Genomic DNA, 47560 nt, shown 5'->3' with positions numbered 1-47560 from the left:
TGAGCTGCGGGGCGGCGAACCCGATGCCGAACACCACGGCGGGCAGGAACGCCTGCCGCCACCAGCCCGACCGGAACCAGCCGCCCGCCGGCCGGGCGACCAGCACGAGGAGCACCACGCCGGCGGTGATGAGGAAGCTGCCGTAGACCAGCGACGCGAGGCCGAACCCGAGCCCGAGCAGCCCGACGCCGCGCCACGACGGTCGCGCCAGCAGCAGCCAGCGGACCGCGGCGATCGTGGCCACGGGCACGACGAGCGCGATCGTCTGCTGGTGCGCGGTCCAGGTGAAGGGCTTCGTGACCTCGTTGACCACCACCAGCGCGCTCAGCGCGACCGTGACCATCGTGGGGGTTCCGAGCCGCGACAGCAGCCAGGCCAGCAGCAGCACGGCGATCGCCGTGGCGACGAGGTTGATCAGGACGAGCGGGATGTACGCCTTGTCGTTCTGCCCGTACAGCCGGTCGAGGTGCAGCCAGTGGGCGACCGGGCCGACGGTGCGGGTGCCGACGGCGGCGATCGCGACGTACCCGGGGCGCGACTGGCGCTCGTTGTGGTACTCGAGGATCCGGCGGGGGTTGTGCGCGAGCCGGGTGAACTCGACGCTGTCGCAGTTGTACGGGTAGGCCATGACACTGTTGACGTACACCGGGGTGGCGCAGAACGGCTTGTCGACCATCGGGCCGAGCATCACCAGGTGCGCGCCGATGAGCACGCCGAGGACGCTGCCGGCCACCAGCCAGCGGCGGCGGTACCGGCGCGGCGACGGCGTGGGGTCGACCGTCGCGGGCCGGCGGGCCTCGAACACGCACAGCGCGAGCAGCACCAGCGCGCCGACCGCCGCGACGAGCCACCACCGCCACGGGTCGGCGAGCGTGGGCGCGCGGTTGCAGGTGTGCTGGCCGGCCGGGCAGCCGCGCAGGCCGAACGTTCCGGCGAGGATCGTCAGGGGAACGAGCACGCACCAGGCGACCAGCAGCCAGGTCGACGGCCGCCGGTACCGGGGCAGCGGGGCCGCGGTGTCAGGGGCCGCGGCCTGCTCCTCGACCTGTGTCACTTCCCGGGAAGGCCCGTGCGGCGCCGCCGGACCCGCTCGCGGGCGAGGATCCACAACGCCTCCACGCCGTCTCGCCAGGTGATCTTCTTGCCCTCTTCGCGGGAGCGGGCGGCGTAGGTGATCGGCACCTCGAACGGCCGGAAGTCGTTGCGCAGCAGCTTGCCGGTGAGCTCGGCCTCCATGCCGAAGCCCTTCGACTTCACGTCGAGGGCCCGGTACAGGTCGAGCGGCATCAGCTTGAAGCCGGTCTCGAGGTCGCTGATGTAGCAGTTGAACAGGATGTTCGCGGCGAGCGTTACGGCCTTGTTGCCCATCACGTACCAGAACGAGAACGCCGAGTGGCTACCGAACGTGCGGTTGCCGTAGACGACCGTGGTGCGGCCGGCGAGCACGGGCTCGACCAGGCGCGGGATGTCGCTCGGGTCGTACTCGAGGTCGGCGTCGAGGATCACCATGCAGTCGCCGGTGGCCTCGGCGACCGCGGTACGGATCGCCGCGCCCTTGCCCTGGTTCTTCTCGTGCGTGAACGGCTTGACCGCGGGGTGGTCGAACGACCGCAGGATCTCGCCGGTGCCGTCCTTGCTGCCGTCGTCGACGACGACGATCTCGACGTCGCAGGGGTACTCGACGTCGACCGCCCGCTTCAACGCGGCGTGCAGCCGCGCCTCCTCGTTGTAGACCGGCACCAGAATCGAAAGCTTCACAGACGTGACTCCACACCAACACGAGGCCGCTTCAGCCCGGCCACGATACATGCCCGGCGGACGGCCGATGTGTCCCGGCCCATCGACGGAAGACGAAACGGGCGGCAACCCGCGCCGGCGCGCGGGCGTGACGGTTGACGACAGCGGTCCGTGAGACGGGAGTGCCGTGGCCGATACCGAGGAGTTCGACACCTTCTACCGAAATACCCGGCAACGCCTGTTCACGATGGTCTACGCGCTGGTCGGCGACGTCGGCGAGGCGCAGGACGTCACCCAGGACGCGTACGCGCGGGCGTGGCAGCGCTGGGGGCGGGTGTCCGGCTACGCCGACCCGGAGGGCTGGGTCCGCACGGTCGCGCGACGCATCGTGATCAGCCGGTGGCGGCGCGGCTCTCCCGCGGGCGACGCGCGCTGGCCGCCGCCCTCACCCGCCTGCGGATCGGCGGCGCGTTCCAGCGGGGCACCGCGCGCGATCTGGCGGTCAGGGCGGGTGCGCGGCTGGGCGCATGATGCTTGCCGTGATGCAAGGGATCGACCTCTACGGGGTGTGACGGCCGGCTGGTACAGTTCGCGCCGATCGGCCCGGTGGCCGGGCAGTTCTGGGAGGTCATGGGTGGTGCTCAACGCTGGAACCAGCGCACGGCTCGCGCAGCTGCTGCTTGATCAGCGTGACCCGCTGATCAAGCGGTGGACCGCGTTGGCGCTGCAGGGCGTCCGGGGCCGGTCGACCGAGGCCGAGCTCGCGTCGCAGATCACCGACATCTTCACGGCGCTGACGGCGACGCTGCGCACGGTCGACACGTCCGACCTGCGGGCCGACGACGCGGCCGAGGTGCGGGCGGCGCTGGCCGACCTGTCGGGCACCCAGGCCCGCCGCGGGTTCACCCCGAGCGAGACGGCGTCCACGGTCTTCTCGTTGAAGGACGCGGTCCTCGACGGTCTCGACCAGGGCGACCCCGTCGCGCTGGCCGACTTCATCGCGTTCTCCCGGTTCGTCGACGAGCTGGCGCTGTTCACGTTCGAGACCTTCGCGCAGACCCGCGAGGAGCTGATCGTCGAGCAGAACCACCAGCTGATGGAGCTGTCTACGCCGGTCATCAAGCTGTGGGACGGCGTGCTGGCGGTGCCGCTGGTCGGCACGCTCGACTCGGCCCGCTCGCAGGTGGTCATGGAGAGCCTGCTGCAGACGCTGGTCGACACCGGCTCGGCGTTCGCGATCATCGACATCACCGGGGTGTCGGCCGTCGACACCCAGGTCGCCCAGCACCTGCTGAAGACCGTGATGGCCGCCCGCCTGATGGGCGCCGAGTGCGTCATCTCGGGCATCCGCCCGCAGATCGCCCAGACGGTGGTGTCGCTGGGCATCGAGTTCGGCGACATCGTCACCAAGGCCAGCCTCGCCGACGCGCTGCTGCACACGCTGCGGGCGAGCGGCTCCGACGTGGTCCGCCGCCGGGCGAGCCGCTGATGGACCGGATCCCGGTCCTCAAGATCGGCGACATCCTGCTGGTGTCGATCCAGGTCGACATGGACGACCATACGGCGCTCGGCCTGCAGGACGACCTCACCGAGCGGATCGTCGAGACGCACGCGCACGGCGTGATCATCGACATCACGGCGCTGGACATCGTCGACTCGTTCATCGGGCGGATGCTGTCGACGATCGCGTCGGTGTCGCGGGTCCTCGACGCGGAGACGGTCGTGGTGGGCATGCGGCCCGCGGTCGCGATCACGCTCGTCGAGCTGGGCCTGTCGCTCACCGGGGTGCGCACCGCGCTCAACGTGGAGCGGGGCATGGAACTGCTCGCCCGGACGGCGCCCCCCCGGGCGTCCTCGATCGCCGACGCCGACGACACCGACGACACCGAGACCGACGACCCGGCGCTGACCCGGTGACGGAACTGCCGATCGCCCGGGACGACGATGTCGTGCGGGTGCGGCAGGCCGTCCGCACCGCCGCGGTGGCGGCGAAGCTCTCCCTGGTCGACCAGACCAAGCTGGTCACCGCGGCCAGCGAACTGGCCCGGAACACGCTGATCTACGGCGGCGGCGGGCAGGCCGAGATCGAGCCGGTCACCTCCGACCGGCGCCGCGGGGTGCGCGTGGTGTTCACCGACGCCGGTCCCGGCATCGCCGACCTCGACCTCGCGCTCACCGACGGCTACACCAGCGGCAACGGGATGGGGCTCGGCCTGTCCGGCGCCCGCCGCCTCGTCGACGACTTCGACATCGTCACCGCCGTCGGCGAGGGAACCCGGATCACGGTGACCAAGTGGGCCCGCTGACCGGCCCGCCCGCCGACGGGACGCCGACCCGTGGCGGGTCGGCGGGGGTCTTCGAGGACGCCGGCTGGTTCCGGGTGGAGGAGGTCACCTCCGCCGGGTCGGCCCGGCGGGCGGCGGCCGAGGCCGGCCGGCGGCTCGGCTTCTCCGAGACGCGGCTCGGTGAGCTGTCGATCGCGGCCACCGAGCTCGCCACGAACCTGGCCCGCCACGCCGTCGACGGCCGGCTGCTGGTGCGGTACCTGCGCCGCGACGGCGCGGGCGGGGTGCTGCTGGTGGCGGTCGACTCCGGTCCCGGGATGGTCGACCTCGACGCCAGCGGCCGCGACGGGCACTCAACCTCGGGCACGCTCGGCATCGGCCTCGGTGCCGTGCGCCGGCTCGCCACCCGCAGCGACGGCTACTCGCTGCCCGGCCGCGGCACCGTGATCGCGGCGGAGTTCTGGCCGGCGGCGCCTCCGGCGAAGGCGCCGGGCGGCGCCGACGTCGACGGGGTCATCCGGCCGATCACCGGGGAGAAGGTCGCCGGCGACGCGCTCGCCGTCCGGCACACCGCCGCCGGTGCGCTGCTGCTCGTCAGCGACGGCCTGGGTCACGGCCCGCTCGCGGCGACGGCGTCGGCGGCCGCGGTCGAGGCGTTCCACGGCGCGCCCGACGGGTCGCCGGCCGCGGTCGTCGAGCACCTGCACCGGCGGATGAGCCACACCCGGGGCGCCGCGGTCGCCGTGGCGGCCGTCGACCGGGCGGCCGGCACCGTCCGGTATGCCGGGCTGGGCAACATCGCCGGGGTCGTGGTGCGGCCCGGCGAGCGGCGGCCGATGGTGTCGCTGCCGGGGATCGCCGGCCACCAGCGGCGCACGGTCCGCGAGTTCGAGTACCCGCTGCCGCCCGGTGCCGCGGTCGTCATGCACACCGACGGGCTCGCCGACCGGTGGCGGGTCGAGGACTACCCCGGGCTGCTGGGGCACCGGGCGGTCGTCGTCGCCGCCACCCTGCTGCGCGACGCCGGCGTGCGCCGCGACGACGCGGGCATCCTGGTCGCGGCGCCGTCATGACCGAGCTGCTGCGGTTCACGGCGCGCGGCGAGCGCGACGTGTTCGTGGTGCGGCAACGCGGCCGCGAGGTCGCCGAGGCGCTCGGGTTCGAGCAGGCCGACCAGGTGCGCTTCGCCACCGCGTTGAGCGAGGTGTGCCGGCACCTGCTGACGTCGGCCCGCTCGACCGTCGTCAGCTTCGCGGTGGACGACGGGCGCGTCGAGGCCGAGTTGTTCGCCGCCGGCGCGGTGCCGTCGGGACCGGCGTCGGGGCTGGCCGGCGGGGTCCGGGCCGCCGCTCGGCTGGTCACCACGGCCGACCTGGTGACCGGCGTCGGTTCGGTGACGGTCCGGTTGGCCCGCCGCCTCCCGCACGGCGGGCCCGACCCCGACCCGCAGACCCTCGCCCGGATCCGGACCGGCCTGGCCGGGACCGTGCCGACGAACGTCCTCGACGAGCTCGGGGTGCAGAACGCCCAGCTGATCGCGGCGCTGGAGGAGGCGCAGGCGCACCGCGACGAGCTGCTGCGGCTCAACGCCGAGCTGGAGGAGACCAACCAGGGCGTGATGGCTCTGTACAGCGAGCTGTCCGACGAGATGGAGCAGACCAACCGCGGTGTGGTCGCGCTCTACGCCGAGCTCGACGAGCGGTCGGCGCAGCTGCGCGAGGCCAGCGACGCGAAGAGCCGGTTCCTGCGCAACGTCAGCCACGAGCTGCGGGCGCCGGTGACCGCGGTGCTCGGCATGACCCGGCTGGTGCTCGACCCGCAGTCCGAGCCGCTGACCGCCGAGCAGACCTACCAGCTCACGCTGATCCAATCGTCGGCGCGGGACCTGCTGGAGCTGGTCAACCAGCTGCTCGACCTCGCGAAGGCGGAGTCGAACCGGCTGGAGCCGCAGTGGGCGCCGGTCGACCTCACGGCGGTCTTCGGCCAGCTGCGGGGGACGCTGCGGCCGATGGCCCGGCCGTCGGTGGAGCTGCTCGTCGACGACCCCGACGGGGTCCCGCCGCTGGTGTCCGACGAGGCGATGCTGGTCCAGATCCTGCGCAACCTCCTCACGAACGGCCTGAAGTTCACCGACCGCGGCGAAGTGACCCTGTCGGCCCGGTACGACCCGGACGCCCGGCGCGCCGTCCTCACCGTCACCGACACCGGGATCGGCATCGCACCCGCCGACCAGGACCGGATCTTCGAGGAGTTCTACCAGGTCAGGGACGCGCAGCGGCCGGCGACGCCGGGAACCGGGCTCGGCCTGCCCTACGCCCGCCGGCTGTGCGGGCTGCTCGGCATCGACCTGACGCTGGTCAGCGAGCCCGGACGCGGCAGCACGTTCACGCTGTCGGTGCCGCGGACGCCGTCGGACGCGGAGGCGCGGCCGGACGCCGGCCGGCCGCCCGCCCCGCGGGCCGTCGGGCTGTCGCGGGTGCTGGTCGTCGACGACGACGGTGCGTTCCGGCACCGGCTGCGGCAGGCGCTGGAGGACGACGGGCTGACCGTCGACGAGGCCGCCGACGGCCGCTCCGCGCTCGACGCGATCGCCGCCGACCGGCCCGACGCGATCGTCCTCGACCTGCGGATGGCCGGGATGGGCGGGCTGGAGCTGCTCGGGGTCCTCGCCGCCGACACCACCGCCCGGCCGATCCCGGTGCTCGTGGTCACCGCCGCCGAACTCGACGACGTCGGCCGGGAGGCGACCGCGCACGCCGCCGGCATCCTCGACAAGGCCACGCTCGACGACCGCCGGCTGGTCGAGACGCTGCACGCGGTGGCCCGGTAATGACGCTCGCCGTGCCGGTGAGCGCCGAGACCGCCGACGGACCCGCGACGATCATGGTCGTGGACGACAATCCGACCAAGCGCTACGTGATCTCCAGCTGGCTGCGCCGGGCCGGTCACCGCATCGTGGAGGCGGCCACCGGCGGCGAGGCGCTGCACCTGCTCGCCACGCCCGCCGTCGACCTGGTCGTGCTCGACGTGCGGCTGCCCGACATCGGCGGCTTCGAGGTCGCCGAACGGATCAAGGGGACGCCGGCGACCGCCGCGCTGCCGGTCATCCACATCTCGGCGACCGCCGTCGACGTCGCCGACCGGACCCAGGGCCTGACCCGCGGCGCCGACGCCTACCTCGCCGAGCCGATCGACCCGGGCGAGCTGACCGCGACCGTGCAGGCGCTGCTGCGGTACTTCCGCGCGCGGCAGCGGGCCGAGCACCTCGCCGACCGGCTGGCCCGGCTCGCCGAGACGACGCTGCGGGTCAACCGGGCCACCACGTTCCCGTCGCTGCTGCTGGCCGCGGTCGCCGGCACCGCCGACGTGTTCCAGCGGCCGGCGGCCGTCGCCGCCGTGACCCCCGACGGCCAGCGGCTGGTGGCCCGGTGCGACGGGCCGGGCCGGGAACCGTCGGTCAGCGAGTGGACCGCCGACCCGCCGGTCGAGCCGGCCGACACGTCGTCGCTGTACGTCGGCTCGGCGGTCCACTGGCCGCTCGACGGCGACGCCCCGCTGTGGGTCAACGCGTCGCGGTCGCGGGCGGGGCGCCCGGCCGCGCACATCGTGGTCCCCTGCGAGGGCCTCACCGCCGACGACGCCAACGTCCTGACGCAGCTCGGCCAGGCGGTGGCCCTGTCCATCGACGCGATGCGCTCCTACGACGAGGAGCGCCGCATCGCGCTGACCCTGCAACGCAGCCTCCTTCCCCGGCAGATGCCCACGGTCGACGGCGTGCGGCTGGCCGTGCGGTACGTGCCGGCCAGCTCCCGCGCGGAGATCGGCGGCGACTTCTACGAGCTGCTGAACCTCGACCACACGCTCATCGCCGCGCTCGGCGACGTGGCCGGCCACTCGCTGCACGCCGCGACCGTGATGGCCGAGCTGCGCCACGTGCTGCGCGCCTACGTCGCCGAGGGCCACCCGCCCGACGTGGTGATCGGCCGGCTCAACTCGATGATGCTGCGGCTGCTGCCCGACGAGACCGCGACGCTGTGCCTGCTGCGGATCGACCCGCGCACCGGCGAGGGGTACATGGCCAACGCCGGGCATCTGCCGCCGGTGCTGCGCGGCCCCGACGGCGCGACCACGTTCGTCACCGGCCACACGCCGCTGCTCGGGATCGGCGTGGACCGCCCGCCCGGCACCGGGTTCCACCTGCCCGTCGGCGGCACGCTGGTGATGGTCACCGACGGGCTCATCGAGCGCCGCCACGAGAACCTGGGAACGAGCCTGGAGCAGCTGCGCCTGGCCATCGCCGACGCCGGGCCCGACCTGGAGACGCTCTGCGACGGGCTGCTCGACACGTTCGTCACCGAGCCGATCGAGGACGACATCGCGATCGTGGCGATCCACCGGTCATGAGTATCCGACGGCCACGTCGAGCACCCAGGTGACCCCGAACCGGTCGGTGAGCATGCCGTACAGCGGCGACCAGCCCGACGGGGCGAGGTCCTGCAGCACGGTCGACCCGTCGCTCAGCTTCTTCCAGTAGGCGGTGACCTCGCCGGCGTCGGTGCCCCGCACCGAGACGTAGTACGCGTGCTCGCCCGGGTTCCACGGGCGCGCCGCCGGCACGTCGAACGCCATGATCCGGAACCCGTCGGGCGAGGTGACCTGGCCCCAGATGATCTGGTCGGCCTCGGCGGGGTCCTGCGCGGCGCCGGCGTCGGCGTAGGTCGCCGCGACGAGGTCGCCGCCGAAGACCGACCGGTAGAACTCCAGCGCCTCCCGGGCGGTGCCGCGGAGGTTGATGTGGGCCGTGGTGCTGATGCTCATTTGCTGCTCCCTTGCGTTGGTGGGACCACCCTCGCAGGAGTAGTGGCCAGGGTGTGGCCGCTACCTGAAGCACAATGCGGTATGCCCAAGACGTCGGCGCGGCTGCTCGCTCTGCTGTCCCTCCTCCAGGCCCGCCGGGACTGGCCGGGCGCGCTGCTCGCCGAACGGCTGGCGGTCAGCCCGCGCACGGTCCGCCGCGACGTCGACCGGCTGCGCGAGCTCGGCTACCCGGTGCGGACGGTCAAGGGCCCCGACGGCGGGTACCGGCTCGACGCGGGCACGCAGCTGCCGCCGCTGCTGTTCGACGACGGGCAGGCCGTCGCGGTCGCGGTGGCGCTGCAGCTCGCGGCCGTCTCGGGTGCGGCGATCGGTGCCGACGCGGTGCGCGCGCTGACCACCGTGCGGCAGGTGATGCCGGCGCGGCTGCGGCACCGGGTCGACGCACTGCGGGTCACGGCGATGGAGCCGCCCGTCGCGCGGCCGGAGCCGCCGGTCGACGCCGGGGTGCTGGTGGCGGTCGGCGCGGCCGTGCACGCGCAGGAGGTCCTCCGGTTCGACTACGCGACCGGTTCCGGGCCGCCGCGCCGGGTGGAGCCGCATCATCTGGTGGCGTGGTCCGGCCGCTGGTACCTCGTGGGGTGGGACCTCGACCGGGCCGACTGGCGCACCTTCCGCCTCGACCGGGTCCGCCCGTGGACGCCGTCGGGGCCCCGGTTCACGCCGCGGCCGCTGCCGGCCCCGGACGTGGCGACGTTCGTCGCCGGCCGGTTCCGCGGGGCCGACGGGTCGGCTTCGGCCGCCTGGCCGTGCGTGGGCGAGGTGCTGCTGGACCGGCCGGCCGCGGAGGTGCTGCCGTACGTGCGGGACGGTCTGGTCGAGGAGCGCGGGCCGCGACGGTGCTCGGTCGTGCTCGGCTCCTGGTCGTGGACGGCCCTCGCGGCGGCGTTCGGCCGGTTCGACGCGGGCCTGGAGGTCGTCGGACCGGCGGAGCTGGCCGCCGCGTTCCCCGTGCTCGCGCGCCGCTACGCCGCCGCTGCCGCGGCCCGGGAACCTACCTGAGCCGTCAAATGGTTTTTCTCACCGGGACTGTTGCGCTGTCCGTTCGGACATTCGGGGCTTTCCGGCGGGGTCAGGTGATGTCCCGGACCTGCAGCGCGAGGGCCGGCCGGGACTCCTCCCGGGGCCGCGGAGGTCGCGGCGGGGTCACCGGGAGCACGGGCTCCCCCGGTCCCCGCGCGGCCGGCGGACGCGGCGGCTCCGGCAGCAGTGGCGGCTGTGGCGCGGCGACGCCCCGGCCGCCGGCACCGGCGTCACCCGCCCGCCCGCCGGACACGTCGGCGGCGAGCCGGCGCAGCAGCGCCTCCCCGGCCCGCCACAGCCGGTCCGCCTCCGCCTCGACCAGCCGCGGGCCGTGGGTGTCGTCGGCCGCGGTGTCGGCGAGCACGTCGAGCAGGTCCAGGAAGCGGCGGTGGGCGTCGTCGGACAGGAGCAGGCCGGCGGCCTCGTCGAAGTACCAGGCGTGCAGCCCGTCCGACCAGGTCGGCAGCGCCGCCCGCGGCGACGCGGTCACCCGGTACCGCGACAGCGCGCCGACGCGCCGGTACAGCGGCGCGTACGCGTCGAGCCGGCGGGCCCGCAGCTCGCGGTCCGGGCCGCGGGCCCGGTCGCGGGCGGCGCGCACGCGGTCGGTCAGCAGCGCCGACAGCACCCCGACGACGGCCGCGAGCGCCACGACGACCGACCCGGTCAGGATCATCATCGCCGGTCATGGTCGCACCGGACCCGGCCGTCGCCGCGGCGCCGGCGCCGCGCCGCCGCCCGAATCCACCCTGCGGGTGACCCCCGGCCGCCGTCGGCGATGCTGGGGACGTGGAGTACGTGTCCCGGGTGCCGCGGCCGCCGCTGGACGGGCTGATCGACGACCTCTACTACCTGGAGGGCCCGCCGCCGTACGCCCGGCTGAGGCTGCCGCCGGCGCCGGCGGCGCTGCTCATCGTCAACCTGGGGCCGCCGTTCCGGGTCCGCGGCGGCGCCGACCTGGAGGCGGCCTCGTACGACGACGGGTGCGTGGTCACGGTGCCCACCCTCGCGTGGGAGTTCGGCTACCCGCCCGGTACCCGGTCCGTCGGCGCGCACGTCAAGCCGTGGGGGCTGGCCCCGTTCCTGCCGATGCCCGCGGCCGAGCTGCGCGACCGGCCGGTGACCGTGGAGCAGGTGTGGGGCCGGCCCGCCGTCGCCGACCTGCGGGACCGGCTGGCCGCCGCGGCCGGGCCGCACGGGATGCTGACGCTGTTCGAGGACGAGCTGGTGCGACGGCTGGGCGAGACCGCCGGGCTGGGGCTGGTCCGCCATACCAGCGGCGTCATCGCGGCGACCAGCGGTGCGGTGGCGATCGGCGACCTGGGTGCGGCGGCCGGGGTCAGCGGCACCCACCTGGCCCGGCGGTTCAAGGAGCTCGTCGGCGTCACGCCGAAGCGGCTGGCCCGCACGCACCGGCTGACCGGCGCCGTGCTCGGGATCGACCCCGCCGGACCGGTCGACTGGAGCGACCTCGCCCACGGCGCGGGCTACTTCGACCAGGCCCACTTCGGCCACGAGTTCCGGGCGTTCACCGGGCTCACGCCGACCCGCTACCTCGAGGTCCGCCGGCGGTTCCGGCTCGAACATCCCGGGCACGTGCTGGACGGCTGGCCGCTGCCGGCCGATTGATTTCCTACAGCCGATTGATTTCCTACAAGAGCCGCCGCCCGCGACCGGCTAGCTTGAGGGCTTCCCGAACCGGAGGAGAGTCCCGTGGGCACAGTGGTCATGTACGCGACGGTGTCGGTCGACGGCTTCATCGCCGACGACAACGACCTGCCCGGGCCGCTGTTCGACTGGCTGACCGCCGGTGACGTCCCGCTCGACGACGGTGGCGTGCTGACGGTGTCGCAGACCTCCTACGACCACACGCGGCCGTACTGGGACCGGATCGGGGCGACGGTCGCCGGCCGGCACGTCTTCGACCTGACCGACGGCTGGGACGGCACGCCGCCGAGCGGGGTCGACCACGTGGTCGTCGTGACGCACCGGCCGCCGCCCGAGGGCTGGGACCCCGCGGCGCCGTTCCACTTCGTCGACGGCGTCGGGGCGGCCGTGGCCCGGGCCCGCGAACTGGCCGGCGACCGCGTGGTCGAGGTCGCCGCCGGCGACGTCGGTGGCCAGGCCCTCGCCGCGGGCCTGGTCGACGAGGTCCGCATGGACGTCGTGCCCGTCGTGCTCGGGTCAGGCAAACGCTTCTTCGGGTCCGTCGACGGGCAGCACCTCCTGGAGGACCCCGACGTGGTGATCCGGGGCAACCGGGTCCTCCATCTCAGCTACCGCGTGCGTCGACCGGTCTGAACGGGCGTGAGGGGAAGCGACCCCAGCCCGGACGACCCCAGCCCGGACGACAGCCGCTGCGCCGACAGCGCGGGCCACGCCTGCACCGCGCAGAACGGCGCGCACTGCTCACGCGCGACCCCGTCGTCGACGGGCGACCGCGTCGCCACATGGACACAGCACTGCAGCAGCCGTTCCTCGATCATCGTGGCGATGTCCATGAACGGTTTGACGGTGATCCGCTTGACCCGCTCGCCGAGCAGCCGCCGCAGCCGGCCCGCCCCGCCGGGCAGTTTCGCCGCGGCGAGCGTCGTCAGCGTCGGGATGCCGAGGTCGCAGTTGGCGGAGATGTCGCGCCACAGCTCGCCCACCGAGGGGTGCGAGAGCGACGACTGCTCCGACAGCAGCCCGAGCAGCGACGTCCGCACGGCGCCGCGCAGGGCGACCGGCAGCTGCGGGTCGGCGATCCGGTTGGCGACCGCCTCGGGCGCGAGGTCCAGGAACGACAGGAGCCGCTCGGGCCCGATGAGCCCGGTGAGCGAGGCCCAGCACCCGCCGTCGTCGCGCAGCATGTACCCCACCGAGCAGCAGTGCGGGTGTGAGCACGGCAGCGCGGTCAGGTCGCGCCAGGTGACCACGCCCTCGGTCTGCGGCCCCAGCCGCGCCAGGACCCCGGTGTGGGTGAGCCGGTCGGTCGCGTCGATCGGACCGGACCGCCCGGAGCCGAACTGCGGCTGGATCGACACCCCGCCGACGTACGGGGTGTCGAGGGCCCGGCGCACGACCGCGCCGATCTCACCGTCGTTGACGCCCAGCGCGGCCGTCATCGTGAGGGTGGTGAAGATGCCCCGCGACGACAGCCGCCCGATGGCGGCGTCCTTGATCCGGCCGAGGTCGGCGCCGCGGTGGTGGCGGTGGGCCGACGCGGACGCGCCGTCGAACTGCAGGTAGACCTCGACCCGCTCGCGGTGGGCGGTCAGCAGGTCGAGCAGGGCGTCGTCGCGGGCGACACGCACGCCGTTGGTGTTCAGCAGCACCCGCACCACCGGTCGCGCGGACAGCTCGTCGAGCAGGGCCGGCAGGTCCGGGTACAGCGTGGGCTCACCGCCGGAGAGCATGAGCACGTCGATCCGGTCGTTCTCGCGGGCCAACCGGGCGTCCACACTGGACAGCACGTCGGCCAGCGGCACGGCGCCGCCCACGTCCGGCGACGAGTCGGTGAAGCACGTGGGGCAGCGCAGGTTGCACGTGTCGGTGAGGTCGGCCAGCAGGATGCAGGTGTGCTGGGTCTGCATCTCCGGCAGCCCGTGGGCGTAGGCGGCGGGCACCGGGGCGAAGTTCCCGGCGAGGTCGGGCACATGTGTCTTGGTGGGTGCGGTCCACTGCTCCAGGTAGCGCAGGATCTCCGCCGACTCGTCGTAGAGGGTGCGTACCAGGCCGTGTACCGCGCACCCCCGTTCGAGCCAGATCCGGCCGTCGCGCTCGGCCAGCCACCCGGAGAGCCGGAGCACCGTCTCCAGTGGACGGTCGGGCTGTTCGTCGTGGCAGCGGGGACAGAACGCGTTGACGTAGCGGTGGATGCGGTCCCCACGCAGGGGCATGCCCGGGCCGACGGCGGCGCTCATGCCATCGGCCCGCTTCGCGTGGCGGTGCATTCGCGGCGCACCGAGTTGCTGATTCGCTCGCACAAGTGCTCGCTCATCCGGTCTCGATTCTGCTCAGCATGTAGATGCACGCTCCCACGCCGACCACCGGAAGCACGATGACCCCGACGCCCCAGCCGATCAGCAGGCCGAGGCCGAGCCCACGCCGGACCGGGCGGGTCAGCTGCACGATGCCGAGGGTCAGGCACGCGACGAACAGCAGCACCTGCGACCCGAAGCCGACGAACAGCCCCAGATCCCCTCGGAAGGCGAGGGAGACCACGGTGATGACGATGGTCAGCAGGTGGCCGAGCGTCGCCATGCCGATGCCCACCCAGACGTCGACCGCCCGGATGGGTTCGCGTCCGTCGCCGAACGGCCCGCCGGGTGGGGTCGGCGGAGTGCTCCACTGTGGATCGACGCTCACGGGGTCACCGACGTCACCCGCGGCCGGTAGGTGCCGCGTCGGGCCTGCCGCACCACGTGCCAGACCAGCGCGGGCGCGACGGCGAGGAGGAACAGTTGCGGGCGGGTCATGCCCGCGACGACGACCTCGTTGCCGCGGACGAACTCCACCGCGAACCGGAATGCCGCGTACCCGATCAGGTAGAGCTTGAACAGTTCGCCCGGGGTGTCGATGCGGTCGCGCAACCACCACAGCGCGGCGAGCGCGGCGAGGTGGAACGCGATCTCGTAGGCGAACGACGGGTGCAGTGGCACGTCGGCGACCGCGCCGGGAATGCGGCCCGCCTGTGCCGGCGACAGCACGACGCCCCACGCGCCGCCGGTCGGCGTTCCGGGGTTCTCGGTCAGCAGGCAGCCGATGCGCCCGACCGCCATGCCCAGGGCGACGGCGGGGGCGAAGAGGTCACCGGTCGGCACCGGGTAGCGGACCAGCCGGCGGGCCAGCGTGCCGCCGAGGTAGGCGCCCACGAGGCCCGACAGGATGCTGCGGTTGCCGTAGAGCCACTGCTCGACGAGGCTCGCGTTGTCGCGCGGGTCGAGGTGCTGCGCCCACGTGCCGAGCCGGGCCAGTAGGGCCCCGCCGACGACGACCCCCGCCACCACGTACCAGATCCGTTCGTCCCGCACGCCGCGGCGACGCACCTCGCCCCAGAACACGACCGCGCCGAGGGCGATGCCGAGCGCGACCAGCACGTCGTGGGTCGCGACCGGCACCCCGCCGATCCGGAACAGCACCGGAAACACCCTGGCAGGGTATCGCCCGGCCCAAATCTCCGACGCGCTTTCGCGACGAATGGCGTCACCCTCAAAACGACGCAACCATCGACGCGTCAATAGCGGCGCGGTACGGTTTTCCCGGCATGGGAATGCCGCCCGAATACGTGATTTCCCTTCATGTCATGTCCACGTCGAATACCCCGGGAGAAGGCATGTCACAAATCGACGCGGCCAGTTCGGCGGAAGCGAATCTGGCCGATGCCTACGCCAACGCTCTCGACTGGTTCTGCCGTTGCGCGCGAAGCTTCGAGCACGAGGACTGGCAGGCACTGTCGCAGCAGGTGAGCCGGCTGGCCGCGGCCGCGTCGGAACTGGAGGCCGCCGCCGCCGCGGCGTCGGAATGCGAGACGAAACCGCGATCGCGGGTCATTCTGTCGCACGTCGCCAAGAGGCGCCCCGTGTACCGGATCGTCTCCACGACGATCGGATTTCTGCTGAACCGCTCCGAAACCGCGGGAAAGCGCGCGCCGGCCTGACCGCCCGGACGGGTGACCATTCCGGATCCGATCCGGCATCGTTATCGAGATTCGGCCGGCCCGTTCCGGTGCGGACCGCGCCCTTCGCGGCGTCCGATTTCCGGTGCCGGTCGGCCGGCTCGGAGTACCCGGTCGTGCCGACCTCCTTCGTGCGGGGTCACTGCTCCGCGGTCCGGCCCGAGGTCGGGTCGCGGTTCACCGTGCGGCTGGTGCGGGTGGACGCGGCCGGCGCGGTCGTCGAGGAGTACCGCCCGGTCACCGTCCGGTGGACCGCGCCCGACCCGGCAACCGACTGACCGAACCCCGGTGCAACAGATCGACCACCACCCGCGTGAAGGTTGCACGGGAGGTGGCGATGGTCGACAGCTTCGAGGCGTTCGTGACGGCACGCACGCCGGCGCTGGTCCGCTACGAGTTCGTCCTGTCGGGCGACCGGCACGACGCGGCGGACCTGGCCCAGGAGGCGCTGGCCCGGCTGGGTGCGCGGTGGGCGCGGGTCAGCGCGAAGGGTGACCCGGAGGCGTACGTCCGCACGACCATGGCCCGTCTGCACATCAGCTGGTGGCGCCGGCGTCGCCGGGAGCACCCGACCGGGTCGGTGCCCGAACGCGGTTACGAGGACGAGGGCATCGCCCGCGCCGACGGCGACGCCGGCCTGTGGCGGGCCGTGCGGGCGCTGCCGACCCGGCAGCGGGTCGTGCTGGTCCTGCGCTACTACGAGTCGATGAGCGACGAGGAGATCGCCCGCCGGCTCGGCATCACCCGCGGCACCGTCCGCAGCCAGGCCGCCCGCGGCCTGGACAAGCTCCGCGCCGACACCGGCGTCCGGACCCAGGAACCGGTGACCCGGAGGTGAGCATGCAGACCCGACTCGAGAACGACCTCGCCCGGACCCTCGGCGCCGCGGCGACCGTCGCACCCGCACCCGGTGTCGACTTCGCCGCCGGTGTCACCCGGCGGCAGCGGCGTCGGCCGGGTGGCGGCGGTGGTGCTGGTCGTGGCCGGGCTGGCCGCGGGCGTCGCGCTGCGTGCCGACGTGGGCCGGCGGCTCGAGGTGGCATCGGTACCGCCGGTCGACCTGGCCACCGCCCGCCCGGCCGCGGAGCTGTGGCCGCAGGCGGTGGTCTCCATCCCCGACAACCTCCCCGACGGGCGCCCCGCCTGGCCGGCCGGCCGGGTCGACGAGGACCGCTACCTGATGGTGCCGAGCGACCCGTCGTTGCCGTACCACCTGCCGGTCGTGCTCGACACGCGCACCGGCGACGTGCGTGAGCTGTTCAGCGACCCGCCCGGCAGCCGCGAGCGCACCTGGGTGTGGGCGAGCGTCGGCGAGCGGAGCATCGTCGCGGTCACCGCCGTCGCCGGCGACGGTCAGCAGAGCACCAAGGAGGTGTGGACCGCGCCACGCGCCGGTGGCCCGGCGCAGCGGCGCGCGGTGTTCGACACGCAGGACGTGACCGCGTACGAGGTCGGCGGCACGGTGTACGCGTCGCTCAGACGGTTCCCGCCCCCGGAGACCGGCCCAGCGGCCACGATCGTGCGCATCCTCGACGGAGGGCGCACGCAGAAGGTCGTCGACGGGTTCCGCATGCGCTCGTGGAGCCCGTGGGCGGGCCCCGAGACCACGCGCGGACTGCAGACCGGCGAGGAACTCCGCCGGTCCACCGCCCCGGCGGCCGCGCCGACGTTCGTCAACGTCGCCACCGGTGAGCGCCGCACGCCGCGGACGCCCGCCGGCGTCACCCTGATCGCGTGCGGCGTCGAGACGTGCGTCGGCGAGTCCCGCGAGGGCGTGGTCAGCTACCGCTTCGACGGCTCCCGCCAACGCCGGGTGACCGGCCTCGGGCCGGGCGACCCGTACGTCGAGGTGGTCTTCGACCGGTCCGGCCGCTTCGCCGCGGTGAGGGTGTCCGACGTCCAACACCCGGGCGGCGACGCGCGCTCGTTCGTGTGGGACCTCACCCGCAACACCGTCGGGGCGCTGGGAACGAACTCGCAGCTCATGATGCAGGGCCTGGTGCCGCTCGGCGTCACCGGCGATCGCGAGTCCCTCCTGGACGTCGCCCGCATCCGTTGACCCGGCAGGAGAACGGCACCAGGGACGCGGTCGCCTCCGGTGCCGTTCTCCTACGTCACGTCACCCGTTCCTGATCATCATCAACAACGAGGCCCACTGGGCGACCGTGAACCTCAACGACGGGCCGGTCGGATTCTTGGAGTCGCGCACCTGGACGTCTTCGCCGTGGAGCCGGACCTCGACGCAGTTGTTGCCGCCGGCCATGCTCCGGCTTGCTTTGCGCCACTCTTCGGTCAGCGATCCCGAGGTCAATGAGCCCGACGCGTCGGTACCGACTCCAGCAGTCATCCGTGAGCTTCCTTCATGGCTTGTATGACCCGCCGGGACGCCGGTGGGTCATGGGCGATCGTCCGCAAGTAGGCGAAGATCGTCTCATAGGTCTCGATCGCCGTGTGCCCCTCTTCCAGGACGCCGCCCGAAAGGGTGTCGAGGTGCGCCACCGCCGGGTCGTCCTCGAACCGCAGAATGGTGAATGCGTGCAGGGGCATCCGTTCCTGAGTGGTGGCGAGAATGCGGAACTCCACCAGTCCCCGGTCGATGGCGTCCAGCAGGAACGCGAATTGCTCACGCATGACCTCCTGGCCGCCCATGCGCCGGTGCAGAACCGCCTCGTCGAGAATGACCACGAAATGCGGACGCTGTTCGTCATGAAGAATTCCCTGGCGCCGGGTGCGGAACTCGATGGTCGCCTCGGTGACCTCCGGTTGCGGCTTCGGGACCGCGAGCCGAATCAGGGTCTGCATGTACCTGGGGCTCTGCAACAGGCCAGGGATCGCATGATCCTCGAAAGTCAGGATCTCGCTCGCCACCGCCTCCAGGCCGACGAACCGCCCGAACAGGGGGTCCAGCTTGTCGGTGTAGCCGGTCCACCAGTCGCGCTCCCGGCCCTCGGTCGCCATCCGCTCCAGGGCGGCCCGCCGATCGGGATCGTCCATGCGGTAGTGGTTGAGAAGATCCCGCAGCTCCCGCAGCCGCAGAACCGCTTGACCGGACTCGATCCGGCTCAGCCAGGAAGCCGAGCGCTCGGCCGCCGCCGCGGCCTCCTCGCCGTTCAGGTTCGCTGCCTCGCGGAGCGATCGCAGCATCCGCCCGAGCCGGCGCCTCTGGGCAGTTGGACTGGCAGCCATAGAGCGCCCACCCCCAGCCGGCCATATGGCCGTCGGCCATCTGTCAAAAGTACCTATCGCACTTTCGTGACGCAATGCCAATTAGGCAATCGCGTCTTGCAATTGCGGAGTTGCTCTTGACACACTAATGACCCCGGTCGGGGGGCACAACGATCTATACGGCCGGATTTCCTGGGGGGTCACCATGATGCGACCGTTCCACGCACGGCTCGATCGGCGCAGACGCCGGGCCGGGGTTGCGATACTTACCGCTCTCGATGTCGAATACGAGGCTGTCCGTCGGCACCTGAGGATCGACCGCGTATTTCGGCATCCCGCGGGAACCGTCTTCGAAACGGGTGAGACGACGGCGTCGGGAAACAGGGTCGCGCTCGTCCGCACGGGGCCGGGAAACACCACGACGGCGCTGATCGCCGAGCGCGCGATCGCGGCGTTCCGGCCGAAGGCGCTGTTGTTCGTGGGAGTGGCCGGTTCGCTTCACGACGATGTCCGGCTCGGTGACATCGTGGTCAGCAGTAAGGTGTACGCATTCCACGGTGGAAAAGTCGAGGGCGTCGAGTTCTTTCCGCGTCCGCAGGTCTGGCAGGCTCCCCACATTCTCGACCAGTTGGCCGGCCATGTATTCCGCACCGGTTCGTGGGCGAAACGTCTCCACGACCACCCGACGCCGACCGTCCACTTCAAACCGCTCGCTGGCGGCGAGGTTCTGGTGAATACACGCCTGGGCACCGTCGCCGAGCATTTGCGGTTGAACTACAACGACGCGGTGGCGGTCGACATGGAGAGCGTCGGAGTGGCGTGCGCCGGCCATTTGAACGGTTCGCTTCCCGTGCTCAGTATCCGGGGCATCAGCGACCTGGCCGACGGCGCCAAAGCCACCACCGACCACGCCGGCTGGCAGACCGTGGCCGCCGCGAACGCGGCGGCGTTCGCCGTCTCGCTGGTGGATGCCATCCTGTCCGACACGGTGCGGGCCGCGGCCGACTTCCGAAAAGGTGACCTCGGCCTGTCCTCGTAGGCCCGTTGAGCTACTTGGCGTTGAAGTAGCTCGCGTCCGGGTGGTGGACGATCAGCGCGTCGGTGGCCTGCTCCGGGACCAGCTGGAACTCCTCGCTCAGCGTCACGCCGATGCGGCCCGCGTCGAGGAGGCCGACCAGCTTGCCGCGGTCCTCCAGGTCGGGGCAGGCCGGGTAGCCGAAGGAGTAGCGGCAGCCGCGGAAGTCGGTGCGCAGGATCCCGTCGAGGTCGGCGGGGTCCTGGGCCGACATCGGCCGGCCGTCGGGCAGGACCAGCTCGTCGCGCACGCGGCGGTGCCAGTACTCGGCCAGCGCCTCGGTCAGCTGCACCGACAGGCCGTGGACCTCCAGGTAGTCGCGGTAGGCGTTGGCGGCGAACAGCTTCGCGGCGTACTCGCTCACCGGCTGGCCCACGGTGACCAGCTGGAAGGCGATCACGTCGAGGCCGTCGGAGGAGCGGGGCTTGAAGAAGTCGGCGATGCACAGCCGCCGGTCGCGGCGCTGCCGCGGGAACGAGAAGCGGGCGCGTTCGGCGGCGGCGTTCTCGTCGAGCACGACCAGGTCGTTGCCCTCGGAGTAGCAGGGGAAGTAGCCGTACACGACGGCGGCCTCGAGCACCTTGTCGGTGGCGAACCGGTCGAGCCAGTAGCGCAGCCGCGGGCGTCCCTCGGTCTCGACCAGCTCCTCGTACGTGGGTCCGTTGCCGCCGCGGGTGCCGCGCAGGCCCCACTGGCCGAGGAACGTGGCCCGCTCGTCGAGCAGCGTGGCGTAGTCGGCCAGCGGGATGCCCTTGATCACGCGGGTCCCGTAGAACGGTGCCGTCGGCACCTCCGCGTCGGGGTCGACGTCCGAGCGCACGCTCACGTCGTCCAACGGGGGAAGATCCTCGTGGACGGACGCCCGCTGGTTCGCGCGGCGCTCGCGACGCGCGGCCAGGGCCGCCTCCCGGGACGCGTCGACGACCGGCGCGCCGCCGCGCTTGGCGGTCATCACCCGCTCCATGAGCGCGAGGCCCTCGAACGCGTCGCGGGCGTAGTGGACCTCGCCCTGGTACAGCGAACGCAGGTCGTCCTCCACGTAGGCGCGGGTGAGGGCGGCGCCGCCGAGGAGCACCGGGGTCGCGATGCCCCGGGTGTTCATCTCCTCCAGGTTCTCCTTCATGATCACCGTGGACTTGACGAGCAGCCCCGACATGCCGATCGCGTCGGCCTTGGAGTCCTCGGCGGCGTCGAGGATCGCCGAGATCGGCTGCTTGATGCCGATGTTGACGACCTCGTAGCCGTTGTTCGTGAGGATGATGTCGACGAGGTTCTTGCCGATGTCGTGCACGTCGCCGCGCACGGTCGCCAGCACGATGCGTCCCTTGCCGCCGTCGTCGGACTTCTCGATGTGCGGCTCGAGGTAGGCGACCGCCTGCTTCATCACCTCGGCCGACTGCAGCACGAACGGCAGCTGCATCTGGCCGGAGCCGAACAGCTCGCCGACGACCTTCATGCCGTCGAGGAGGGTGTCGTTGATGATCGCCAGCGCGCTCTTCGTCTCCAGCGCGGCTTCCAGGTCGGTCTCGAGGTTGGTGCGCTCGCCGTCGATGATCCGGCGCTTGAGCCGCTCCTCCAGCGGCAACGCGGCCAGCTCCTCGGCCCGGCCGGCCCGCGCGGCGGCCATGTCGACGCCCTCGAACAGCTCGATGAACCGCTGCAGCGGGTCGTAGCCCTCCCGCCGCCGGTCGTAGACCATGTCGAGCGCGACCTCGCGCTGCTCGTCGGCGATGCGGTTCATCGGCAGGATCTTGCTGGCGTGCACGATCGCGGAGGTCAGGCCGGCCTCCTGGCACTCGTGCAGGAAGACGGAGTTGAGCACCTGCCGGGCGGCCGGGTTGAGGCCGAAGGAGATGTTCGAGATGCCCAGCGTGAAGTTGATCCCCGGGAAGCGGCGGGCGATCTCGCGGATCGCGTCGATCGTCTCGATCGCGTCGCGGCGGGTCTCCTCCTGACCGGTGGAGATCGGGAACGTGAGGCAGTCGACGAGGATGTCCTGCACCCGCAGGCCCCAGTTGGTGGTGAGGTCCTCGATGAGCCGGGCGGCGACGCGCACCTTCCACTCGGCGGTGCGGGCCTGGCCCTCCTCGTCGATGGTCAGCGCGACCACGGCGGCGCCGTGCTCGCGCACGATCGGCATGATGCGCTGATACCGCGAGTTCGGGCCGTCGCCGTCCTCGTAGTTGACCGAGTTGACCACGCACCGCCCGCCCAGCGCCTCCAGGCCGGCCTCGATCACGTTCGGCTCGGTGGAGTCGAGCATGATCGGCAGCGTCGAGGCGGTGGCGAAGCGGCCGGCGAGCTGGCGCATGTCGTCGGCGCCGTCGCGGCCGACGTAGTCGACGCACAGGTCGAGCAGGTGCGACCCGTCGCGGGCCTGTTCGCGGGCGATCTCGACGCAGGCGTGGAAGTCGCCGGCGAGCATCGCCTCGCGGAAGGCCTTGGAGCCGTTGGCGTTGGTGCGCTCGCCGACCATGAGCACGCCCGCGTCCTGCGCGAACGGCACGTGGTGGTACATCGAGGAGACGCCGGCGTCGACCTTCGGCCGCCGATCGGCGGTGTCGACGCCCGCGACCCGCTCGGCCACCGCGGTGATGTGCGCCGGCGTGGTGCCGCAGCAGCCGCCGACCAGCACCGCGCCGTACTCGGTGGCGAACCGGTGCAGCGCCTCGGCCAGCTCGTCGGGGGTCAGCGGGTACACCGCGCCCTGCGGCGTCAGCTGGGGCAGGCCGGCGTTCGGCATCACCGACAACGGGACCCGCGAGTGCTGGCTCAGGTAGCGCAGGTGCTCGCCCATCTCCGCCGGTCCGGTGGCGCAGTTGAGCCCGATGAGGTCGACGCCCAGCGGCTCCAGCGCGGTGAGCGCCGCGCCGATCTCGCTGCCCACCAGCATGGTGCCGGTGGTCTCGACGGTGACGTGGCAGACGATCGGCACGTCGCCGTGCGCGCGCATCGCCCGCTTCGCGCCGACGATCGCCGCCTTGGTCTGCAGCAGGTCCTGGCACGTCTCCACGATGAGCGCGTCGGCGCCGCCGGCGATCAGGCCGGCCGCGTTGTCGCGGTAGGCGTCGCGCAGCGCGGCGTAGGAGATGTGACCGAGCGTGGGCAGCTTCGTTCCCGGTCCGATCGAACCGAGCACGTAGCGGGGCCGCCCGGCGGTGCTGAACCGGTCGGCCGCCTCGCGGGCGATGCGGGCCGACGCCTCGGCCAGCTCGTACACCCGTTCGGCGATGTTGTACTCGGCCAGCGCGCTGAGGTTCGCGCCGAAGCTGTTGGTCTCGACCAGGTCGGCACCGGCCTCGAGGTACGCCTCGTGGACCCGGCGGACCACGTCGGGACGGGTGACGTTGAGGACCTCGTTGCAGCCCTCGTACCCCTCGAAGTCGTCAAGACCGAGGTCGAAGGCCTGCAGCATGGTTCCCATCGCCCCGTCGGCGACCAGGATCCGGCCAGCGTCGGAGAAGATGTCGGCACTTCGGCGCATCGTTTGAATCTACGCCAACCCGTATGCGGACCGTGACAGAGTCGGCTGTGACGCCCGTGACGGGCGGACCGTGCCGCCGGTGCCGGGCCCGCCGTGACGCGCGTGACGGGCGGGCGACACGCGCTGACGGTGCGGTCCTGAGCAGTGCCGACCGCACCCGCGTAGGCTGGGTCGGTGACCGAGTTCGACGGCTTACCCGTGCTCCGCTCCCCTGTCGCCATCGCCGCGTTCGAGGGGTGGAACGACGCGGCCGACGCCTCCACCGCCGTGGTGGAGCACCTGGAGGAGATCTGGGAGGCCAAGACGGTCGCCACGCTCGACCCGGAGGAGTTCTACGACTTCCAGGTGAACCGGCCCACCGTCACGCTCACCGACGGCGAGGTCCGCAAGATCGAGTGGCCGACCACGCGGTTCGCGGTCGCGTCGCCGCCCGGCGCCGAACGCGACGTGGTCCTCATCCGCGGCATCGAGCCGAGCATGCGGTGGCGTACGTTCTGCCAGGAGCTGCTCGAGGTCTGCCACAGCCTCGACGTGTCACGCGTCGTGCTCCTCGGCGCGCTGCTGGCCGACGTCCCCTTCACCCGGCCGCTGCCGATCTCCGGCAGCGCGAGCGACAAGACGGTGGCCGCGCGGTACGGCCTCACCCTGTCGAGGTACGAGGGGCCCGTCGGCATCGTGAGCATCCTTCAGGACGCGGCGCAGCGCGCCGAGCTGGAGGCGATGTCGTTCTGGGTGCACGTGCCCCACTACGCGAACAACCCGCCGTGCCCGAAGGCGACGCTGGCCCTGCTGCACCGCATCGAGGAGGTCCTCGACATGCCGGTGCCCACCGCCGACCTGGCCGAGGAGTCCGGTGACTGGGAGAACCGGCTGCGGCAGGCCGCCGAGCAGGACGCCGAGCTGGCCGAGTACGTCCGCGAGCTCGAGGAGCGCTCGGGCGACGAGGGCATCCAGCCGCTGAGCGGCGACGAGATCGCCCAGGAGTTCGAGAAGTACCTGCGCCGCCGCGGCGGGCAGGCCGGTCCGACCGCCAGCTACTGACCGCGCCGGATGCGGGTCACCGGCACGCTGCTGCCCTCCGGGGAGCGCACGGAGCTGTGGCTGCTCGGTGACCGCGTCACGTTCACCCGTCCGCGCGGTTCCGTGGACACGGCCGCCACCGACCTGTTCCTGACGCCCGGGCTGGTCGACGTGCACACCCACCCCGGCCACGACGACGCCGGGGTCTTCACCGACGGACGGTTCGTCGAGGAGTGCGCCCAGCACGTCGCGGCCGGGACGACGGCGCTGCGCGTCCCCGGTCACACCGCGCCGGTGCCCGCGGCGCTGCGCGCCGACCCAACGCTGCCGCGGCTGGTGACCGCCGGACGCCTGCTGGCCCATACGGGACTGGCGACCGGCCACCCGATGCACACGCCGACCGACGACCTGGTGGCCGCCGCCCTCGCGGAGGCCACCGCCAACGACGGCTGGTGCAAGATCGTCGCAGACTGGGAGCACGACCGGCCGGCGCTGCCGTCGGCGCTGGTGCGGGCGGTGGTCGACGCGGTACACGCCCACGGGTTCCGGGTGGCGGCGCACTGCCAGACCGCGGCCGGCACCCGGGTCGCGGTGGAGTGCGGCGTCGACTCCATCGAGCACGGCTGGTACCTCACCGACGACCTGATCGAGCGCCTGGCCGCCCGCGGCGGCGCCTTCGTGCCGACCGCGACCGCGTTCCTTCCGATGGTCGACGACGTGCGCACCAAGCCCGAAGGGCCGCGCAAGGACTACTTCCTCGGCGGGATCGCCGGGCTGCCCCGGGCGGCCGCGGTCGCCCATGAGGCCGGGGTCGCGGTGCTGGCCGGCACCGACTCGGCCCCGTTCGGCAACGTGGTGTCCGAGGTGGAGTTCCTGCTCGCCGCGGGGCTGTCGCCAACGGTCGCGATCGGCGCGGCCAGCTGGACCGCCCGCGACTACCTCGGCCTGCCCGGCCTGGTCGAGGGCGGGCTGGCCGACCTGGTCGGCTACGACGTCGACCCGCGCCTGGAACCCGGGGTCCTCCGACACCCCCGCCTGGTCGTCCTGCGGGGACGCGTCACAGCCCCTCAGCGAGGTTGAGCAGGCCCGGGCCGATCAGCACGGCGGCAGGAGCACGTGCCCCCAGCGGCTGAGCTCCTTCGCCACCACCGGACGGGTGGCGAAGGAGCGGCCGCCGTTGACGAACGTGACGGCGGCGCCCTCCAGGGTCGCCGGGCCGCCGATCTTCTCCCCGGCCTCGTCCTCCGGGTCGTTGCGGTGGCGCCAGGCCCGCACGCCGGCCTTGATCCCGAGCGCGAGGGGCAGCAGCCCGAGGTACGGGACCGCCTCCTCGGGCAGGAACGTCGCCCCGAACAGCGCGACCGCCTGCCGGACGACGCCCACTACTGCCGGTACGTGCTGAGGAAGCGTCCGATCCGGCCGATGGCGTCCTTGAGGTCGGCGACCCGGGGCAGCGTGACCACCCGGAAGTGGTCGGGCTTCGCCCAGTTGAACCCGGTGCCCTGCACCACGAGCAGCCGCTCGTTGAGCAGCAGGTCGAGCACGAACTTCTCGTCGTCGTGGATCGGGTGCACCTTCGGGTCGATGCGCGGGAACATGTACAGCGCGCCCTTCGGCTTGACGCAGCTGATTCCCGGGATCGACGTCAGCATCTCGTGGGCGACGTCGCGCTGTTCGAGCAGCCGGCCCCCGGGCAGCACGAGGTCGTTGATGCTCTGGTAGCCGCCGAGCGCGGTCTGCACGGCGTGCTGGGTGGGCACGTTCGGGCACAGCCGCATGTTGGACAGGATCTCCAGGCCCTCGATGTAGCTCTCGGCGTGCTGCTTCGGGCCGGAGACCACCATCCAGCCGGTGCGGAAGCCCGCCACCCGGTAGGCCTTCGACAGCCCGTTGAACGTCAGGCACAGCAGGTCGGGCGCGAGCGCGGCCGTCGAGGTGTGCGTCGCGTCGTCGTAGAGGATCTTGTCGTAGATCTCGTCGGACAGGACCAGCAGGTGGTGCCGGCGGGCCAGCTCGACGATCTGCTCCAGCAGCGCGTCGGGGTACACCGCGCCGGTCGGGTTGTTCGGGTTGATGACGACGATCGCGCGCGTCCGGTCGGTGATCTTCGACTCGATGTCGCTGATGTCGGGGTACCAGTCCGCCTGCTCATCGCAGAGGTAGTGCACCGCGGTGCCGCCGCAGAGGCTGGTCGCCGCCGTCCACAGTGGATAGTCAGGGGACGGGATGAGCACCTCGTCGCCGTTGTCGAGCAGCGCCTGCAGCGCCATCACGATGAGCTCGCTGACACCGTTGCCGAGGTACACGTCCTCGACGTCGACGCCGCCCACGCCCTTGGTCTGGTAGTACTGCACGACCGCGCGGCGGGCGGACAGCAGGCCCTTCGAGTCGCCGTACCCGTGTGCGGCCGGGAGGTTCAGGATGACGTCCTGGAGCATCTCCTCGGGTGCCGCGAAGCCGAACGGGGCCGGGTTGCCGATGTTCAGCTTGAGGACCTGGTGCCCCTCGGCCTCCAGGCGCTTGGCCTCCTGCAGCACCGGACCACGGATGTCGTAACAGACGTTGGCGAGCTTGCTCGACTGGCTGACCTGCATCCCGCCACCTTAGAAGGCGGCACCCACGGCGCCCCATCATTTGTCCGAAGGGTGGACCACGCCGTGGCTGCCAATCCGGAGGTTCTGGTTCCCGGCGCCTGTCCTATAGTTCCGCTCCATGATCTTCACGCACGGGGTGTCCCATGGCCGCTGACCTCACCTCCCCGGCCGGCCAGGTGCTGGCCGCAGACCTGGTCACTCCCCCGCCGGCCGGCAGATGGTCCGGCGCGGGCCGGTTCGTGGGTGCGCTGGTCCGTGTGGCCACCGACACGGCGAACCCCGAGGACGCCGCCGCCCGCCGCGACGTCCTCATCACCCGCCGCGACACCGGTGCCGAGCTCCTGAGGGTGGACGCCGACACCAACGGCACCGCCGACGAGGCCCTGCTGACCCACGTCCAGAACCAGCTCGACACCCTGCCGCTGGGCGAGTTCCTCGACCGCTGGGGCATCGACCCCCGGTCCCTGAACGACCAGTAACACTGCGCCGGGGCCCCGGACCGCCCGCCGCCCGCCGCTGGCGCGCCGATCTTGCACTTGTGGCCGCACCTATGTGGTGACATGTCGTGTTTTAGGAGGGGCCACAACTGCAAGATCGGCGGGCGGATGACCGCGCTGGAACTCGACAGGCGCGGCACCACCCGGTACCGGAACGGTTGCACCACAGCGCATACCGGAACCGGCAAGGCGCTACCAGAACCCGCGCACCGAGGGTCCCGGCGAAACCTCGCCCCCCACACTCCAGGCTCCGGAACCCACGCCCCCGGACCGACGTCCCGGAAACCCACGCTCTCCGGCACTTACGTCCCCGGAACTCACGTCCCCCGGAGCCCACGGGACCGCCGGCATCTAGCGGCCCGATAGCTCCGCCATACCCTGGCGTACAGGATTCGGTGCCGTATGGCCGGCGCGCCACACCCCCTCCGCCGTCCTAGGAGGCTAGGCTGATCCCATGTCGATCAATCCCGGTGCCGCCGAGGCGCCGCACCGTCAGATCGCGATGTTGCTCCGCGAGCGGATCCGCCGCGGTGAGTGGGCGCCCGGTGAGCGGCTGCCCGCGATCCCCGCCATCGCCGTCGAGTACGGGGTGGCGAAGCAGACGATCCAGCGCACCATCGACCAGCTGCGCGTCGAAGGGGTGCTGATCACGCGTCCCGGCTCCGGGACCTTTGTCCGCGGCACCAAGCGCCGCCTCAACCGCCTCTCGCGCGGACGCTACGGCGGCCAGCGCGGCTACCACGCCGACCTCGCCGCGCGGTACCGCCAGCACCTCATGGAGGTCGGGCACAGCCCGGCGCCGCACGACGTCGCCGAGGCGTTCGGTGTCCCGGCCGGCAGCACCCTGGTGGTGCGCCGGCACCTGGTACGCACGCAGGACGTGCCGGTGGAGGTGGGCGCGTCGTGGTTGCGGCCCTCCGACGCCGACGGCACGGCGTTGGCGCGGCCCGAGGTGTTCGACCGCCCCCTGTACCAGGAGGTCGAGGAGGCGACCGGGCGCACCTACACGAGCGCGACCGACCAGATCACCGCCCGGCTGCCCAGCCGCGACGAGGCCGAGCTGCTGCAGATCCGCGCCGACACGCCCGTGCTGGTGCTCCTGCACGTCGCGTTCGACCAGCGCGGCAAGGCCATCGAGGTGGCCCAGGCCGTCTGGCCCGGGCCGGTCACGCAGCTCACGGAGAAGTACCCGATCGCCGGTGAGCGACCGGCCCTGCCCGTCGACGACCCCGATCTCGCGCTGGGGTGAAAGGCGTCTATGGGACCCGCACAGCGCCCGAATCGTGCACGACCTCGCCGCCCACCAGCGTGAGAACCGGCGAGACGAGCTTCAGCTCCTCGTCCGGCACGGTGAAGTAGTCCCGGTCGAGGACCACGAGGTCGGCGAGCTTGCCCTTCTCGATCGAGCCGATGCGGTCCTCCATGTTCAGGTGCCAGGCGTTCTCGCGGGTGTACAGGCGCATGGCCTCCTGGCGGGTGAGCTGCTGACCGTCGTTGATCAGCACGCCGAGCGCGTTGACGCCGGTCACCGCGTAGTACAGCGACAGCCACGGCGTCAGCGGCGCGATGTGCACCCCGTCCATGTGGATGCCGGCCTTGATGCCGTTGTCGACGACCAGCCGGAACGGCGACCCGGCCGCGGTCGGCGTGCCGGACACGTACCGCCACGTACCGGTCTGCACACCGACGTCCATCGCCTTGAGCCGGGTCAGCAGCGCGTCGGTGGCCACCTGCACGTGGTGGATCGTCCAGCGCAGGCCGGCGATGCCGAACTCGGCGTGCACCGCCTCGTAGCCGGCGACCTGCGCCTCCAGCGCCGCCAGGGTCAGCGTCCGGTTGGTGTTGCGCCAGCGGGCCCGCGCGATCAGCCGCTGCGCCTCGGTCCAGGCGGCGCCGGTGCCGTCGCCGGCCGCGCCCCACTCCCCGATCGCGCCGGTCATCATCAGGTCGTCGCCGAAGAGCGGGAACTGGTTGTTCAGCCGGTCGCGCAGTTCGGGCAGCGCCGGGTCGGTCTCGTTGTGGAGGAAGTTCGTCTGCAGGCGGACGAACGTGCGGCCCTCCCGGTGCAGCGCGAGCAGCGGGTCGTACATGCGGAAGTGGTCGAGGTTCGGCAGCCCCTGCGACGGGTTGATCGGGCCGGGTGACGGCGGCAGCACCTGGTCGAGCAGCGCGGTGAGCCCGAGGCTGCCGGAGTACGTCATCGCGTCGAGGGCGCTGCGCTTCCTGTCCTCGAACGTCTGCCGGGCCCGCAGGTGGTACAGCGCCGCCCGCGACTGGGCGCCCGAGGCGATCGACCCGTCGTCGCCGACGACCACCGGCCCGGCCAGCGCGTCGGAGACCGTCTCGAGGAACGCCTTGCCGGGGCTGTTCGTCGCGCAGGGACCGGTGCCGCCCTGGAACAGCAGCACCGGCCGGTCGGACACGGCGGCGTCGAGCTCGGCCCGGGTCGGCAGGCGGCGCTCGGCGAACAGGTTGGGGTGCCAGCCGCCCATCGCGGTGATGAACTGCCCCTCGGGCACCGGCGTGCCGGCGACGAAACCCGTGCCGCGCCCGGCCCGCCGGTCGGCGAGCATCCGCTGGACGCCGGCGATGTCGCGGGCGTTCTCGATGACCACGTGCCAGCCGGGCCGGTTGGCGAGGCTCACGAAGTGCACGTGCCCCTCGATGAGACCGGGCACGACCGTGCGCCCGCGCAGGTTCACGACCCGCGCGTCGCGGGTGTCGACCCGCCGGCCGACGTCGACGAACCGGCCGTCCTCGATGAGCACCTCGGCGGCGACGCTGCCGCGCGCGTCCATCGTATGGATCCGCCCGCCGACGAGCGCGAGCCGGCCCCGGCGACGGCCATGTGCGGCGGCCGTTGCGGCCGGGAGCGCGGCGACGGCACCGCCACCCGCGACGGCCGTGGCCCGCAGCACGCCCCGGCGCGAGAACCCGTTCACTTCCGGCCTCCCTCGTGCACGACGCGACCGTCCACAATGGTCAGGTCGGCGCGTATCTTCCGGATGTCCTCGTCGCGGACGCGGAAGTAGTCGCGGTCGAGCACCACGGCGTCGGCGAGCTTGCCCTTCTCGATGGAGCCGATGCGGTCCTCCATCCGCAGGAACCAGCTGTTGCCGATCGTGAACAGCCGCAGCGCCTCCTGGCGGGTCAGCTGCTGGCCGGCGTTGACCTGCGCGCCGAACGAGTTGCGTCCGGTGACGGCGTAGTAGATGTGCGGCCACGGGTTCAGCGGCGCGATGTGCACGCCGTCGCCGTGCAGGCCGACCTGGATGCCGTGGTCGACGATGGTGCGGAACTGCGGACCGACGTTGGTGTCGTCCGGACCGGAGGCGACCCAGCGGTAGCCGGCCATCTGCACCGCGCAGCCCATGTTCCTCAGGCGGGTCAGCAGGTCGGTGGTCACCTGGGGCACATGGTGCACCATCCACCGCAGCTCGGTGATGTCGTACTGCGCGTCGACCCGCTCCCACTCCTCGACCACCTGGGTGAGCCCGGCGAGGTTCTGCACGCTGTTCTCGTTGCGCCAGCCGGCCTGCGCCACCAGCCGCTGCGCCTCGACCCAGGCGGCACCGGCCGACAGCGGCGCGGCCCATTCGCCGATCGAGCCGGTCATCATCATGTCGTCGCCGAAGAACTGGAAGCTGTTGCGCAGCCGCGCCTTCAGCTCCGGCAGGTTCGGGTCGGCCTGGTTGTGCAGGAAGTTGGTCTGCAGCCGGATGACGAGCTTGCCCTGGCGGTGCAGGTCGAGCAGCGCGTCGTACATCCGGTAGTGGTCCAGGTTGGACAGGACCTGTGTCGGGGACAGCGGGCCGGGCGTGGGGAACAGCACCTGGTCGAGGTGCGAGGTGAGGCCGACGCTCACCGAGTACGCCATCATGTCCTGCGCGCCGCGCAGCTTGTCGGCGTAGGTCTGCAGGGTGCGCAGCAGGTACAGCGCGGAGTTCGAGGCGCCGCCGGCGAACCCGCCCTCGGCGATGGCCCCGTCGGCGGCGGTGTCGACCGGAACGTAGGCGGGGTGCGGCTTCGGGCCGGCGTCGACCGCGTCGAAGTGGGCCTTGCCGAGGGTGTTGGTGGCGCAGGGACCGGTGAAGCGCGTGTACAGCAGCACCGGCCGGTCGGGGACGGCGGCGTCGAGTTCGGCGAGGGTCGGCATGCGGTGCTCGGCCCACTGGTTGACGTGGAAGCCGCCCATCGAGGTGACCCACTGTCCACCGGGGACACCGGCGCGGCGGCGGGCGCGCAGCGCGTCCTGGACCTCGCGGATCGACGTCGTGTTCTCCAGGATCGTGTGGTAGCCGGGACGGTTGGCCAGGCTCACCGAGTGGATGTGCGGCTCGACGAGGCCGGGAACGACCATCCGGCCGCGGAGGTCGACGACCCGGGCGCCGCCGGTGTCGACGCGGCGGCCGACATCGACGAACACGCCGTCCTCGATGAGCACGGCCTCGGCGACGGTGTTGCGGCGGTCCATGGTGTGGACGCGCCCGTTGACCAGCGCCAGCCGCCCGTTCCTGTCCGCGCTGGTGTGGGCCTCGGCCGGGGTCCCGACGCTGACGGCGGTGGCCGCGCCGACCGCGGCGCCGGTCTTGAGCAGGCCGCGTCGTCCGAGGCCGTTTCCGGGCATGGGGGTACTCACGATGGTGCTCCTCAGGGTGGTGGGGGTCAGAGACCGAGGACGCTGCGGCGCACGTCGTCGCTGCCGCGCAGGTCGGCCGACGTGCCCTCGCGGGCGACGCGTCCCTCGGAGAGCAGGTAGGAGCGGACGGCCACGTCGAGGGCGCGGTCGACGTCCTGCTCCACCAGCAGGACGCTGACGCCCTGCGCGTTGACCGCCTCGATGGCCTCGAAGACCTCGTCGGTCATCACGGGTGCGAGCCCGAGCGACGGCTCGTCGAGCAGCAGGACGGTCGGCCGGGCCATCAGCGCCCGTCCGATCGCGAGCATCTGCTGCTCGCCGCCGCTGAGGGTGCCGGCGAGCTGGGTGGTGCGCTGGCGCAGCCGCGGGAAGATGTCGAACACCCGCGAAAGGCCCGCCTTGTGCTCGGCGCGTGCCGTGCGGCGGTAGGCGCCGAGGCACAGGTTGTCGTGGACGGACATCTTCGCGAACACCCGCCGCCCCTCGGGGACGACGGCGACACCGTGCTCGCACACCCGGTGCGCGGGCACGCCGAGGAGGTCGGTCCCGTCGACGGTGACCCGCCCGGACCGCTTGACGTGCAGGCTCGCGACGGCGTTGACGAGCGTCGACTTGCCCGCGCCGTTCGGGCCGATGACGGCGACGGTCTCCCCACTGTGGACGGTCATGGTGACGCCGCTGAGTGCCTGCGCGTCGCCGTAGTACGCGTCGAGGTCGCTGATCTCAAGCATGGGCACGCTTCCCGAGGTAGGCCCGGACGACGGCCGGGTCGGCGAGCACCGTCTTCGGATCGCCGTCGGCGAGGCGGGTGCCGCGGTCGAGGACCACGAGCCGGGTGGCGAGCTGGTTCACCACGCGCAGCAGGTGCTCCACGATCACGATCGCCACACCGGACTCGTGCACCCGCCGGATCACCGCGACCGCGTTGTCGATCTCGACCGGGTTGAGGCCGGCGAGCGCCTCGTCGAGCAGCAGCACCTTCGGGTTCGCGGCCAGCGCCCGCGCGATCTCCAGGAGCTGGCGCTGGTGCAGGTTCAGGGCGGCCGGGTAGGCGTCGGCCAGGTGCGCGAGGCCGACCGTCTCCAGTGGACGGAGCGCGTCGGCGCGCGCGGCGTCCAGGCCCTTGGGGGTGCGGCCGAACATGACCGCCATGGCCACGTTGTCGCGCACCGTCATCGACGTGAACGGCTTGGGGATCTGGTAGGTGCGGGCGACGCCGGCGTGGGCGATGCGGTGCGGCGGCCGGCCGGTGACGTCGTGGCCCTCGATGGAGAGCCGGCCGCCGGTGGGTCGTTGGCTGCCGGCCAGGATGCTCACGAGCGTCGACTTGCCGGAGCCGTTCGGGCCGACGAGCCCGACGATCTCCCCCTCGTGGATGGTCAGCGACACCCCGTCGAGGGCGCGCACGCCACCGAAGTGCCTGGTGATGTCGGTGCATTCCACGAGGGGCGCGCCGATCTCGACCGCGGCGGGCTGGGCCTTCGCGGCGATCTCGACGTTCTCGGTCTCCGCCGGCGGCACCCGCGGCGGCGGCTTCGACAACCGCCCCCGCACCATCGCGACGACGGTCGCGGCCAGTAGGCCGGCCAGCACCGCGTCCAATGGCTCCGCCGCGGGCAGGAACCAGACGACGGCGATGACCACGAGGGCGGTTCCGGCCGCCACCAACGGATGCGCCCGCAGCTCCGACCAGATGCCCTCCGGTGCCACGATGACCAGCGCGACGAGGATCGCGCCGAGGACGATCAGCTGCCACTCCCCCAGCCCCGACGCGGTCAGCCGGTCCTGCAGCAGCACCACGAGCACCGCGCCGGCGACCGGTCCCATCCAGTGGGTGCGGCCGCCGAGCACGCTGATGACGATGACGAACAGCGGGATGGTCAGGTGGAAGATGCTGTCGACGGCGACGAACCCGATCTGCAGCGCGAACACCGCGCCACCGACGCCGCCGATGACGGCACTGGCGACGAGCGCCTGCAGCTTGTACCGGAACGTCGCCACGCCCAGACCCTCGGCGACGTCCTCGGCGTCGTGCACGGCCGACAGCGCCCAGCCGATGCGCGTGCGCCGTATCACGAACGCCACCGCGACCGCCGCGCCGGCGACCAGCAGGCTGATGAGGTACAGGAAGTCCTGGAACAGCCCGATGCCTTCCGGGTAGTCCGGGACGCTGACGATGATGCCCTGCCCGCCGTCGATGCTCGTGTTGATGCGGGCCAGCGCCGCGAGGATGAACGGCACCGCGAGCGTCAGCAACGCGAAGATCTCCCCGCGCAGCGACCGCAGCCGGAACGCCAGGGCGCCGACCGCCAGTGCCAGTACCGCGCTGAGCGCCGCGGCGACGACGACGGTGAGGTAGAAGTTGACGCCGTGCCGGCCGAACAGCACGGCCGTGCTGTACGCGCCGATGCCGACGTAGGCGGCCTGCCCGAAGCTGAAGTAGCCGCTGTACCCGGACAGGATGTTCCAGCTCGTCGCCTGGGTGACCCAGAACAGGATGCTGGTGATCAGCACCAGGTACGCCACCGGGAACCCGAGCGTGACCCGGTACAGCGACAGCACCGCCAGCAGCGCGATCGCGAGCGGGAACCCGATGAGGGCGCGGCGCCTCACCGGGTCCGCCCCACGGTGAACAGGCCCTGCGGGCGCAGCAGCAGCGCCAGCACGATCGCGGAGAACAGCACGAACGGCGCCGCGGCCGGCGACAGCGCCACCGAGACCACGCCCGACACCGCGCCGACGAGCACGCCCGCGGCGAGCGTGCCGACCAGCTGCCCGATGCCGCCGAGGATCACGACGGCGAACACGGTGCCGAACCACTCGAACGCCGTCGCCGGGGTGAGCGCGTTCGCCAACGAGAACAGCATTCCGGCGATCGCCGCGGTGGCGCCGGACGCGGCGGCGAGCAGCACCCCGATACGACGGTGGTCGATGCCGAACGCGGCGGCGATGGCCCGGTCCTCGGAGTAGGCCCGCAGTGCCCGGCCGAGGAACGTGCGCCGCAGCACCTGGTGCGCGCCGAGGATCACGACGGTCGCCACGACGAAGGCGAGCAGCGTCGGGACCGGGAACACGAACCGCCCGACGGTCACCGACTCGGTCGCGTACGGGTTGACCGCCGCGGTCATCCGCTGGAAGTCCGCGCTCCAGATGTTGCTCACCGACTGGACGATGATGATGAGCAGCCCGAACGTGATCAGCAGCGAGTTGAGCTCCGACACGCCCAGCCGGTCGAACGCCCACTGGGCCGCCCCGCCGAGCACGAACATCGCCGGCACGCTCACCACGAGCGTCACCAACGGATTGACCTCCCACGCCGAGGCCAGCTCGAACGTGAGGTAGGACCCCAGCAGGATCATCCCGAAGTGGGCGAGGTTGATGATGCGCAGGACGCCCCAGGTCACCGAGACGCCCGCGGCCATCAGCGCGTACAGCCCACCGAGCAGGATCCCGCTGAGGGCCGCCTGAACTACGGTCATGCCACTCCCCTCTGCTGTCGGCGCTCGCTCTCTGCTGTCGGCGCTCGCTCTCTGCTGTCGGCGCTCGCTCTCTGCTGTCGGCGCTCGCTCCGCTCGCGCGGGCCCGGGGCCGGCACCCGGTCGGCTACTTCAGCTGGCCGGCGGCGCGGTCGCGGGGCCACACGGTGACCCAGTCACCGCCCTGGATCTGCTTGATGGTCTGCGTGGTCGGCCAGAAGTTGTTCTGCTTCGGGTCGAACGCGAGCTTGCCGCTGAACGTCGTCTCGGCGCCGTCCTTGTGCAGCGCGTCGCAGATCGCCTGCTGGTCGAGCTTGCCGGCCGACTTCACGCCGCCGGTCAGGATCTCCCAGGCGTTCCAGGACGCGGCCGCCTGCGTCTCGAACACCGTGTAGGGCAGCTTCGCCGCCGTGGCCCGGTTCTTGAAGTCGGTCACGATCTCGGTGGCCTTCGCGCCCAGCTTGTCCAGCGTCGGCTTGTTGGGCTCGAAGATGCTCACCGACAGCAGTCCCTCCGCGGTGGCGCCGAGGCCGAGCGGCGGCCCGGGTGCCGGGAAGAGGCTGAACATCGCCGGCGGCTTGTAGTTCAGCTGCGCCATCGCCTGCAGCAGGTTCACCGGGTCGACGCCGAGGCCGTTGTTGATGACCAGATCGGGCTTCGCGTCACGCACCTGTGCCGCGATCGGCGCCCAGTCGGTGGTGGTCGGCGGGTAGCGGACCTCCAGCACCAGGTCCAGGCCCTTCTCCTTGGTGATGGACACCGCACCGGACCGGTTGTTGCCCGCGCCGTAGGAGACGAAGTCGGTGGAGCCGTTCTGGTTGGTGAGGATCGCGATGCGCCTGGGCGGCGTCGGCAGCGTCGCCACCGCCTCGAAGAGCTGGTTGGGCACGAACTGGTTCGGCGTCGGGCCGATCGACCACGCCGGGAACTGACAATCGTAGGTCAGCTGCGGCGCGATGACCGCGGTGTGCTGGGGCAGGACGTACCTGTGCCGGGCCGCGACCGCCATCGCCGAGAGGATGTTCGGCGTGGCGTACGGGCCCATGATGAGGTCGACCTTGTCCTGGGTGATGAGCTGCTCGTAGAGCGTGCTCACCTTCGCCTGGTCGGACTCGTCGTCGCGGACCACCCACTGGATCGGCCGGCCCAGCAGTCCGCCCTCCTTGTTGACGCGCTCCACGAACGCCTCGCCGGCGATCTTGTGGATGGCGCCGGTCGCGGCGAACGCGCCGCTGAGCGACAGCGTCGAGCCGACGACGATCGGCTCACCGCTGGCGGCGGCGGGCGTGCCGTCGTCGTCGCTCGCGGACTTGCTCTCGCAGGCCGCGGTGGCCAGCAACAGGACGACCGCGGCCAGCGCTGGGAATCTCATAGGTCCACCCTTCCGGTGCTGTGCGCGATCGCGCCGCCGACGACGGTCAGCACGGAGCTGACCTGACGCAGCTGGTCGTCGGGCACGGTGAAGTAGTCCCGGTCGAGCACCGCCACGTCGCCGAGCCGGCCGACCTCGAGGGTGCCGAGCTGGTCGTCGTCGGGGCCGCCCAGGAACCAGGCGTTGTCGCGGGTGTAGAGGTCCAGCAGTTCCCGGCGGGAGATCTGCTGCCCGTCGTTGATGACGGCGCCGAGCGCGTTGCGTCCGGTCGTCGCGTAGTAGGCGTGGATGAACGGGTTCATCGGTGCGATCTGCATGCCGTCGGAGCTCATCCCGGCCGGGATGCCGCTGTCGACGATCATGCGGAACGGCGGGCCGGCCGCCGTCGCCGTGCCGGTGAGGTAGCGCCAGCCGGTGAGGCTGAGGCCGCCGCCGAGCGCCTTGAGCCGGTCGACGTAGTCCCGGGTGATGAACGGGACGTGCGCGACCACCCACCGCAGGCCGGTGATCGGTGTCTCGGCGTCGACCGCCTCGAAGCCCTCGATCTCGGTGCGGAAGTCGGTCTGGGACAGGGAGTGCACCTCGGCCCGCCAGCCGGCGCGGGCCACCTTCTTCGCCGCCTCCAGCCAGGTGGCGCCGATGCCGGCGGCGACGAACTCGCCGATGCCGCCGGTGCGCACCATGTCGTCGCCGAAGAACGGGAACTGGTTGTTCAGCCGGTCGGTGAGCGTCGGCAGGGCCGGGTCGGTGTCCATGTGCAGGAAGTTGATGCGCAGCCGCACCGTCGCCTTGCCTTGCGCGTACAGCGACAGGAACGGCAGGTGCATCGTGTAGTTGTCCTCGTGGGCGGCGCCGTCGGACGGCGTACCCGTGGCCTGGAACGCGCCCTGGTCGAGGTGCGTGGTGACGCCGAGGCCGAGCGCGTACGCCATCGCGTCGAGCGCGCCGCGGCGCCGCTGCTCGAAGGTCAGCGTGCGGCGCAGGGCGAGTGTCGCCCTGCCGGTCTCCTGTCCGCCGGCGATCGACCCGTCGGCGCCGACGGCCACCGGCTGCGCGGCGGTCTCGAAGAACGCCCTGCCGCGGCTGTTGGTCACCGACGGGCCGCTGAACCCGACGGAGATGTACGCGGGGTGGTCGGGTACGGCCGCGTCGAGTTCGGCGAGCGTCGGCAGGCGCACCTCGGTGAACTGGTTGAAGTGGAAGCCACCGATCGTCGTGATGAACTCCCCCGATGGGACGCCGCGGGCCCGCGCGCGGTACGTGCGCTGGACGTCGGCGACGGAGTACGCGTTCTCCAGCGGCGTGTGCCGGCCGGGTCGGTTGCCCATCAGGACGAGGTGGTTGTGGTTGTCGATGATTCCGGGGATCGCCGTGCGGCCCCGGAGGTCGAGCACGCGCGTGCGGTCGGGAACCGCGCGCAGCGCGGCGGAGAGGGTGTCGCCGGCGTAGACGACCCGGCCGTCGCGGATGGCGAGCACCCGGACGATGTCGTGCCGGCCGTTCGTCGTGTGGATGCGGCCGTTCTTCAGGACCAGGTCGCGGCCGTCGGTCGACGGCCGGCCGGAGCCGTGGGACCGGGCCGGCGCGGGGCCGGCCAGCGGACCGGCGACGGCGCCGGCGATCGCGGCGGCGGCTCCGGTACCGACGACGGTCCGGCGGGACAGGGACATCGGAGGTGCGAGGTGCTCGTTCTGCTGTTCAGCGTGGGTCATCGCTGAGACCGCCCTCGATGGGGTGTGACGCGGTGCAGGCGGCAGAGTGGGGTGGAATGCTGCGGTCGGAGAGGGGATCCGACGTGGTGCGGGCGGAGGTTCCAAGGGGAACCTAGGGCCGGAGTGTAAGCTGATGATTCACACGCGTGCAATAGAACTGTGCAGCAGCGGTGGCTTCCGCCGCCAACCGTTCACCTGCGCGCACACGCCGTTGGTCCGCCGCCCACACACACCCCACCCGATCTTGGACACTTCTCCATCGGAATCGATGCACCAGCGTCCAAGATCCCGGGCGGCCCGGGGCGGCGGGGCGGCGGCCCGGGGCAAGGGGGTCAGGTGGAGCGTTCGAGAACGAACCACACGCCGACGGCGGGTTCGGTGGTCTCGTTGCGGTAGGAGTGCGGCGTCGAGGAGTCGAACGAGACCGCGTCGCCGGCGCGCAGCCGGTGGGTGTCGAAGCCGAGGGTCAGTACCAGCTCGCCGCTGACCACGAACCCGAACTCGGCGCCGGAGTGGCGCATCAGCAGCCCCGAGCTCGACGACGTGCCGCCCGGCTCGTAGGTGATGAGCAGGAAGTCGACGTGCTTGTGCGGGATGCGGCCGAGCAGCTCCCAGGTGACGCCGGAGTCGAGGGTCAGCACCTCGCGCAGCTCCGGCGGCACCACCGGTCCGAGCCGCTTGTCGGGCCCCGACGCACCGACGTCGACGGAACCACCCGCGCCGGCGGCGGCCAGGGCGGACAGCAGCACCCCGCCGCCGGCGCCGAGCGAGGTGACGACCGGGCCCCCCACCGCGTCAATGGCCGGGTCCCCGACGGCCGCCAGGGCCGGCACCCGCGCGGGCCCGCGGTGGTCGGAGCCGTTGGCCTGCACGGCGTCCTCGCCCGGGCCGGGGTCCGACGGCTCGTCGAGCCCGTCGTCGGCGGCGGCGGGCTGGTCGCCGAACAGGTCCTCGATGGAGATGCCCAGCGCCGTGGTGATCGCGTACAGCGTGCTCACCGACGGGCTGCTCTTCTCGGTCTCGATCTGGGAGATGAGCGACGCCGACACGCCGATCTCGCGGGCCAGTCCCCGCACGCTGATGTCGCGGCGGCGACGCTCGGCGCGTAACCGCGCGCCGATGGGGGGCACCGCTGACGACGCCACGACGATCAACTCCTTCAGCCGGTGTCGAGTGTAGGTTACCCATCGGTTCGCGACGCAATGACCGGCGCTCCGAAAGCGTAAAGTATTGCTTGACGCGACCGCTCCCACCTTCGTAAGTTGCCCGTAATGGCGATTTAACAGGTGCGGCCAAGGGAGCGCGGCGATGACCGTTCGCACGTTCGGCACCAACTCCGTCGACTGGGAACAGCGACTCGACCTCGACCGCCTGCGCGCCGACCGGCTCGCCCGCCTGCGCACGAAGCTGGAAGCCTCAGAGCTCGGCGCGCTGCTCACGTTCGACTTCGCGAACATCCGCTACATGACCGCCACGCACATCGGTACGTGGGCGATGGACAAGCTCATCCGGTTCGCCGTGCTGCCCCGCGGCGGCGAGCCGGTCCTGTGGGACTTCGGGTCGGCGGCCAAGCACCACCAGCTCTACAACCCGTGGCTCGACGGCACCGAACGCGCCCGCGCCGGCATCTCGACGCTGCGCGGGGCGTTCCACCCCGACGCCGGCATCGCCGAGGAGGTGGCGCGCAAGGTCGCCACCGTGCTGCGCGAGCACGGCCTGGAGAACGAGCCGGTCGGCGTCGACCTCATCGAGATGCCGATCCTCGCGGCGCTGCAGCGGGAGGGACTTCAGGTCGTCGACGGGCAGCAGGTCTTCCTCGACGCCCGGCGCATCAAGACGCAGGACGAGATCGGCCTGCTGGCACAGGCGTGCTCGATGGTCGACGCCGCGTACGAGGAGCTGTACCGGTTCCTGCGTCCCGGCGTGAAGGAGAACGAATGCGTCGGACTGGTCAGCAAGGTCCTGTACGACCTCGGCAGCGAGTACGTCGAGGGCGTCAACGCGATCTCCGGTGAGCGCTGCTCGCCGCACCCGCACGTCTACAGCGACCGCCTCATCCGGCCGGGCGATCCGGCGTTCTTCGACATCCTGCACAGCCACATGGGCTACCGCACCTGCTACTACCGCTGCTTCGCCGTCGGCAGCGCGTCACCGGCCCAACGCGACGCCTACACCAGATGCCGCGAGTACATGGACAACGCGATCGCCCTCGTGAAGCCCGGCGCGACCACCGCCGACATCGTCAGCGTGTGGCCGACGGCGCAGGAGTTCGGCTTCCCCGACGAGGAGGCGGCGTTCGCCCTCCAGTACGGACACGGCGTGGGGCTGTCGATCTGGGAGAAGCCCATCTTCAGCCGGCTGGTGTCGCTGGACCATCCGGAGGTGCTCGAGGAGGGCATGGTCTTCGCGCTCGAGACGTACTGGCCCGGCAAGGACGGCTGGTCGGCCGCGCGCATCGAGGAGGAGGTGGTGGTCACCGCCGACGGGTGCGAGGTCATCACCAAGTTCCCCGCCGAGGAACTGCTCGTCGCCGGCAAGCGCTACTTCACCGCGGGCGGCGTGCTGAACAGCACGCGCGAGTCCCAGTCGCACCTGAACAACGGGCACGCGGAATGACCGGACTCCTGGAGATGTACGAGCGGATGGCCGTCATCCGCCGCACCGAGAAGGCCGCGTTCGACCTGTTCATGCGCGGCCTGGTCAAGGGGACCACGCACCTCGCGTCCGGCCACGAGGCGGTCGCCGTCGGTACGGCCGCCGCGCTCGGTGACGACGACTACGTGTTCGCCACCTACCGCGGCCACCACCACGCGATGGCGATGGGCGCCACCGCCGAGGAGTGCCTGGCCGAGCTGATGAGCAAGGCCACCGGCATCTGCAAGGCCAAGGGCGGCTCGATGCACCTCACCAAGGCCGCCAACGGGATGCTCGGCTCGTACGCGATCGTCGGGGCGCACCTGCCGATGGCGGTCGGCGCGGCGTGGTCGGCGAAACTGCGCGGCACCGAGCAGGTCGCCGTCGCGTTCTTCGGTGACGGCGCCACGAACATCGGCGCGTTCCACGAGGCGCTCAACCTCGCCGCGGTGTGGAAGCTGCCGGTGCTGTTCATCTGCGAGAACAACTTCTACATGGAGTACACGCCGATCGGCGCGGTCACGGCGGTGGAGCATCCGGCGGCCGACCGCGCGCCGGCGTACCGGATCCCGGCCGAGGTCATCGACGGCAACGACGTCGTCGTCGTGCGCGAGGCCGTGTCGAAGGCGGTGGGACGCGCGAGAGCGGGCGACGGGCCGACCGTCATCGAGGCGGAGACCTACCGCCACCACGGGCACAGCCGCACCGACCCGGCGAAGTACCGCCCGGCCGAGGAGGTGGAGCGGTGGATGAAGCACGACCCGCTCGACATCGCCCGGGCCCGGCTGGAGGCGCAGGGCGTCACCCCCGACGACATCCGCGCGGTCGACGACCGCGCCGACCGGCATGTGGCCGACGCGGTCGAGGCCGCGAGGAACGCACCGGACGCCGATCCGGAGGAGGCGTTCACCGACGTGTGGGCCGACGGGAGCGCGACATGGCGGACCTGACCACCTACCGCGAGGCGGTCGCCGAGGGCATCGCCCGCGAGATGCGCCGCGACGGCACCGTCGTGTGTCTCGGCGAGGACATCGGTGCCGCGGGCGGCGTGTTCAAGACGACCGTCGGACTGTTCGAGGAGTTCGGCCCGACGCGCGTGTGGGACACCCCGATCTCGGAGCAGGCCATCGTCGGCGCGGCGATGGGTGCGGCGATGACCGGCATGCGCCCCGTCGCCGAGATCATGTTCTCCGACTTCCTCGCGTGCTGCTGGGACTACCTCGCCAACGAGATCCCCAAGGTGCGCTACATGACCGGCGGCCAGGTGACCGTGCCGCTGGTCGTGCGCACCGCCAACGGGGGCGGGCTCGGCTTCGGCGCCCAGCACTCGCAGGCGGTGGAGAACTGGGCGCTCACGGTGCCCGGCCTGAAGATCGTGGCACCGTCGACGCCGGCCGACGTGGTCGGCCTGATGGCGTCCGCGATCCGCAGCGACGATCCCGTGGTGTTCTTCGAACACAAGGGCCTGTTCGCCGCGAAGGGCGCACCGGCGCCGCCGGACCATGTGGTTCCGCTCGGCGAGGCCGCCGTCGTGCGCGAGGGGTCCGACGTGACGCTGTGCGCGCTGGCCTCCACCGTCCCGCTGGCCCTCACGGCCGCGGAGGCCCTCGCGAAGGACGGCATCAGCGTCGAGGTGATCGACCTGCGCTGCCTCATCCCGCTCGACATGGCGACCGTGCTCGCCTCGGTGGCGAAGACGTCGCGGCTCGTGGTGGTCGAGGAGAACCCGTACCAGGGCGGCTGGGGCGGCACCGTCGTGTCGATCGTGGCCGACGAGGGCTTCGAGACCCTCGACGCGCCGATCCGCCGCGTCGCCGCCGAGAACGTTCCGCTGCCGTTCGCCGACACGCTCGAAGACCGGGTGATCCCCACCGTCGACAAGGTGGTCACCGTCGTGAGAAAGACCGCCGAGTACTAACCCCTCCCACCACCCACGCGATCGCAAAGGAGTGATCGTCCATGAGCCACCGCATCCTGCTCCGCGGCGGCCGGGTCATCACCATGGACCCGGCCATCGGAGACCTCGACACCGGCGACGTCCTCATCGAGGACGGCAAGATCGTCGCCGTCGAGCCGACCATCGAGGCCGACGCCGAGGTCGTAGACGCCACCGGCCGGATCGTCATCCCCGGCTTCGTCGACACCCACCGGCACACGTGGGAGACCGCGATCCGCGGCGTGGCGCCGAACGCCACCCTCGACGACTACTTCGTCGAGATCCTCGACACGTTCGCGCCGCTGTACCGGCCCGAGGACGTCTACTCCAGCAACCTGGCCGGGTCACTGGAGTGCCTCAACGCCGGCATCACCACGCTCGTGGACTGGTCGCACATCAACAACACCCCCGACCACCCCGACGCCGGCGTGAAGGCGTTGCAGGAGACCGGGATCCGGGCCCAGTACGCGTACGGCAGCGCGAACACCTCGCTGGCCGCCTACTGGTTCGACAGCTCCATCGCGATCCCCGGCGACGACGTGCGCCGCATCCGGAACGCGCACTTCTCCTCCGACGACCAGCTGCTCACGATGGGGCTGGCCACCCGCGGCACCGGCTTCTGCCAGGACGAGGTGGTGAAGACCGAGTGGGCGCTGGCCCGCGAGCTGAACATCCCGATCACCGTGCACGTCGCGATGGGACGCATGGCCGGGCGCTTCGGCATGGTCAAGGCACTGTCCACCATGGACCTGCTGGGGCCGGACACCACGTTCATCCACTGCTGCTACCTCAACGAGGAGGAGTGGCAGCTGCTCGCCGACTCCGGCGGCACGGTGTCGATCGCCCCGCAGGTCGAGGTCCAGATGGGGCACGGCTGGCCGCCCACCGCCAAGACGCTGGAGTACGGGCTGCGGCCGAGCTTCTCGATCGACGTCGTCACGACGGTGCCGGGTGACATGTTCACCCAGATGCGCGCCGCGTTCGGCGCCGACCGGGCCCGTACCAACGCGATCTGGTGGGAGAAGAACGAGCCGGCGCAGGGTCTGCTGACCCACCGGCAGATGCTCGAGGCGGCCACCATCAACGGCGCTCACGTCGCCGGGCTGGAGAGCCGCACCGGGTCGCTGACCCCGGGCAAGCGGGCCGACGTGGTGCTCATCGACGCCACCGCGATCAACATGGCGCCGATCCACGACCCGGTCGCGGCCGTGGTGCTGTGCGCCGACGTGTCCAATGTGGAGGCCGTGCTCGTCGACGGGCAGTGGCGCAAGCGCGACTTCAAGCTCGTCGCCGACGTCGCGAACGCGCGCACCCTGGTCGAGAACTCCCGCGACCACCTCCTGGCGGAGGCCGCACGCAAGGCGCGAGAGACGGCGGCGGCGTAGGTGACGTCGTACATCGTGGCCCTGGCCGCCGAGGCGTCCTACGACGTCCCCGGCGGCTGGGCGGCCGGCGCCACCGGCTACCGCCGCTGGGACGTCGTCACCGAGGCCGCCGGCAGCGTGCACACCGGTTTCAACGTCGGCGTGCTCGACCCCGGTGGCACCGTGCCGGCGCACGTGCACTCGTTCGAGGAGAGCGTCTACATCCTCGACGGGCACGGGATCCTCGACACCGCCGAGGGCGCGTTCCGGCTCTCGCCGGGCGACTACGCGCTGCTGCCGGTGGGGGTCCCGCACGCCTGGCGCAACGACGGCGCGCAACCGGTGCGGTGGGCGGAGATGCAGGGACCGGTGCCCCGTGACCGGTTCGGCGGCGACACCGTGCTCGTGCCGCCGCTGACGGAGCACGAGCCGCTCGCCGTCGATGTCCGCGACCCGCGCACCCGCCGGCTGGGCAACATCACACCGGCCCACATGGACGTCGCCAAGCAGCAGCAGGGTGTGCTCGCGGTGTCGGCGAGCATGCGTACCGCGCTGCTGGTCTACAGCGGCATCACCGTGAAGATGATGGTCGACAGCGATCTCGGCGCCCGCCTGACCACGATGTTCATGGTGCACTACGACCCCGACGGCGCCGCCGGCCCGCACGACCACCCGTTCGAGGAGACCTACCTCTTCCTGGAGGGCACGGCGCGGGCGGAGTTCGACGGCGAGGTCCACACGCTCGGACCGGGCGACATCGCGTGGGCCGGTGTGGGCTGCGTGCACGGGTTCGGCAACCTCGGCGGCGGACCGCTGCGGTGGCTGGAGACCCAGTCGCCGCAGCCACCGGGCCGGCACTCGTACCGGTTCGTCCGCGACTGGCAGTACCTGCGCGACACCTTGGAAGGGGAACAGGCGTGAGCTCGTTGGTGGTCATCGGCGGCACGGCCGGCATCGGGCGGGCGATCGCCCAACGCGCGGCCGGCCGCGGCGACGAGGTCGTTGTCACCGGGCGCGACCCCGACCGCACGAAGGCGATCGCGGAGGAGATCGCCGCCGACGTTCCCGGATCGGCCCGCGGCATCGCGCTGGACATCTCCGACCCCACCACGATCGGTGCCGCCCTCGCCGACGTCGACCACGTCGACCACCTCGTCGTCGCGGCGATCGAGCGCGACCAGAACACCGCGACGAACTACGACGTCGCGCGGGCGATCCGGCTGGTGACGCTGAAGCTGGTCGGCTACACCGAGGTCATCCACACGCTGCTGCCGCGCATCGCGAAGAGCGGCTCGATCGTGCTGTTCGGTGGGCTGGCCAAGGACCGGCCGTACCCCGGCTCCACGACGGTGTCGACGGTGAACGGTGGCGTCACCGGCCTGGTGCACACGCTCGCCGTCGAGCTGGCGCCGATCCGGGTCAACGCCGTGCACCCGGGCATCATCGCCGACACCCCGTTCTGGGAGGGCAAGCCGCTCGACCACGTCGTCAACCGCACCCCGATCGGCCGCACGGCGACCACCGACGAGGTCGTCGGCGCCACCGAGTTCCTGTTGTTCAACGGTGGCGTGAACGGGGTCCACCTCGCCGTCGACGGCGGCTGGATGCTGACGTGAGCGTGCGCGTCGCGGTCGTCGGCACCGGGCGCATGGGTGCGGCAATGGCCGGCCGGCTGCGGGCTCAGGGGGTCCCGGTGACGGTCTTCAACCGCACCGCCGAGCGGGCGGCCGCCGTGGCCGCCCGCACCGGCGCGGACCTCGCGCCGAGTGCCCGCGCGGCCGCGACGGCCGCCGAGGTGGTGCTCGTGTCGCTCGCCGACGACGCCGCGGTCGAGGCCGCCTACACCGGCGACGACGGCCTGGTGGCGGGCCTGCGCGCCGGAACCGTCGTCGCCGACACCAGCACCGTCGACCCGCGCACGGCGCTGCGCCTCGGCGACCTCGTGCGCGACGCCGGCGGCGCGCACCTCGACGCGCCGGTGTCGGGCAGCGTGCCGGTCGTCGAACGCGGCGAGCTGACCGTGCTAGCCGGCGGCGACGCGGCCGACCTCGACCGGGCACGGCCCGTGCTCGACCGCCTCGCCGCCCGCGTCGTGCACGTCGGCCCGGCCGGCGCCGGCGCGACCATCAAGCTCGCGGTGAACGGGATCGTGCACGCGCTCAACCAGGCGCTGTCGGAGGCGCTGGTGCTGGCCGAGGCGTCCGGGGTCGACCGGGCCACCGCGTACGACGTGTTCGCCGCGAGCGTCGTCGGCGGGCCGTTCGTCCAGTACAAGCGGGCCGCGTTCGTCGACCCGGAGAACGCGTCGGCGGCGTTCACGCTCGACCTGGTCGGCAAGGACCTCGACCTGCTGCTGGCCCTCGCCGGCCGCGGCGGGGTACCGGTGCGGCAGGCGGAGGTGAACCGCGCGGCGGTCGCGGCTGCGTCCGCGGCGGGTTTCGGCGACCGCGACATGAGTGCGGTCGCTGCGCACCTGCGTCAGCTGCGCAGCTGACCCGCGATCGTCCGGGCGCACTGCAGCGCCTCGGTGTGCGTGGTGTCGACCTCCACGTCGTAGACGACGCCCCGGTGGACCAGGTCAGCCTGCGACTCGGCCATTCCGCGCTCCCGGTCCCCCCGCGCGATCTCGCGCCCGGCGGCGACCGCGCGGTCGCAGCGGACCCCGACCCACAGCACCTCGAGCCCGGCGAGCGCCGCCCGCCACTCCCCCTGCGAGTGCGCCCCGCCGAGGAACACATCGTCGATGACCACGTGGGCGCCGGCAAGCGCCATCGCCGCCACGCCCGCCCGCCATGCCTCCTGCAGCTGGCGGAACTGCGGCCCGACGCTCACCGTGCCGTCGCCGGCGACCTGGATCCCGGCCGACGGCGGCAGCGCGTCGACGAGCGTGTCGACCCCCAGCGCCAGCCACGGCTGCGGCAGCACCGCCTGCAGGCACCGCACGATGCCCGACTTCCCCGAGCTCGACCCCCCGTTGAGCACGATCACCCGCGTCGCCATCCCGGCCACTCTA

47 protein-coding genes and 1 pseudogene (1 of these 48 cut by a window edge) are annotated in these 47560 nt (G+C 72.1%); 26 read left to right on the top strand and 22 right to left on the bottom strand.

Going from position 1 to position 47560, the window contains the following annotated elements:
- Together Voc01_RS40940 and Voc01_RS40935 are read right to left on the bottom strand one after the other, a co-directional pair.
- A partial coding sequence (locus Voc01_RS40940; protein ID WP_203933093.1) for a hypothetical protein occupies window positions 1-1054 on the bottom strand: 1054 nt, incomplete at its 3' end.
- On the bottom strand, window positions 1051-1758 hold the full coding sequence (locus tag Voc01_RS40935) for a glycosyltransferase family 2 protein (RefSeq protein ID WP_203933092.1): 708 nt from the start codon (window positions 1756-1758) through the stop codon (window positions 1051-1053). The genes Voc01_RS40940 and Voc01_RS40935, both read right to left, overlap by 4 nt.
- Window positions 1759-1924: 166 nt before the next feature.
- Here Voc01_RS40935 and Voc01_RS40930 point away from each other — a divergent pair.
- The 7 genes and pseudogenes from Voc01_RS40930 to Voc01_RS40900 form a co-directional block, all read left to right on the top strand.
- A pseudogene (locus tag Voc01_RS40930) lies at window positions 1925-2143 on the top strand (sigma factor); the annotation flags it as partial.
- A complete protein-coding gene (locus Voc01_RS40925) occupies window positions 2126-3226 on the top strand; it encodes an STAS domain-containing protein (protein WP_307781609.1) in 1101 nt (366 codons plus the stop codon). The pseudogene Voc01_RS40930 and the gene Voc01_RS40925, both read left to right, overlap by 18 nt.
- Window positions 3226-3654: an STAS domain-containing protein gene (locus Voc01_RS40920; RefSeq protein ID WP_203933091.1), complete on the top strand. Its 429-nt coding sequence runs from the start codon at window positions 3226-3228 to the stop codon at window positions 3652-3654. Before Voc01_RS40925 ends, Voc01_RS40920 begins: the two co-directional genes overlap by 1 nt.
- Window positions 3651-4043 carry an anti-sigma regulatory factor gene (locus Voc01_RS40915; RefSeq protein ID WP_203933090.1) on the top strand — a complete coding sequence of 131 codons (393 nt, stop codon included), beginning with the start codon at window positions 3651-3653 and terminating at the stop codon, window positions 4041-4043. Before Voc01_RS40920 ends, Voc01_RS40915 begins: the two co-directional genes overlap by 4 nt.
- Window positions 4031-5095, top strand: a complete 1065-nt coding sequence (locus Voc01_RS40910; RefSeq protein ID WP_307781608.1) for a SpoIIE family protein phosphatase — start codon at window positions 4031-4033, stop codon at window positions 5093-5095. Before Voc01_RS40915 ends, Voc01_RS40910 begins: the two co-directional genes overlap by 13 nt.
- Window positions 5092-6852, top strand: a complete 1761-nt coding sequence (locus Voc01_RS40905; protein ID WP_203933089.1) for an ATP-binding response regulator — start codon at window positions 5092-5094, stop codon at window positions 6850-6852. Before Voc01_RS40910 ends, Voc01_RS40905 begins: the two co-directional genes overlap by 4 nt.
- Entirely contained in the window at window positions 6852-8426 is a 1575-nt protein-coding gene (locus Voc01_RS40900) for a fused response regulator/phosphatase (protein WP_203933088.1), read from the top strand. Before Voc01_RS40905 ends, Voc01_RS40900 begins: the two co-directional genes overlap by 1 nt.
- Here Voc01_RS40900 and Voc01_RS40895 read toward each other — a convergent pair.
- Window positions 8421-8840, bottom strand: coding sequence for a VOC family protein (locus tag Voc01_RS40895; protein WP_203933087.1), 420 nt, complete (start codon window positions 8838-8840; stop codon window positions 8421-8423). The genes Voc01_RS40900 and Voc01_RS40895 overlap by 6 nt on opposite strands.
- A gap of 81 nt (window positions 8841-8921) precedes the next feature.
- On the opposite strand from Voc01_RS40895, the gene Voc01_RS40890 reads away from it, so the two are divergent.
- Window positions 8922-9899 (top strand): helix-turn-helix transcriptional regulator, encoded by a 978-nt coding sequence (locus Voc01_RS40890; protein WP_203933086.1) that lies wholly within the window; start codon window positions 8922-8924, stop codon window positions 9897-9899.
- Between the two features lie 70 nt (window positions 9900-9969).
- On the opposite strand, the gene Voc01_RS40885 is transcribed toward Voc01_RS40890, so the two are convergent.
- Window positions 9970-10599, bottom strand: a complete 630-nt coding sequence (locus Voc01_RS40885) for a hypothetical protein (protein ID WP_203933085.1) — start codon at window positions 10597-10599, stop codon at window positions 9970-9972.
- Window positions 10600-10709: 110 nt separating this feature from the next.
- Between Voc01_RS40885 and Voc01_RS40880 the strand changes: the two genes are divergently transcribed.
- Both Voc01_RS40880 and Voc01_RS40875 read left to right on the top strand, forming a co-directional pair.
- On the top strand, window positions 10710-11549 hold the full coding sequence (locus Voc01_RS40880) for a helix-turn-helix domain-containing protein (protein WP_239160854.1): 840 nt from the start codon (window positions 10710-10712) through the stop codon (window positions 11547-11549).
- Between the two features lie 84 nt (window positions 11550-11633).
- On the top strand, window positions 11634-12221 hold the full coding sequence (locus Voc01_RS40875; protein WP_203933084.1) for a dihydrofolate reductase family protein: 588 nt from the start codon (window positions 11634-11636) through the stop codon (window positions 12219-12221).
- On the opposite strand, the gene Voc01_RS40870 is transcribed toward Voc01_RS40875, so the two are convergent.
- The 3 genes from Voc01_RS40870 to Voc01_RS40860 form a co-directional block, all read right to left on the bottom strand.
- Complete coding sequence (locus tag Voc01_RS40870) at window positions 12197-13825, bottom strand: radical SAM protein (protein ID WP_203933083.1); 1629 nt, start codon at window positions 13823-13825, stop codon at window positions 12197-12199. The genes Voc01_RS40875 and Voc01_RS40870 overlap by 25 nt on opposite strands.
- A gap of 73 nt (window positions 13826-13898) precedes the next feature.
- Window positions 13899-14270 carry a hypothetical protein gene (locus Voc01_RS40865; protein ID WP_203933082.1) on the bottom strand — a complete coding sequence of 124 codons (372 nt, stop codon included), beginning with the start codon at window positions 14268-14270 and terminating at the stop codon, window positions 13899-13901.
- A complete protein-coding gene (locus tag Voc01_RS40860; protein WP_203933081.1) occupies window positions 14267-15052 on the bottom strand; it encodes a prolipoprotein diacylglyceryl transferase in 786 nt (261 codons plus the stop codon). Before Voc01_RS40860 ends, Voc01_RS40865 begins: the two co-directional genes overlap by 4 nt.
- 185 nt (window positions 15053-15237) lie before the next feature.
- Here Voc01_RS40860 and Voc01_RS40855 point away from each other — a divergent pair, with 185 nt between their 5' ends.
- From Voc01_RS40855 to Voc01_RS40840, 4 genes are all read left to right on the top strand, one after another.
- The gene (locus Voc01_RS40855; RefSeq protein ID WP_203933080.1) at window positions 15238-15561 is read left to right on the top strand and encodes a hypothetical protein; all 324 of its coding nucleotides are present in this window, start codon (window positions 15238-15240) and stop codon (window positions 15559-15561) included.
- Window positions 15562-15695: 134 nt separating this feature from the next.
- The gene (locus Voc01_RS40850) at window positions 15696-15857 is read left to right on the top strand and encodes a hypothetical protein (protein WP_203933079.1); all 162 of its coding nucleotides are present in this window, start codon (window positions 15696-15698) and stop codon (window positions 15855-15857) included.
- A gap of 35 nt (window positions 15858-15892) precedes the next feature.
- Window positions 15893-16417, top strand: a complete 525-nt coding sequence (locus tag Voc01_RS40845) for a SigE family RNA polymerase sigma factor (protein WP_239160853.1) — start codon at window positions 15893-15895, stop codon at window positions 16415-16417.
- Window positions 16418-16489: 72 nt separating this feature from the next.
- The gene (locus Voc01_RS40840; protein ID WP_203933078.1) at window positions 16490-17638 is read left to right on the top strand and encodes a hypothetical protein; all 1149 of its coding nucleotides are present in this window, start codon (window positions 16490-16492) and stop codon (window positions 17636-17638) included.
- Window positions 17639-17698: 60 nt separating this feature from the next.
- Here Voc01_RS40840 and Voc01_RS40835 read toward each other — a convergent pair whose 3' ends face one another.
- Together Voc01_RS40835 and Voc01_RS40830 are read right to left on the bottom strand one after the other, a co-directional pair.
- Window positions 17699-17926, bottom strand: coding sequence for a DUF397 domain-containing protein (locus tag Voc01_RS40835; protein WP_203933077.1), 228 nt, complete (start codon window positions 17924-17926; stop codon window positions 17699-17701).
- A complete protein-coding gene (locus Voc01_RS40830) occupies window positions 17923-18723 on the bottom strand; it encodes a DUF5753 domain-containing protein (protein WP_203933076.1) in 801 nt (266 codons plus the stop codon). Before Voc01_RS40830 ends, Voc01_RS40835 begins: the two co-directional genes overlap by 4 nt.
- Before the next feature lie 226 nt (window positions 18724-18949).
- On the opposite strand from Voc01_RS40830, the gene Voc01_RS40825 reads away from it, so the two are divergent.
- Window positions 18950-19783 carry a 5'-methylthioadenosine/S-adenosylhomocysteine nucleosidase family protein gene (locus Voc01_RS40825; protein ID WP_203933075.1) on the top strand — a complete coding sequence of 278 codons (834 nt, stop codon included), beginning with the start codon at window positions 18950-18952 and terminating at the stop codon, window positions 19781-19783.
- Window positions 19784-19793: 10 nt separating this feature from the next.
- On the opposite strand, the gene metH is transcribed toward Voc01_RS40825, so the two are convergent.
- Entirely contained in the window at window positions 19794-23303 is a 3510-nt protein-coding gene (gene metH, locus Voc01_RS40820; protein ID WP_203933074.1) for a methionine synthase, read from the bottom strand.
- A 174-nt stretch (window positions 23304-23477) separates the two neighbouring features.
- On the opposite strand from metH, the gene Voc01_RS40815 reads away from it, so the two are divergent.
- Window positions 23478-24344, top strand: a complete 867-nt coding sequence (locus Voc01_RS40815) for a PAC2 family protein (protein ID WP_203933073.1) — start codon at window positions 23478-23480, stop codon at window positions 24342-24344.
- A 9-nt stretch (window positions 24345-24353) separates the two neighbouring features.
- Window positions 24354-25403: an amidohydrolase family protein gene (locus Voc01_RS40810; RefSeq protein WP_203933072.1), complete on the top strand. Its 1050-nt coding sequence runs from the start codon at window positions 24354-24356 to the stop codon at window positions 25401-25403.
- 15 nt (window positions 25404-25418) lie between these two features.
- Here the strand turns inward: Voc01_RS40810 and Voc01_RS40805 are convergent, their stop codons facing one another.
- Window positions 25419-25706, bottom strand: coding sequence for a hypothetical protein (locus Voc01_RS40805; protein WP_203933071.1), 288 nt, complete (start codon window positions 25704-25706; stop codon window positions 25419-25421).
- The gene (locus Voc01_RS40800) at window positions 25706-26917 is read right to left on the bottom strand and encodes a pyridoxal phosphate-dependent aminotransferase (RefSeq protein WP_203933070.1); all 1212 of its coding nucleotides are present in this window, start codon (window positions 26915-26917) and stop codon (window positions 25706-25708) included. Before Voc01_RS40800 ends, Voc01_RS40805 begins: the two co-directional genes overlap by 1 nt.
- Window positions 26918-27060: 143 nt before the next feature.
- Here Voc01_RS40800 and Voc01_RS40795 point away from each other — a divergent pair, with 143 nt between their 5' ends.
- Both Voc01_RS40795 and Voc01_RS40790 read left to right on the top strand, forming a co-directional pair.
- Window positions 27061-27396 carry a hypothetical protein gene (locus Voc01_RS40795; protein WP_203933069.1) on the top strand — a complete coding sequence of 112 codons (336 nt, stop codon included), beginning with the start codon at window positions 27061-27063 and terminating at the stop codon, window positions 27394-27396.
- Between the two features lie 472 nt (window positions 27397-27868).
- Window positions 27869-28663, top strand: coding sequence for a GntR family transcriptional regulator (locus Voc01_RS40790; RefSeq protein WP_203933068.1), 795 nt, complete (start codon window positions 27869-27871; stop codon window positions 28661-28663).
- Window positions 28664-28670: 7 nt separating this feature from the next.
- Here the strand turns inward: Voc01_RS40790 and Voc01_RS40785 are convergent, their stop codons facing one another.
- From Voc01_RS40785 to Voc01_RS40750, 8 genes are all read right to left on the bottom strand, one after another.
- The gene (locus tag Voc01_RS40785) at window positions 28671-30356 is read right to left on the bottom strand and encodes an amidohydrolase (RefSeq protein WP_203933067.1); all 1686 of its coding nucleotides are present in this window, start codon (window positions 30354-30356) and stop codon (window positions 28671-28673) included.
- Window positions 30353-32053, bottom strand: a complete 1701-nt coding sequence (locus Voc01_RS40780) for an amidohydrolase (protein WP_203933066.1) — start codon at window positions 32051-32053, stop codon at window positions 30353-30355. The genes Voc01_RS40785 and Voc01_RS40780 overlap by 4 nt, the downstream gene beginning before the upstream one ends.
- A gap of 26 nt (window positions 32054-32079) precedes the next feature.
- Entirely contained in the window at window positions 32080-32784 is a 705-nt protein-coding gene (locus Voc01_RS40775; RefSeq protein ID WP_203933065.1) for an ABC transporter ATP-binding protein, read from the bottom strand.
- Window positions 32777-34666, bottom strand: coding sequence for a branched-chain amino acid ABC transporter ATP-binding protein/permease (locus Voc01_RS40770; RefSeq protein ID WP_203933064.1), 1890 nt, complete (start codon window positions 34664-34666; stop codon window positions 32777-32779). Before Voc01_RS40770 ends, Voc01_RS40775 begins: the two co-directional genes overlap by 8 nt.
- Window positions 34663-35532, bottom strand: coding sequence for a branched-chain amino acid ABC transporter permease (locus Voc01_RS40765; protein ID WP_203933063.1), 870 nt, complete (start codon window positions 35530-35532; stop codon window positions 34663-34665). Before Voc01_RS40765 ends, Voc01_RS40770 begins: the two co-directional genes overlap by 4 nt.
- A gap of 124 nt (window positions 35533-35656) precedes the next feature.
- Complete coding sequence (locus Voc01_RS40760; protein WP_203933062.1) at window positions 35657-36901, bottom strand: amino acid ABC transporter substrate-binding protein; 1245 nt, start codon at window positions 36899-36901, stop codon at window positions 35657-35659.
- Window positions 36898-38613 (bottom strand): amidohydrolase, encoded by a 1716-nt coding sequence (locus tag Voc01_RS40755; RefSeq protein WP_203933061.1) that lies wholly within the window; start codon window positions 38611-38613, stop codon window positions 36898-36900. The genes Voc01_RS40760 and Voc01_RS40755 overlap by 4 nt, the downstream gene beginning before the upstream one ends.
- A 332-nt stretch (window positions 38614-38945) precedes the next feature.
- Entirely contained in the window at window positions 38946-39758 is an 813-nt protein-coding gene (locus Voc01_RS40750; RefSeq protein WP_203933060.1) for a helix-turn-helix domain-containing protein, read from the bottom strand.
- A 163-nt stretch (window positions 39759-39921) separates the two neighbouring features.
- On the opposite strand from Voc01_RS40750, the gene Voc01_RS40745 reads away from it, so the two are divergent.
- The 7 genes from Voc01_RS40745 to Voc01_RS40715 are packed head-to-tail and all read left to right on the top strand — an operon-like array spanning window position 39922 to window position 47041.
- The gene (locus Voc01_RS40745) at window positions 39922-41229 is read left to right on the top strand and encodes a M24 family metallopeptidase (protein ID WP_203933059.1); all 1308 of its coding nucleotides are present in this window, start codon (window positions 39922-39924) and stop codon (window positions 41227-41229) included.
- Entirely contained in the window at window positions 41226-42197 is a 972-nt protein-coding gene (locus Voc01_RS40740; protein ID WP_203933058.1) for a thiamine pyrophosphate-dependent dehydrogenase E1 component subunit alpha, read from the top strand. The genes Voc01_RS40745 and Voc01_RS40740 overlap by 4 nt, the downstream gene beginning before the upstream one ends.
- Entirely contained in the window at window positions 42185-43165 is a 981-nt protein-coding gene (locus Voc01_RS40735) for an alpha-ketoacid dehydrogenase subunit beta (protein ID WP_203933057.1), read from the top strand. The genes Voc01_RS40740 and Voc01_RS40735 overlap by 13 nt, the downstream gene beginning before the upstream one ends.
- A gap of 41 nt (window positions 43166-43206) precedes the next feature.
- Window positions 43207-44568 carry an amidohydrolase family protein gene (locus Voc01_RS40730; protein WP_203933056.1) on the top strand — a complete coding sequence of 454 codons (1362 nt, stop codon included), beginning with the start codon at window positions 43207-43209 and terminating at the stop codon, window positions 44566-44568.
- Complete coding sequence (locus Voc01_RS40725) at window positions 44569-45468, top strand: cupin domain-containing protein (protein ID WP_203933055.1); 900 nt, start codon at window positions 44569-44571, stop codon at window positions 45466-45468.
- Window positions 45465-46163 carry an SDR family NAD(P)-dependent oxidoreductase gene (locus Voc01_RS40720; RefSeq protein ID WP_203933054.1) on the top strand — a complete coding sequence of 233 codons (699 nt, stop codon included), beginning with the start codon at window positions 45465-45467 and terminating at the stop codon, window positions 46161-46163. Before Voc01_RS40725 ends, Voc01_RS40720 begins: the two co-directional genes overlap by 4 nt.
- Window positions 46160-47041, top strand: a complete 882-nt coding sequence (locus Voc01_RS40715; RefSeq protein WP_203933053.1) for an NAD(P)-dependent oxidoreductase — start codon at window positions 46160-46162, stop codon at window positions 47039-47041. Before Voc01_RS40720 ends, Voc01_RS40715 begins: the two co-directional genes overlap by 4 nt.
- On the opposite strand, the gene cpt is transcribed toward Voc01_RS40715, so the two are convergent.
- Window positions 47026-47547 carry a chloramphenicol phosphotransferase CPT gene (gene cpt / locus Voc01_RS40710; RefSeq protein ID WP_203933052.1) on the bottom strand — a complete coding sequence of 174 codons (522 nt, stop codon included), beginning with the start codon at window positions 47545-47547 and terminating at the stop codon, window positions 47026-47028. The genes Voc01_RS40715 and cpt overlap by 16 nt on opposite strands.
- Before the next feature lie 10 nt (window positions 47548-47557).
- Window positions 47558-47560 carry the 3' end of a hypothetical protein gene (locus Voc01_RS40705; protein ID WP_203933051.1) on the bottom strand. The gene runs 141 nt beyond the window's last position, so only the last 3 of its 144 coding nucleotides appear in the window; the start codon falls outside the window, past its right edge — the gene reads right to left on this strand; its stop codon occupies window positions 47558-47560.

Source organism: Virgisporangium ochraceum (genome assembly GCF_016863655.1).
Classification (GTDB): Bacteria; Actinomycetota; Actinomycetes; order Mycobacteriales; family Micromonosporaceae; genus Virgisporangium; species Virgisporangium ochraceum.
The sequence above is the reverse complement of the archived record's forward strand: the minus strand, read 5'-3'. Positions and strand labels throughout refer to the sequence as shown.

Excerpts from the sequence above, each read along its gene's own strand:
- Voc01_RS40920 (WP_203933091.1), top strand. The coding sequence starts at position 3,226 with ATGGACCGGATCCCGGTCCTCAAGATCGGCGACATCCTGCTGGTGTCG.
- Voc01_RS40905 (WP_203933089.1), top strand. The coding sequence starts at position 5,092 with ATGACCGAGCTGCTGCGGTTCACGGCGCGCGGCGAGCGCGACGTGTTC.
- Voc01_RS40900 (WP_203933088.1), top strand. The coding sequence starts at position 6,852 with ATGACGCTCGCCGTGCCGGTGAGCGCCGAGACCGCCGACGGACCCGCG.
- Voc01_RS40895 (WP_203933087.1), bottom strand. The coding sequence starts at position 8,840 with ATGAGCATCAGCACCACGGCCCACATCAACCTCCGCGGCACCGCCCGG.
- Voc01_RS40890 (WP_203933086.1), top strand. The coding sequence starts at position 8,922 with ATGCCCAAGACGTCGGCGCGGCTGCTCGCTCTGCTGTCCCTCCTCCAG.
- Voc01_RS40885 (WP_203933085.1), bottom strand. The coding sequence starts at position 10,599 with ATGATGATCCTGACCGGGTCGGTCGTCGTGGCGCTCGCGGCCGTCGTC.
- Voc01_RS40870 (WP_203933083.1), bottom strand. The coding sequence starts at position 13,825 with ATGAGCGCCGCCGTCGGCCCGGGCATGCCCCTGCGTGGGGACCGCATC.
- Voc01_RS40855 (WP_203933080.1), top strand. The coding sequence starts at position 15,238 with ATGTCACAAATCGACGCGGCCAGTTCGGCGGAAGCGAATCTGGCCGAT.
- Voc01_RS40835 (WP_203933077.1), bottom strand. The coding sequence starts at position 17,926 with ATGACTGCTGGAGTCGGTACCGACGCGTCGGGCTCATTGACCTCGGGA.
- Voc01_RS40830 (WP_203933076.1), bottom strand. The coding sequence starts at position 18,723 with ATGCTGCGATCGCTCCGCGAGGCAGCGAACCTGAACGGCGAGGAGGCC.
- Voc01_RS40825 (WP_203933075.1), top strand. The coding sequence starts at position 18,950 with ATGATGCGACCGTTCCACGCACGGCTCGATCGGCGCAGACGCCGGGCC.
- metH (WP_203933074.1), bottom strand. The coding sequence starts at position 23,303 with ATGCGCCGAAGTGCCGACATCTTCTCCGACGCTGGCCGGATCCTGGTC.
- Voc01_RS40810 (WP_203933072.1), top strand. The coding sequence starts at position 24,354 with ATGCGGGTCACCGGCACGCTGCTGCCCTCCGGGGAGCGCACGGAGCTG.
- Voc01_RS40800 (WP_203933070.1), bottom strand. The coding sequence starts at position 26,917 with ATGCAGGTCAGCCAGTCGAGCAAGCTCGCCAACGTCTGTTACGACATC.
- Voc01_RS40795 (WP_203933069.1), top strand. The coding sequence starts at position 27,061 with ATGGCCGCTGACCTCACCTCCCCGGCCGGCCAGGTGCTGGCCGCAGAC.
- Voc01_RS40790 (WP_203933068.1), top strand. The coding sequence starts at position 27,869 with ATGTCGATCAATCCCGGTGCCGCCGAGGCGCCGCACCGTCAGATCGCG.
- Voc01_RS40775 (WP_203933065.1), bottom strand. The coding sequence starts at position 32,784 with ATGCTTGAGATCAGCGACCTCGACGCGTACTACGGCGACGCGCAGGCA.
- Voc01_RS40765 (WP_203933063.1), bottom strand. The coding sequence starts at position 35,532 with ATGACCGTAGTTCAGGCGGCCCTCAGCGGGATCCTGCTCGGTGGGCTG.
- Voc01_RS40760 (WP_203933062.1), bottom strand. The coding sequence starts at position 36,901 with ATGAGATTCCCAGCGCTGGCCGCGGTCGTCCTGTTGCTGGCCACCGCG.
- Voc01_RS40755 (WP_203933061.1), bottom strand. The coding sequence starts at position 38,613 with ATGACCCACGCTGAACAGCAGAACGAGCACCTCGCACCTCCGATGTCC.
- Voc01_RS40745 (WP_203933059.1), top strand. The coding sequence starts at position 39,922 with ATGACCGTTCGCACGTTCGGCACCAACTCCGTCGACTGGGAACAGCGA.
- Voc01_RS40740 (WP_203933058.1), top strand. The coding sequence starts at position 41,226 with ATGACCGGACTCCTGGAGATGTACGAGCGGATGGCCGTCATCCGCCGC.
- Voc01_RS40735 (WP_203933057.1), top strand. The coding sequence starts at position 42,185 with ATGGCGGACCTGACCACCTACCGCGAGGCGGTCGCCGAGGGCATCGCC.
- Voc01_RS40730 (WP_203933056.1), top strand. The coding sequence starts at position 43,207 with ATGAGCCACCGCATCCTGCTCCGCGGCGGCCGGGTCATCACCATGGAC.
- cpt (WP_203933052.1), bottom strand. The coding sequence starts at position 47,547 with ATGGCGACGCGGGTGATCGTGCTCAACGGGGGGTCGAGCTCGGGGAAG.